This is a genomic window from Vibrio sp. 10N.222.52.B12 (assembly GCF_002875385.1).
GTDB lineage: Bacteria > Pseudomonadota > Gammaproteobacteria > Enterobacterales > Vibrionaceae > Vibrio > Vibrio jasicida.
In genome coordinates this window covers 1-57671 of record NZ_MDAW01000102.1, presented here as the reverse complement: position 1 = coordinate 57671, position 57671 = coordinate 1, and the positions used below count along the sequence as shown (strand labels likewise).

Below are 57671 nucleotides of genomic sequence, written 5' to 3'. Positions count from 1 at the left end.
CCTGAGTGGCGAAATCGTTTTGCCGTCGTTAACCAAAGTCCTTTCCTATTCTCTAAATCGATCTTCGACAACATCGCTTTGGGTAATCCAGATGCGTCGAAAGACGAAGTCTACCGCGCGGCAAAATTGGCGTGCATCCATGACGATATCGAAAAGTTTCCCGAAGGTTACCAAACCGAAGTGGGCGAAAAAGGTATTACCCTTTCTGGCGGTCAAAAGCAACGTATCGCGATCGCTCGTGCGATGTTATTAAATGCTCAGGTTCTCGTGTTGGATGACGCACTGTCTGCCGTAGATGGCCGGACAGAACATCAAATACTTAAGAACTTAGAAACTTATTATCGTGACCAATCGCTGATTGTCATTGCCCACCGCCTAACGGCTCTAGAGGCGGCTGAAGAAATCATCGTACTAAACCACGGTCACATTGGAGAGCGCGGACAGCACAAAGCGTTGCTTGAACGTCAAGGCTGGTACGCTGAAATGTATCAGTACCAAAAACTTGAACAGGCAATGGAGGACTAATCATGAAGCAATCAACAACATTTAAGCGGTTAATGTCTTACCCATTGTCTCAGCCAAAGCCAATGATTAAAGGGCTTTCTCTACTGTTTATTGCGGCGTTAGCCAGTGCCGGTGGGCCTTGGTTGATCCAATACTTTATCGATGAACATATTGCCAAAGGCGACTACTCGCGCGATATTTTGATTTCGCTCGCGGCTGGTTACATCGCTTTGCAAATCATCTCCGCGACCTTCCAATACTTTCAGTCGCTACAATTCAGTATTGTTGCAACCGATACGATAAAAACCATTCGTAAACAAGTTTTCTCTGGTGTCATCAAACAACCGCTATCGGCATTCGATTACACACCTGCAGGGAAGCTGGTTTCTCGCATCACTAACGATACGGAATCGCTTCAGCAGTTTTATGAACTGCTTATCGCGACGGTGGTGAAAAATGTTGTCATGATCTTAGTCATGCTTGGCGTAATGACTTACATGAGTTGGAAGTTAACACTGGTTGTGTTGGTACTACTGCCTATTGTCGTTGGCTTTATGTACCTATTCAAACAGCTGAGTACCGAGAACTACCGCAACATGCGCGATTTGCTCACCGATATCAATGCGAATTTAAGCGAATCAATCCAAGGGATGAGTGTTGTTCAGCTCATGCAACAAGAAGTGCGTTTTAACAAACAGTTTAATGACCTAACCGAGCAGCACTTGGTTGCTTCTAAAAAGGTGATTCGTTTGAATGGCTACTTATTGCGCCCGTTAATGGACTTGTTAGCGGGCCTCGCCCTACTCTCTTTGGTGGCTATCTTTGGTTTCAACGGTATCGAACTGATTGGTGTGGGTGTGCTTTATGCGTTCATCAGTTATCTTGCTCGCGTTACCGAACCTTTAATTGAGATGACTCAACAATTGGCACTGCTTCAGCAAGCGCTCGTATCAAGTGAACGTGTGTTCGAATTGATCGATGCGAAAGAGCAAACTTACGGTGATGATCATCAGCCATTAAGAACTGGATCAATTGAGCTTAACCACCTGACTTTCAGTTACGACGGAAAACAAGACGTATTGAAGGACATTTCTTTAACGGCCAACCACCAAGACTTTATTGCGCTTGTTGGTCATACCGGAAGCGGCAAAAGTACCCTAGCGTCCCTGCTAATGGGTTTCTACCCAGCAGAGATCGGTGAACTGCTCATTGATGGGCGTCCATTAAAGTCGTTAGGTAAAGATGTCCTTCGTAAAGATGTGGCCATGGTTCAACAAGATCCGCACATTCTCCCAGCAAGTGTGCGAGAAAATATATCTCTGGGTAGACCAATGGAAGACGCTCAGATTTGGGATGCTCTTGAGAAAGTCGGATTAGCTGAACAGATTCGTCGTTATCCTAATGCCTTGGATACGCAACTTGGCCAAGGTGAAACCAATCTTTCGGCAGGCCAAAAACAATTGCTTGCACTCGCGCGCGTATTAGTAGCGAAGCCAAAGATTCTTATTTTGGATGAAGCGACTGCGAACATCGACTCGGGGACCGAAGCGTTGATTCAGAAGAGTCTAGAAGTACTTCGCCAAGACATGACACTTGTGGTGATTGCCCACCGTTTATCGACCATTTTGGATGCAGATAAGATCATCGTCTTACACCATGGTGATTTGGTAGAAAGCGGAACCCATAAAGCACTATTGAAGCAAAATGGTCGTTACGCGCAAATGTACCAACTTCAACAAGCGAACCGCCATATTCAGCAAATTGAAGAAGAGGACGATAAGCAGTTCGAGGAAGCTGTTTAAACAGCCTATACGACAAGCCAATACTGACTTTAAAGCCCGTTAGCTATGCTACGGGCTTTATATTTTAAGGTCTATGAGAAACTAAAGAAACGCCGTAATAAAACATTAAAGCAATACCATTTATATGGCCAAATAGGCTGCCCACCATAACCCACCAGCTGTAACATAAGCCCTCATCACCCAATCGAATGCCTCATTAACTGATACCAAACTGATACGGATACTTTTATCTCCCTCTTATAACTTTTCTTAGTCACCAAAAAGTTTGGTGCTAGCACGTCACCCTACCCACTGGCGGCATAACAATAAAACTGTTGGCTAAAAAAGGAAAAATCATGAATATCTCAATAACCCCGTCTGTCGGCGTTGCTCGATTAGGCAACTCTGAGCGTGAAGATTTTATACTCAATCCTACAAAGATAGGCGGTTTACCCTATGAGTGTTGTTTAGATGGGCAAGACAACAGAAATTTCGGCCTCCCTAAGTCCGAAGTCACTAACTTCAAAGATCCTGCTGGTCGTGTTCGCCGTCAAGGCCAAGTGTTTAAAATCTATGACGACAGTGATGAAGAACTTACGCTTGACTCACCAAACATCGAGAAAATAGTTTGGGCAGTTCACTTAGCAAATAAAAAAGCAGCTTGGTATGAGTTCCGAGAGTTGAACGGCAACTTACTGTACGGAGAAGCAAACAGCTACGATGCTAGAGATGTGCCTTTTCGCAACAAAACTGAGAGCAATCGACAATCACTTATTATCGATCCTGGACCAAGAACTATTGCTGGACGAGCGTCTGGCCCTGTCGAATTCGATCAAAGCTCCGTCCCCGAAAGTTATAAGCATGCTTCGTTTCCCAATAACCCTGTAACAGGTGGAGAACTAGTAACCAGCCTGGGCACTCTTTTTACTGATGCAATGGGAAGGCTGATCGTACTCGGCGGATATGGAAAATCTGGCGGTACCACTGAGCTCGAAGGTTACGGTGGTGGTGATGGTTGGCATGACGACATATCTGATGGTTCAGTAACGGCCTTTGTGAAATTCAATGACGGAACAACGCAAACTTTAGAAGCTTGGATTGTCATTGGCTCTCCAAACTTTGCTCCAGAAATAGTTAATATTTCAACGTTAAGTGACACAATGTTCGATGTTGGCGTACGTCACTTTGATCTCGTACCTGACCTTTTCACCGATGGGAAGTTCGATCATAATTTCATCGCGAACTTCAATCGAGATATTAAGCCTATCATTGACCGAATGAGTCAGTATCAATGGGTGGCAAACGTACAATCGATGAGTGCATTCTTTTGCAACCAGTTTGACTATCGCGATAATTCTGAGCGTAATAAACCACAGCGTCAGAAATACTATCAGTACTTCCGTCAGCTCGACAAAACCGTCATTGGTGACAATCACCAACCGCAGCAAGAGCTATTTGACAATCCAGAGCCTGGCGATTTACTGCCCCTCATGCCTCTCAATTCAGGAAGTAATTCGGTCTCCAGTGCTAACGCTTACAGCCTTGAAGATAATATCGTTCAGAAGTTTCTTGCTCTCGACGAAACACAGATGTTCATGCTGAAACAATGGGCAGATGGCAGGTTTAACCATGATGACAGCAGCGAAAGCTTGGTAAACCCGATGAACCAAGCCAGTGTTGGTAACTGTGTCGGTTTACCGATGTGTCCCGGCATTGAAGTCACCTGGAACCTACAGAACAAAAATGTCTACTGTGCGCCCTATCAAATAAAACGCCATCAAAATGGCCTCTATTACGCTGAAAATGGGCTAGACCCAAAACGTGATGAGTGTGAAGGAGGTGGATGCGAGCCTGGGGATCTAACAAAACGCATGGCATGCCCTTGGCAAGCCGATTTCTTTAACTGCACAATTCAGGAAATCAATTTTACTCAACCAGAAGTCAATAAAGCAATTCAGAATGAATCTACAGGAGCGGTGACCCAATATTCATGGGAGGGCATGCCGAGTTCAGTCGAAATTCCTAATACTTATGAAGTCACTCTAGACTCTTCGAGCTCAGAAAACGGGCAACCTCTCCCGCCGACTTACTTTAGCTATTGGTGGCCACCACAAAGCCCTTGGAATGTATTAGCTGGCGAATTTTCTCTGGAAGGACAACTACAAAATCATGTTGCCGCTGGTAAGCAAGTTAACTATGCAAGAGGACTCAACAGCTACTCACAAATGATCGAGCACTGGTCAGCTCTCGCCTTTATTCGTGATAGAAACGTAAACAACGAAGGTTTCCCTTTCTTCACAGAAACGGAACGAAATAATGAGCTGTTCGAGTTCAAATCAGTGAAAGTAGGACAAATTACTGGCAATCCTCAAGATAACGAAACAGAGTTCCCAATATTTTTCATTAATGACAATCGCGAGTTCCTGCTCAGACACAAAACAATCAAAGGCAAAAAAATGGCAGAGTATCTGGAGCAACGTGCTTTTAAACCAGTCAAAACCAAAAACATTCAACCTCGTTCTGGTACCAAGCTAAGGGGATAATGATGCAGATGACATATGACGTCATCATTATCGGAGGCGGCCCAGCTGGGGCTGCCTGTGCTCTAGCAATGATGACACATCACAATAAATCGGTTCTATTACTTGAACGCGGAGATTTTACAGCTCAGCGTATAGGTGAACAAGTAACGAGTAGCGTGTTCGACTTTCTCGATTACCTTAAACTCAACAAATCAGATTTCCCCGATGGCTGCTTTGGTCATAACTATGGAAAAACCAGTTTATGGGGGAGCCATGTTGAGAGCCCTCACGAAAGTATTTTCACGCCACAAACGACAACGTATCAACTTAATCGTGAAGCATTCGATGAAACTCTTTTGATGGCTGTTGTTAACCAAGGCGGAATGGTAATTCCTCGTTGCCAACTGATGGATGTAGTTAACGATGGCCACGGATGGCAAGTCGAAACAACACATCCGACTCAAGGAGTCGTCACTTTTTCAAGCGAATATATCGTTGATGCGTCTGGACGAAACACGAATCTTGGAAAAAAGCTCGGCATACAAAGAGCCCAGTATGATCAGCTCGTCGCCATTGGCGCATTCATCCAAAGACCCAATCGTCAGTTTGAACAAAGGCAGTTCATCGAAAGTTGCGAATCTGGTTGGTGGTATTGCGCTGGTCTTTCGAAAGATCTTGCCGTCGTCACCTATTTTACAGATATGAAACTGGTGAAGTCTAACAGACTTAATAGAGTAGATAATTGGTCCACCCAATTGAAACACACTCATAAAATATCTTCACTTGTCCAAGGCTCTCAAAGCATGCACTCCAAACTGTGGATCAAACAAGCTAGTAGTGAAATCACAAGCTCTTCCTACCCTAACAACTACATTGCAATTGGTGACGCTGCTGCCTCCTATGATCCGATATCATCCATGGGGCTAGGATTTGCTTTGAGCAGTGCATGTCATGGCGCTCAAGCGTTAATGGAAGGAACCCGAGAAGTTCACAAAAAATACCAAGCGAGTTCTCGTGTCTTGTTTAATCAGTACCTTCAGATCAGAGCAGATATTTATCGAAGAGAACATCGCTGGTTAAATTCCCCATTCTGGAAGGAAAGGCAACGAATGGTACTCTGTGATTGATAACGGTTTAATGAACAGTTAACAGATTACCATCACACAGTCCCCAAATTGGGCATGCACAACCTTATTCAGAAGCCAACCTTTAATTGCTGGCTTCTGAACTTTTCTAGACAAGTCATTTCATTACGAATCAGCGACTTTAAACCGAAATAAGCAGACAGGTATAGAGACCAATCAAAAAGTATTGATAGAGGAGCGTTTCTACAATTTGATTTATATGCATACTGACTCATAATGTTACTTCCAAAAGTAGAATTAATTTCATTGATGGAGTACACGGATGACTAACAGGGATGGTAGGGTTCCTCTCGATATTTCTCTTCTCAAGCAACTACGTAGAGCAAAGGGATTAAGCCAAGAAAAGTTGGCGGAGTTATGTTTCGAACGTGGATTAGTCGTTTCAATTTCATCGATTAAACGTGCCGAATCAGGGGCAAATGTGTTACATCGAACGGCAGCCAATCTAGCCGAATTTTTCGAAGTTCAAGTAGAACACTTACTTGCTAGACAATCGCGTAAAATCGATTTAGTGCAGCCTTCTACTATCAATGACAAAACGCTAGCCCTTATTGTCGACATCAGGCCACCTCTAACTGCTACTCAGCTTGAGCGCAAACTACAAGATGAAAGTTTAGAGATACTAACCCAAGGCCAACGTAGCGTAATAAGATGGCCAATGCACGAGTGTGATGAGTTTATTTTTGTTCATATTACTCAACTTGCTCGCCAGTTACAGAGACAGTTCAATAACGCCATCCGGATAATTCTTACCAGTGATAATGATCCCTACTTTCATTGGCTTAAAACCAAGCCTTTTGACTTTAGCCAAGCCAATGGTTTCTTCAATCACTTAGCATGGGGCGAGGCCGCGGCTTGTTCTTGCTTTGTCTCGTCTAATTGCCTCTCCCCCAAGCAACGTTTACATGTAAATGATCAGACTGGTCACTGGTATTTAGTGTCATTAAGCCAAACTAACAATGGGCACTTTATTGGACGCCAAAAAGAGTTAAAGGCGGTCAGCGCCGGAATCAAATACTGGTTGAAGCATCAAACAGGTCAAGCTTTTTGCCTAACTGGTATGGCGGGAATAGGAAAAACCCGTTTACTAAACCAAACCATTGAAACCTTTGAGAGCTATTGTGATTCCATCACTCAAATCCAGAACTTAAATCATGGCCAAGCTGAACCCCAGTCACCAACCAACGTTCTAGTTCGTGCAATATGTGGCTTTTTACGAACAGATAGCGACGAACATATCAGGCGAGATATTATTGAATCTAGGATTCCATCATCTTGTCATTTGTGTCTCTATTGGTTAATGGGCATATCGCTTAACGAAACGGAAAAACGCCTCCTTGATCTGATGGAGTTTCACTCTTTACAAGAGACGATCGAACAATCAGTACCATATTGGCTCAACCATAGCCGGAGTTTGCCACCTCAGCTAATTATCATTGAGGATGTTCATTGGGCTGACGACATAATGTTTACCATATTAGCTAACATACTCCCCCACATTACGAACTCTAACGTTTTTCTCATCTTAACCTTTAGGCAACAGCAACAACTCTCACTGCCCCAACCTTGGTTCAAATATGTCTCCTTGATTGAGCTAAACCAACTATCAGAAGAAGAAGCATATCAATTGGCTAACTCAATGGTTCCTGATCAACACGAGTTAATCGAAAACTGTCTAAAGCTTGCCAACGGTCATCCACTGTTTCTAAGACAGACCCTACTATGCGCTAAGCTTTCTACAGGCGTCCCGGAATCGCTAGAACATGTTGTCTCGACCCAGCTTGCTCAATTGCCAATGGATGATTACCTGGCTCTACAAACTGCATCGGTGTTAGGTCAATATTTTCAACTCGATCAGCTACGCGAAATAGCCACTTTACCGAACTATGTCCCTGACACTCTGCTAGAAATGGGACTGGTGAAACTTCAAGGACTTCAATATGTTTTCCATCATGACTTGATTTGCAGTGCGATACGCAACCAAATCGAGCGATCAGAACGAGAAAAAATACACCTACGGTGTGCGACGTGGTATCAAGATAAAGACCTTTATCTATACGCCATACATACTCAATGCTCTGGTACAGACAACGCTTTTGAGATACTCGATCAAACCGCACATCACTACCTGAACAACTTTCAATTTGAAAAAGCACTTTCACTAATTGATAGGGCCACAAAAATCGCCCCCACTCATAAGTTCGCCTACGCATTAAACATGAAAGGTAACTGCCTTTACTCAATGGGGAAAGTACCTGAGAGCATCGAAGCACTCGAGCTAGCTGTAGAGAATGCAATCAACGACTTAGATAAAACACAGTTTCACCTCGATTTAATCAATCCATATCGCCTAACTGACCGCTTTGAACAAGCTATGAATATATTAGATTTAGCTCAACGGTATTCTGAACAACAAGGGCGATATAAACAACTGTGTGAGATCCATTCAATGCGAGGCAATATGCTTTTTCCCACAGGTCAACTTAACGCTTGCGAACATGAACATGTCATTGCCTTGAATTACAGCAAGCAAGCAAATTGCGTGCAAGCTAGAGCAAAATCCCTCGGAGGACTCGGCGATTGCGCTTACGCACAGGGAAAAATGGTTAACTCATATGATTACTTAACTCAGTGCCTTGAATTGTGCGAGCAGCATAATCTATTAAGTACCGAAACAACGAACCGCTATATGCTCGCCACGGTCATGATTTATCAACTTCAGTCCTCTGAAGCCCTTAAGCACGCACAGCACGCTTCCAACCTCGCTTATCTCACAGCAAACAGGCGTGCCGAAATTGTCGCTCGATTAACCGCAAGTTGGATCTTTCTTGACAGGAATGATTTAGCGCAAGCAGAACACGAAATTGAAACGGCACTGCAGCTCTCAAGGCAGTTAGAAGCACATCGATTTGTCGCTTTCTTGTTAGAATCACGGGCGAGGCTAAATTGGTATCGAGGACACAAAGAAAATGCAAACAAAGATATAGAAGCGGGACTCAAGCTAGTCGAACGTTACAAACTGCATAATTTCATTGGGCCTTGGTTAGCCTCAACCCAAGCACTAGTTTGCGAGGAGCATAATAGCGCTTTCGCATATTTAGAGCTGGGGGAATTTTGGTTAGAATCAACTTGTGTCGGGCATAATTATTTACGGTTTTACCAACAAGCTATTCAGGTTGCATGGGAATATAAAACACCTTCACTTTTAAAACGCTACAGAGACAAGTTAGCTACCTTTACTGCTGATGATTGCAACCCGTGGAGTGAATTCTATATAGAGCAAGCTGACATTATGCTCGCCTTGCTTAATCAATCAAGCTCTGTTTCTGATCTACTGCACTTTAATCAAGCAGCACAGTTACATCACCTCGAACAGGCAAAAATCAGTGTCGATGAGTTCAATCAATGGCTATATGCACCTGAAACCTAATTACTAAAATCTATATAACCCAACACGCTGATTTCAAATCAATACGCCGATAACTAAGCAGTCCTAGATATCGGCGCACCATCAAGAGGTTTACAGTTTAAGCCTCACTTAACTCTTTATGTGTCGCTGTAAGCTTTTCAAGGTTTTCAACTTGGTCGTTAGACTCCAAAGTTACAGGTTGGTTTTCAACGTCAACCCAGTTTCCATCAGAGTCTTTGTAGCTGTAAAAAGCAACACCTGATTTCCAGTCATCGTTAAGTAAAATTCGTAATGTTACGTTGTGCAGATCGACACCAACTGGTGGGATTCCAGGATAAGCTTGGTAACCTTGCAAATTAATCATGATATGACAGTCACGCATAGTCGCTTGATAATGATAGTTACCCGTCAGCTCAGTATGAACATGAAGCGGTGGACTCACCGCTTGGGTAATATTCCCCTTACCAGTGATCGACTGCCCTGGGCCGCCAACCAACAGTTTAACGTCAAAGCGAATACCACCAGCCAACTTATTACCAATGATATAACTCGCTAAGAAGACATCGTGCGATTGATTAGTTTGATTTTTCATTTTGTATTTTCTCCAACTGAACATGTCGTTAATGACATCTTAAAGCTAGAGAAAGGCGAGATGATTATCCGTATCACTTTAGGTTCACATCACGATTGTCAATTTAATCATCAACTTAACTACTCTGTCTAATTGGAGGATAGTAAAAGTGGCACGAACTGTATTCTTAGCAGCGCAAACCATCTCTACTCATATCGTGCTTACGCATAGCAGAAAGAAAAAGTATCTCACTAAAGGTTCGGATCTTTTATTTATCAGAAAGATGGAGCAACTGATACCAAACTGATACTAGGACTATTCTCCCTCTTGATTAAGCTCTTAGTAGGCTTACAACAACAATGGAAGAAACCATGAAACCATGTGAACATGAACTTATTCTAGAAGCGTCAACTAAAGCTCCTGATCCACATACTCAACGCTTAGCAGTCCTCTCAACCTTTGCAATCTCCACAAATAATGCCAAGCGTTTTGTCCAAAAAATGGAACAAGATGGATTTGATAAACACAGACTACTGACCGCTGAAGATAAGTCTCTCTCGGAAGTACCTGGGCTGACTCCCTTTCAAGTTGAGCGAATGGTGTTTAATACCCGATATCAATATCAACCCTTTGTGATCGTGATGTGTCAAAACACTCAAGAGGTTCAACAAGCCTACCTGACCGCAATAGAATTGCAGCTTCCGATTAGGGTACGCTCAGGAGGGCATGACCATGCCGGGGAATGCAGCGGTGATAATGTGGTATTAATTGATGTCACCGGAATAAAAACATTCAAGCTCGATGAGGATGGCGTAATTGCGACTATTGGCGCTGGGTTTAGGTTTTATGAACTGACGCCATTACTGGCGGAACATAACCGAATGATCGCGCATGGAACTTGTGCAACTGTAGGGTTAACCGGTTTCATTCAAGGTGGGGGCTGGGGGCCATGGACACGAAAGTATGGTATGTGTTGTGAATACCTACGTAGTGCAACTCTTGTGCTCGGTGATGGTAGTGTTATTCGCGCTTCGAAAGACTGTTATTCCGAACTTTTTTGGGCGTTACGTGGTGGAGGTGGCATGAGTTACGGCATCATCACTGAAATGGAGATCGAAACTTTTGCTTTACCCAACGAAATTATTCGCTTTGAGTTAGAGTGGAATCCTTATCATAAAGAGGAACAAAAATGTCCACAACAACTAGAATACTCGAAACCACAACCTTGCCAAAGCACATTACATATACTTAAAGCATGGGAGCAAGTAGTCAACGAAACTCCCCAGACAGATTCCTGCCAATTACTGGGAACCAATTTAAAAATTGATGCTCTACCCGCCATTAACGACTTTCCAACACAAGAAGACTTAAACAGTATCGGTTTACTCAGCCATCACTGCTTAATGTATGGGTATTGGGAAGGAACACCAGACTCGCTGACAGAATTCCTAAATTCTCGATTTAAAACATGCATACCAAACGAGGTGACCATTCATACACCTCATGGTGCTAACTACCCTAACAACTTATACGACCATAGGCTCATGAGCTCTTGGGGTCGATACTCTGTGGGACAGAATGGCACGCCATTCCCTCCGGATTATGATGCGCCAGCTCCCCACAAGATCACCTCCCGTTTGGTCAAGGAAGGCGGGTTGTCTGATGAGGGTTATAGAGCACTATTGCTAAGTCTGACCTCTCCTCTTATCAAACCTGAAAATCGTGAATTAGGGCTGTTTAGCTATGTGACGCTGGGCGCTATCGCAGGCGATTTCTACTCGATAACTCAACCAAATGACTTAGAGGATGTTGCTTTTCCTTATCGTAATTGCCAATACACAATTCAATATCAGACTTGGTGGAACGAAGAGATAAAACAAAAGTTCGAATTTCAAAATAACCCTGTTTTGGTTGATGTAAACCGCGCTATGGACTGGATTGACAAAGCCCGTGAACAAAAGATAGAAGGGACAGGCGGCGCATTTATCAGCTTCAAAGATCCTTCAATACCAACCGAAATCTATTTTGGGGAACACTATGAAAGATTGGTGAAGGCTAAAAAAGTGTATGCCAAAGATCCGTTCAATCATTTACGAACTAATAAAACCATCTTTTAAACGGTGAACTTGTCGAGTCATCGTAGATTTACTCATCGCTAGCCGGAGTGCCGATCCGGCTTCTGTCCTCCTCGTTTCTTACTCTTGTTGTAATTAGAATACTTAATAAAAATCACAATATATGAGTCCCAGCGCATACAAAATACATCCAACCAACAAATATGCAACAAAGTTAATATCAATATACTAGTGTTGTAGTTAATAGAGTCGACCATCTATTTAAGGTCACCAATAACATAACGACTAGTTAGGAAAGCAAGGCATGAAAGAGAATTTAGAAGATATATTGCCACGACAAATGTCCCCCCAATATACACAACGAAATTCAAAACAAAAACAATTCGCATGCCTACGTACAGATCTAGACACTCTGTTGCAACATACAATTCGAGAGCAACTCCAAACACTCACAATGCAACAATTTTCAAAAGCAGAGCGATGCCGAAGACTACGAGAGAGCTTCGCGGTTGCAATAGAGTACGCATTATCAAACCAGGCTATTAACCATCAACAATTGGAGCCCCTTTTTGAAGAGATGTATTCGTGTTCAGTACAGTCTATGGCATTTTCAGGAATCACAGAGGAACAATTAACACTTCAGTACATCTGTCCAACCGGTCTACTCATGTCAGTACACAACAGTAAGCACACCATCAAAGATATATATCGAATTCGTAGTTATGCTCGCGGTTTACATCAGGTAATCGAGCATAAATTAAAGCACCAAAATGACGTTTCTATTCTCTACCCTGCTTGCGGCCCATTTGCTCCATTAGTATTGCCCTTGTTTGCCTATTATAAGAATCACAGGCTCTATGAAAATAAGCACTTTCACATCACATTAATAGACGCGCAACGAGGCGCTGTTCTCGTACTGAAACAACTCATTAAAGACTTAAAACTCGATGTCACCATAAACCTTATTGAGCAAGACGCCTGCACATATGAAACGAAACATGAATATGATGTTCTGCTTTTAGAAGCCTTACAGCATGGATTTACTCAAGAGGGGCACCTCAGCATAGCTAAACATCTGATAAAATTTTTAAAAGTAGATGGAACTATGCTACCTGAGAAAATACAGGTCAAAGGCATTCTAGTACATGGAGAAACTGAATTTAATCAGCAATGGAAATCCGCGGAATATGCACACTCAAACCATCAATCTATATCCGCCCAAAAAGACCGAGTAGAAATCGGTACGTTGATGGAAATAAGTAAGTCGTCTTTGCTCAAAATGAAAGAAATCGTTCTGAATAATGGTGTCAAAGTTATTCCTGCCCATTCAATTCTTCTCCCAAAAAACGTTTCTGATATTTCACAGCGGATACTGGCTATTTATGCACAGATCGATACTTACAATAAGGAACGGATCAATGCGTATGACTCAGGTATTACACATCCCAAGCCAGAGATGGATTTCTATGTAGATTCAAAACCTTTGGCAATTGACAGTGCTCACTTCATTGCTCGAAGTGGCGAGCAAATCAATTTCTACTACCGCTTATCAGGTTTACCTGGTTTTGTTGCAACGAAATAAGGCGGGACAAAAAATGACTGAAAGATACGTTGTGTTTAGTGGTAGTTGTTACTGTTTGAGCCTAGTCGACTTTCTGTATCAGCATAATAAGCTTGCTGCTGCTGTTTTACCAACCCAAGAGGTCGCAGAAAACTCAGACTTAGCTCAGTTGAGAAAAACCTTGTCACAACATCAAATCCCCACGATCCAATATGACAATACCAATGTGAGTAAATGCGTATCTCAGCTTGATGAACTTAGAGTGACATCAGGTCTAATTTATCTTTTCAGACACCTCATCCCCCAGCCTCTATTATCTTATTTTTCACACGAATTATTGAATATACATCCTGGTCATTTACCTACTTATCGAGGTTCGATGCCGATATTTTGGCAAATTGCAAAAGGTGAAAAGTCAGCAATGCTCTCTTTACATCGCGCCTCAGAAAATGAGGACTGCGGTGAAATAGCGTTGCAACTGGAAGTTCCCATCCACCCTTTTGACACCTCTCAATGCTTATTCTTGAAAATGTCACAGGCTTTGCCAATGCTATTTGAACGTTATCAACAATTGAAAATGAGTGGTGAACTCCATTTTTCACCCCAGACTGAAACCGCAGTAATTTCCAAAGTTCAGGAGCACGACTTATTCATAGACTGGCAAAAACAGAGCAGTTTAGAAATCGTTAATTTTTCTAGAGCATCTAATCCCGAATTTGGTGGATCACGAGTTCTTATTCGAGGCGCAGCAATTAACCTACTTCAGGCTACAGCTACAGCCACCAGGATCAAAGGTATCGCTACTGGAACCATCTTGGCCTCTAGCCAAAATAACGGGTTGATCATCAAGACCATCGATAGTGCGATACGGTTGGATATTCTCGCTACTCAGCAGGGAGTATTTGATGGCTATCGGTTCGCTACATTGTTTGGATTAGATGCAGGGATGGACCTCAACCAATTGGTGTAACTAGAACCACGGTTAGTGCGAGTTCACCTAAATCCAATGCCCCTTAGTGAAAAGCAAATAATAGGAGTGATTATGGCTACTGAACCTTTTCTTGGAACGATGACTGCCTTTGCCGGAGATTTTTCCATCAGAGGCTTTGCCTTGTGTAAAGGGCAAACCGTTTCTATTGCTGACAATCAGGCTTTGTTTTCCTTGTTAGGAACTACTTATGGAGGAGATGGGCGTTCGACATTTCAGTTACCTGATCTACGAGGACGAAGTCTCGTTGGCATAGGTCAAAGGCCCGGCGGACTAAATTATGTTCGAGGAGAACAAATAGGGAATGAACAAGTAATCGTTGCTATCAAAAACATGCCTCAGCATTCTCACTCAACTACTTTTACCCCGCAAGGCGGCATTGCTTCGGCCACTCTGCAAGTCGCCACCAATAAAGCCAATACAGAAGTTCCTGATACGGATTCCTATCTTGCTCAAAATACATCCGATAATTTTTTCAAGCCTGGGTTCGAAACTGAGACTCTCACTAACATTAAAGGGATGACACTTTCTGGCGGAATGACAGGCGGCACGGTCTCGATCGGCAATACTGGAGGCTCTCAACCATTGAATATTCTTAATCCCGCATTGCCAATCAGCTGGCAGATTTCCATGACAGGAGCTTATCCCTCCCGTAACGACTAAGCAACGACACCATATGTGGCGAACTGTTAATTTCGTTCACCTCAACCTTAGTTCCACATAACTCACAAGACTAAGAACAACATTCAAAGCATTAACCAACATGAATGTTTTATTGATCAAGTCGCAATCATGAACGGAGATCTGAATATGAGATTGAGCAAGTTTGCACAAACTTTTTCTTTAGCATTCATATCCGCCGCCTTTTTCTCAGGAAATACTTGGGCAGCGCAGAAGACGGTAGATTATTCTTATGGCTCAGGTGACAATTTAAGCCACATACAAGACGGAACTAATGGTGTATCTGATATCAGCCTAGACAATACAGGTGATGTAACGATGGTACTGGATGCTGGGGGAAGTAGTGATGGAATACCATTCACAGGCCTGAACGATTTTTCTTTTGCAATCCAGTCCACTTTTTCCAGTACCATGATCAGTGACGTTAATACAGACAGAGGGTTTCGATTCTATGAAAGCTCAGGCACTAACTTTAGCTTTGATGGTATTACGTTTATACAAGGCTCGGACAGATCAAGCGATACAACTTACACTATTACCCTAACTGGATATTCTGACGGACAACAAACGGTGACTGAGTCTGTAGAGTTACCCAAGGGAGGAGAGGCAAACTCTAACCTTTTTGATGCTTTTTCAATCTCTAGAGATACGGACTATATTGATGAGGCTTGGAAAGACGTCGATGCTGTGACAATGGCTTTTTTCTGTACGGCCACACCAGCTTGTAACGATTCACGCTATGCAGTCCGAGGCATCACAATAGATGATGCAACGACAACAGATTCCGCCGCCCCACGCTATATCAGCATAAACTCTACTCCTATCGATGATAGTGCCAATGTATCCCTTAGCAATGACATCGTTGTCGCTTTTGACGAAAACATCGTTTTGGGCACTGGTGAAATCACAATATATAACGTTACCGATGATAATGACTTTGAAACCTTCGATGTAACACTTAAAAGTGATGGTAATTCAACCTCCCCTGCCGCCGGTAGAGTAAGCATTAGTGGTAACAAGCTTTATATAAATCCAACCAACGACTTATTAGGTAACCGAACTTTTGCAATTCATATCGATGCTAACGCCGTCCAAGATAATAACGGCAATTCCTTTTCAGGAATCAATGACAACACCACCTTTAACTTTATTACGCTAAATTCTGCACCCAACGTGGACTTAAACTCCGAAATAAGTGGGAGCGATAATGAAGTAAACTTCATTGAAGGTGGCGGAGCCGTCAACATTACAACTTCATCCTTGGTTACTGAGTCCGATAACGACACAATCAAAACTATAACCATAACTTTGACAAACGATTACCATGGTACAGCTGAAGGATTAAGTGTCACAGCATCAGCCCAAAATAGCCTGACAGGCGTATCGGGCGCATCCGATATTGTATTACAAGACACCATTTCAATGTCGAATATGATGGCATCGACTTCTGAAATCTCTGCATTTCTAGACGCTCTCACTTACAACAACACATTCATCACACCAGACGAAACATCTCGTATTGTTACTGTTGTTATCAACGACGGAAGTGCAGATAGCACCTCTCGCTCTACAACTATTAATGTAGAAGCCCTGAATCGAGCACCATCAAATATTACATTGTCACTTACATCAATTAACCAATCCTCTACTGGCGACAACATCACTGTTGGTGCATTGAGCACTGAAGATGCCGATTTAAGTGACAGCCACACCTATTCTCTGGTGGCAGCAAACACAAGCGAAAACGGTACTTGTACTTCAGGGAGCGGTAATAGTAGCTTCGTCATCAATGGTGACAATTTGCAAACACGAAGCGCTTTGATTCCCGGAACTTATGTCGCTTGCGTACAAACTGACGATACGACGACCACCTTTCAAAAAAGCGTTACGATTACGGTTTTAGACGATGTAGCCCCTATTTCGCTGTCAATCACCACACCTATTGAAGGTGATGGCGTGATAAATTCCACAGAGGTCAATAGCGTATTGATTTCTGGTAGCGACGCAGAAGCCAGCAACAGTATTACTGTCACTGTATCGGATAGCATCAACCCTACCGTGACGCGCAACGTCATCGCGGACAATGGTGGGAATTGGACTCTAAGTGGCAGTGAATTGGACTTAAGCAGCCTAAATGATGGCTCACTCACTGTGTCAGCGACCCAGAGGGATGCTTCAGGCAATACTTCAACACCGTCTTCACAAAGCATCGTATTGGATACAAGTAAACCAACGGTTACCACATTCACAACATCAGAAAACGCTTTAAAAGCAGGCCAAAACTCAACAATTGACATCACTTTAAGCGAATCAAGCTCTAACTTTTCACTAATTGATGTTACAGCAAGTAATGGCCAACTTTCGGATTTTACTGGTAGTGGTACCACTTATGCTGTACTTCTCACCCCAACTGAAAACGCTGAAGGTAATGTGACACTAGAGATAAAAGCTGGTGTATTTTCTGATCAAGCCGGTAACGTAAATATTGCAGCAACACCACTCTCCCTCAGTTTCGATACTCTTCCCCCAAATGGACACCGTATTGAAATCGATCAAGCCTCCATTGATGCAACCAATGAATCTGCCATGAGTTTTACATTGTCTGATGCAGAGGTAGGAGCATACTTTACTTATGAGATCACTGATGGCGTTGCAACAATAGCAAGTCCGGGGTCAACGCTCATTGCCTCAGCGGTTCAACAAGTCACAGGTTTAGATGTCACGACATTATTAGAAACAGATTTGATTTTATCCGTCGTTCTCACTGACACTTCAGAAAACGTCTCAGAAGCGGTCACAGATACAGTTGCAAAACAATATGACGCAGCACCTGTGGCAATGGACGATAGTTTCTCTACTAATGAAGATACAAGCGTACAGTTCGATATATTAGCGAATGACAGTGACATTAATGATGATCTCGTCGCTTCATCAGCAATTGTTCAATCGCAACCAGTGAAGGGGCAAATCAGCATTACCAACGGTGTTGTTACCTATACACCCAATGCCAATGTGTCAGGAACAGACAGTTTCGTTTACACAGTTAAAGACGCAAAGTTACAAGAATCGAACACCGCTATCACCACAATTACCATTAATGCGATTAACGACGCGCCTATAGCAACGGATCTTGTAATCAATACAGATGAAGATACCGCGAGCAACGCATTAAATGTACGTAATAGCTCTACTGATTTGGAGGATAATATCCCGACCGGTGAGCTTCAAATTGTATCCGCACCGCAAATTGGCGAGGTCATCCTAGATCAGGAAGCTGGCACGATAGTTTATACGCCAAGTCCGAATGCATTTGGCAGTGATAACTTTACATACACAGTAAGTGATAGCGAAGGTTTGGTTTCGAACACTGCAACGGTTAGTGTCAATATTGGAGCAGTCAATGATGCACCAATAGCTAATGCAGATAGCTTGATATTCGATGAAGATATCACATCCACATTGGATGTACTTGGCAATGATACCGATATTGAAGACTCAGCTTTTGTACAAAGCAATATTACTCTTCAAGATCTAGGTCAAGGGGCTGGTATCTATCCCTTTGCTACCGTAAGTATCAATCAGGATGGCACTTTGAACATAGCCCCAACACAGGATATCACTGGGGTCCACAGCTTTACTTATACCCTGACAGACAGTGGACAAGCGGTATCGCATAGTGCAGTGGTGACTTTAAGCATTACCGCAATCAATGATGCTCCAATCGCAATTGATAACAAAGCACAACTATTCGAAGAAGGTCAATTTGAAGTTAATGTTTTGGGTAACGATACCGATGTTGACTCAGGAGATGCCCTCAACACAAACAGCGTTAGCGTGAGCCTAGAGCCTAACAATGGCATTGTTCAGGTGACTTCCACTGGCACGATCATTTACACGCCAAACACGGACTTTTATGGCGAAGACAACTTTACCTATACAGTAGAAGATACGGCTGGAGCACTCTCCAACGAAGCCACTGTAACCATGACAGTGAGTCCTGTTAATGATGCCCCAACGGCAACATTACAATCACTAACATTAAGCGAAGATGAAAACCTTGATATCACGCTAATCGGCCGTGATATTGAGAGCGATAGCCTTACCTATACCATCACAACCCAACCACTTAACGGTACACTGCTCCAACTTTCTTATAACATGTGGAGATACATACCCTCCGCTGATTTCCATGGTTCCGATAGTTTCGAATTCATTGCAAATGATGGTGAGCTAGGCTCAGAACCCGCGACTATCACACTCAGCGTACTCGCCACTAACGATGCCCCGTTCGCCCAGCATGTGGCCACTAAAGGCCGAGAAGAACAAGCTTTAACTATCACGTTAGAAGGAGAAGATGTTGAAGGTTCCCCCCTAACCTATCGCATCATCAACCAACCGCAACACGGTAGTGTCACGCTTAATGGTACTAAAGTGACCTATTACGGAAACGACCACTACTTTGGTGAAGACAGTTTTACCTATGTCGTAAACGATGGCGAATTAGATTCTGATCCAGCAATAGTCAGCTTAACCTTGTCTAACGTACATGATGCTCCAATCATTGTTGGCACCCCGAGTACGTTGCTCAATCAAGGAGAGACTTATACCTTTACGCCGGTCGTAACCGATGTCGACAGTAGTAAATTTACCTTCAGTGCAAAAAACTTACCAGACTGGTTAACCCTTGACCCATTGACCGGGACACTGTCTGGCACACCATCAAATGACGACGTAGGCTCTGTGTCTAACGTTCTATTAACCGTTAGTGATGGAAAGACTAGTACTTCATTACCACATTTCAATCTAACGGTTAATAATGTGAACGATGAACCTCAAGCAATTAACGACATTTATATATTTACCCAAGAAGATGAAGGCACCTATCTATTAGATGTTTTAAGTAATGATAGCGACGAAGATGGAGACAATCTCAAGTTAGTATGGATAAGTAGTTCAGCTGGAAATGTTGAGGTAATAGGTAGTCAGCTAAAATTTACCTACGACAAGGTAGGCACGACAACGCTCCAATATGGCGTTAGTGATGGTAATGGTGGTAAAGCTAATGCAACCGTTGAAGTCAGCATAGAAAGTTCTGTACTTAACGCACCGAGCATTACTGCACCAACGGACATCGAAGCTAATGCAACAGGTTTATATACTAAGGTGCAACTTGGTGTAGCAATGGCCCAAGACAGCATTGGCAACGATTTGCCGGTCAGTCTAGTCGATGGGCGAACTCTTTTTGCTCCAGGCATTACTACGGTATTCTGGAGCACTCAAGATTCTGAAGGAAATATCACGCAAGATGTACAACTCGTCACAGTACATCCGTTAGTTAGTATCGAAAAAGATGGGCAAACCACTGAAGGAACAAGTCATTCGGTGAACGTTATACTAAACGGCAGTTCCCCGTCCTACCCTGTAACAATACCTTATACAGTATCTGGCACTGCAAGTAGCTCTGACCATTCTTTACGAGATGGTCAAGTAGTGATTGAGTCTGGCACCACTGGAACAATTGACTTTGATGTTCTTGCTGATGATGTTTCCGAGAGCATAGAAACCATTATTATTGACCTTGATGCTCAACTGAACCTAGGCAGCAAGCATCAATATGTATTGACCATCAGTGAGCAAAATGTGGCACCTACTGTAGAGATTACCATCTATCAATCTGGAGAAAAACGCAGCCGCATTGAAAAAACAAGTGATATCGTCACAATTACTGCTACGCTGGCGGATGCCAACACCAGTGACAGGCATATACTTCGTTGGTCAACAGATAGTGATGAATTAGCTACTTTAATTGCGGGGCAAGAAGCCAACGCCAGCCTATATTTTTCTGCAGAACAACTACCTAACGCAATTTACTCCCTTACTCTTCGAGTAACTGATGATGGTGATGAGTCGCTTTCAGTCACCCAAAACGCTTTCATTGAGGTAAATGAAGCACTGCCAACACTGAGTGCATCTATCGATAGTGATGGTGATTTAATTCCTGATGCTGAAGAAGGTCACAATGACAGTGATAATGATGGGATCCCAGATTACCTTGATGCGATTTCAGACTGTAACGTAGTACAACAACGTGTCATCGATCTAAATAACTTTTTAGTAGAAGGTCAACCAGGGGTATGTTTACGCAAAGGTGTGAGTACCTTAGAAAATCAAACTGGTGGTGTCGAATTGTTGGAGAGTGAATTACTGCAAGATGAACAAGCCAGTAATATTGGCGGTATCTTCGATTTTGTCGCCACAGGTTTGCCGCAAGCTGGACAAAGCTATCAATTGGTTATACCACAACGCCTTCCTATACCCGCCAATGCTGTCTACCGTAAATTCCAAGCCGAGCAAGGTTGGCAGGATTTTGTAATAGACATGAACAACTCAGTTGCATCAACACTTGGTGAGCGAGGTTACTGCCCTCCACCAGGAGGCACGAGTTGGATTGACGGTTTAAATGAGGGGCATTGGTGCGTTCAAGTCACTATAAAAGATGGCGGGCCAAATGATGATGATAACATCGCTAACGGAACCATCATTGATCCAAGTGGGGTTGCAGTTCGAGCAAGTGACACTGTTTTGCCACAACCCACTGATGACAAAATTAAAATTCATCGTAATGGTTCAGCTACCATTGATGTCTTGAACAACGACACAACCTCTGATGGACAAAGTCTGTCAATTAGCCATGCAACCACCAATATTGGTCGTGTTTCGATTGTCAATAATCAGTTGTATTACACTGCTGCAAATCAATTCATTGGTGAAGACAACATTAACTACAGCATTACGGATAATGTTGGTGGTACAGGAAGTGCCAACGTGGCTGTAACGGTAATTAACAGCCAAGCCCCTTATGCCATCGATGATTTTAGCCAAACGAATGACCGCTCAATGATAACAATGAATGTATTAAGTAATGATTATGACCCCGACAATGATGCATTGAGCGTAGTCTCCGCAGTCGCTATTCGAGGAACCGTCACTATCAATGACCAAGAAGCCCTACTCTATACACCACCTCTTGGGTTTGAGGGTGAAGACTCAATAACTTACTTAATTCAAGATACGCATGGCTTAGAGGCAAAAGGGAAAGTAACAGTGAAAGTAACCCTAACACATGATGCAGTCGTATCGAATCAGTCCGGTGCGGGCTCGATGAATCTGATATGGCTATTTCTATTAAGTTTCTTAACGGCGATGAGATCCCACAAATTACAGTGTGCTTTTGTCGCACTTCTAGCCGTGAGTTTCAATAGTCGCGCAAATTGGTTTGTTGAAGGGGAATTGGGCATAAGCGAAGCCGATGATAGAAATATATCATCCACAGAAACACTCTACTCCACAGATACTTCTGACCGATTTTTTTCCGTAGCTGTTGGCTACAGTATCGATCCAGACTGGTCAGTTTCCTTACGCTATATCGACATGGGCTCAGGTAGTGCACGCTTGAAATCAACGACAACAACACCCACTCAGTATCACCAAAGTGTCGCATCTATTGCTCCCATTCTTGTACAGGGCTTTGGCTTTGATACTCGCTATCGCTTTTGGCAACAGGGAGATTGGTTTACTGATGTGACACTTGGTGTAATAAGCTGGGAAACAGAGGTAGAGAGTAAATATTTAGACAACAAGATCACGACTCAATTCGATGGAATCGATTCGTATGCAGGTCTAGGCGTTGGCTATACCGTAACAGATCGAGTGAGTATCACATTAAAGTTATCTCGATACTTTCTCGATGAGAATGACATCGATACTGCAACAGCTATCTTACGTTATCAATGGCCCCGATAAGCATGTTAAGCGAGCAAAAATCGACTTGTTACATGCATTCATATTACGTACTTAAACACTAAGACTAATATGTCGATAATCTTTGTATAGCAATGCGAGCCTTAAGTCATCATAACGGTGAAACAATAAAGTATTCATAATCTAAACAATTTCTTTATTTCTTACCTATTATTGACATAACCCCTCGCTATTATCAGCAAGGTCGTTGTAAAATCGCGCTAACTACCGACTCAACCTATTCAAACAATACCTGTTTATGACGTTTGTGGGTTTGTGTTTGCGAATTTTCACATTGCATATTAATTTCATGACAGAAGTCCATGGACCAAGATAAGTTTACTAACATCTATCGCTTGCCAGGTTCGTTACAGATACGAATCGCTAAGTGGCAAAAGACCTTTCGCGGCACATCTGATTTAGTTCTTCATCAGGTGCTAGTGGAACGTAATAAGCAATTTAAGAAGCCGAGCTTTTTACCGAAGAGCTGGTTTATCACGCCTATTGACGAGAAAGATATCACCATCACTCATCATGGTAAGTATATCCAGACGGTAATGCGTACTATGCTCGACAGAAAAGTGTCGTACAAACGCCTTTTCTTATCACGTATGGACGCCGAAAAAGGCGAAAACGTGTTGCGTGAATATAAGCTCGAATGGGTGAGAAAACACAACCAAATCGCGAAGAAATACAACCAAATAAAGAAAAAGCAGTACATGAACTTTGCAAGAGAAGAAGAAGAAACACTATACCCTTCCATTCCTAAAGGAGAGTTCGATAAAACGCTTTGGAACAAGTTGGTGGTTTCTAGTTTTGGGCCAGAGAAGAAATACAAAAACCCCCACTACGTCCGTAAAGCTGATTTCTAAAAAAATCCCCCCGACTGCTCGGGGGACTTTTCGTTTCGCTCTCGATGATTTACCAATCGTAGGTAAGATTCGCAATCACATTTCTGCGATCACCATACCAACAGAAGCCGTCACACGTCGCGACATACTCTTTATCAGCTAGGTTTTTCGCCGCCACCTGAAGTTTGTAATCACCAATACGATAGCTTACCGTCGCGTCCATCAAGAAATAGCCTGGGACCTTCAACGTTTCAGTGTTGTCACCGTAGGATTCACCCGTATATCGAGCACCCAGCCCGAAAGCTAAACCATCAAAAGTTCCTTCAAGGAAACGGTAATGTGCCCATGCAGAAGATACCGTGTTTGCTACTTGAGACGGCGTATTGCCAACCCAAGATGTATTTACATCCTCTTTGATTTCCGAATCCACATAAGCGATGTTACCAAGCAAAGTTAGTGACGGCGTCACGTTAGCAACCGCTTCTAATTCGAGTCCTTTGTTCTCTACCTTACCAATCTGAGTCAGCTCGTTGAGGTAAATACGAGCGAGGTTCTCTTTAGTTGCTTGATATGCAGCAACGTTAAAGTAACCATCAAACGAACGAGGTTGGTATTTCACACCAACCTCAAACTGATCACCGCTTTCCGGTTTCGCGGGTTTACCAGCACTGTCTTGTTGAATGATTGGGTCGAAGTATTGTGAGTAACTAAAGTAAGGCGTAAATCCAGAATCCGTGATGTACGCAGTACCTAAGCTTAACGTCCACTCTTCATTATCCACTTTGGTGCGTGAGCCTGTGGTTACGTTATGTACTTCATTACTCGTATTGTCATAACGCGCCCCCAATAACACAGCCCATTTATCGTTGATCAACATGTGATCTTGAAGATAGATACCAAGCTGTTCATTATCCACCTTAGTACGTTGTTTATCTGCGTCCGTTAGCGGTTGAAGTGTGGTTGAGTCAAGTAACCAAACGTTGTCTGAATAATTTGGGTTAAACACATCAAAACGTGGGTCAGGCAGCATACCAATTGGCGTTGTTAAGATAGCGTCACCGTCCGCAACCAATGGATCACTGGCAAAGTCTTTGCCATCAATGCTCACCATTTGGTAATCAATTCCCACCATGAGGTTGTGTTCCACACTTCCCCATTTCATATTGTGTATCAGGCGGTTATCAATATTAAACGCGTCTGATGACCCCTCTTCTGTGGTCGCTGCACGTAAGATACTCTTACGCTCGTTAAGCGGGTCAAGCAATGGACCTAGCCCTGGAACATCTGCTGCATACACATAGGAGTACATCTGCCTCAGGTTCACCTCCATTTGGCTGTAACGCGTCGACTGCACAAAAGACGTAGTGTCGTTAAACCTGTGTGAGAACTCGTAGCCTAAAGAAAGCTGTTCACGCTCGAATGTTTCCCAATCCGTGTTTCCTATTGCAAGGCTATCACTGATCTTTCCATTTTTGTTTGGCTTTAATGTCCCCTCAACAGGTAAGAATTGCAGATACGGGTCGGAGTCATCTTTCTGGTAGCTAGTCAGCAAGGTAATTTCCGACATATCTGTAAATTTGTACGTCAGTGACGGAGCAATTAAGAACCGCTCAGCCTCGACGCCATCAACACGCGTGCCATTTTTTCTCGCCAGACCTTGAACACGGACCGCGAGCTTTTCATTCACTTCGGAGTTCACGTCTAACGAAATTTGCTTACGATCTTCAGAGCCATATTCCAGAGACACCTGGCCTGAGCCACTATCAAATTGTGGGCGTTTGCTTACTAGGTTGATCACCCCACCCGGTGGGTTTTGGCCATAAAGAACAGAAGCAGCACCGCGCAACACTTCTACTCGCTCTAGTGCAAATGGGTCTATCTGCCAACTGTAAAAACCTGATGAGTAAAGACGAGTGCCATCTTGGTATAAGCCGCTGTTTGCCTGTTTGAAACCTCGGATGATAAACCAGTCTTGCTTGTTATCTTCACCAAAGTAGTTGGTTTGAATGCTTGGCGTATATTGCAGCGCATCTGAAACACTGATGGATGCGCGATCATCCATTTGTTCGCGAGTCACTACAGAAACCGAGCGTGGCGTTTCATTGATCGCTAAATCCATTTTGGTTGCAGTGCGACTCTTAGCGCCAAGATAGCTAAAGTCGGGACCAACAGCACTGTCTTCTTCCAGGCCAATAACAACCAGGTTTTCATCTTCTTGAGCAAGCAATTGAGGGGTAGCTAACACCATTGCAATAGCCATTGACGCTGGTGTCAGCATAAACTGCCGATTCATTATTTTCTCCTTTAGTCGGCAACCTTTCCAACCTTTTATAAGCAATATCAACGCACGAATACGATGAGGTTGGTTCCGGCATAACCACTGTTTTCCATAAATGCAAAAGCACAGAATGTGTTTTGCGAGCACTACTTAGTGGGTGATGAGAGCGATCACCCAGTCATAGAATTCTTATCAGTTGTCTTTGTTTGGGTTCGTCGTCTTGCCCTGTGGATTTAAACTCTTACAAACGACGTAACCCCCACATTAGGTACAGGCCCCCTATGATTGAGGCCATGAGACCTGCGGGTATCTCTTGAGGGTAAAGTACTTGCCTGCCTAGCCAATCTGCCAACAGCATTACGCCAGCGCCAATTAAAGCCGCGCACAACATATGTTGAGATGCTTTATTAAATCCAAATAGACGTGCCAAATGTGGCGCAAGTAAACCGACGAAGCTGATAGGACCGACGACCAACGTTGCACTCACAGTGAGACAAGCGACAAGGAGTAACAGAACGGCACGGGAGCGATCTACATTTAGCCCTAATGCCTTTGAAGAAGAAGCGCCAATTGGCAAAATATCCAACCATCTTACACACACAAAGCTCAAGCCGATGAAGGTCAACGCCGACACGGCCAAAGGCAGCAAGGTATCCAAAGAAACGTAATAAGTAGAGCCAGAGAGCCAAGCTAACGCCTGATAACTACGTGGATCACCGGAAGCCAAAATAAAACTCTGTATCGCATTCATCAGCGCAGTAATCGCAATGCCTGTCAGCAAAATGCGCTCTGGTTGGAAGCCAGATTTTCTATTCAGTAAAACGATTACGAATATCGTAAATAAAGCGCCGATCAAACCACCTATCGACAAAGTAACCACAGACGCGCCAACGCCAGTAAACATGGCAATAATTAAGCCAATTGCCGTACCAGAACTGATACCGATAACTTCAGGGCTGGCCATTGGATTGCCACTTAAGCGTTGAATAATGGTTCCTGCTATCGCCAACATAGCACCTGCAATCGCCGCGGCTAGGAGTCTTGGCGTTCGCCATTCTAAAAATAGCCATTCTTTAGTCGAGAAAAGCGACGTCCAACCTTGATTCTGTACAGAAACTGTACTGAAAAGAACCACGCCCGCCAGAATAATCAGAAAGGTAAAAGCGATGGCGTGTTTATTCAGCTTATTGACTCGTTCGGAGTGTCGAGTAAGCACTGTTTGGGTATGCCCTTGTGTCTTTTGCGACAACCGCGGCAGTAACCAAAGTAGGAGCGGAGCACCAAGCGCAGCCGTTGCAGCTCCCGTAGGAATAAAGCTAGCCATTAGACCGGGTAACTGCTGAATAACCAAATCGGTCAATGTCAATAACATTGCGCCGATCAACATCGATATCCAAAGCTTGTGCTTGATCTGATGAACACCAATTAAACGCGTGATTGCCGGAGCAGCTAGACCGATAAAACCGATGATACCAACCGTCGCCACCACCCAAGAGGTAATCAAAACCGCTAAACCCAGGCATACAAATCTTAGCTTTGCTAGAGATACACCTAAGCTTTTTGCTCCCTGTTCCGATAACTCCAATAAAGTTAATGGCTTAGCAAACAGAAATGCGACCAGGCCGGCAATCGCGACACGTGGGGCCAAATAGCGAAAGTCATCCCACCCACTTTGAACTAAAGAACCTGCTCCCCACATCATCAATCCATTAAGCTTCTCGGTATTCATCATCAAAATGACCGTACTTAGCGAAGCAAAATACAAGTTAATTACCAGACCGGAAACCACAACAACGGTTGGAGACAAAGCGCGTCGCCAAGATAACAACATCACCAGCGCCATAGACGTAACACCGCCAATCAACGCAACAAGGTTGGCTGAAAAATCCAGCAACCAAGGGGCGAATAACGTCGCCAACATTAAGGTAAAATTCGCACCGCTTGCGACACCAAGTGTAGTTGGTGAAGCCAGTGGATTACGCAAGACTTGTTGCATCAATACGCCAGCGACCGCCAATCCTGCGCCCGAAATAATGGTCGTGAAAACTCGCGGCCACCAGCTAAAATGCAGTAAAACCGAATCTATCGATTGAAAATTTGGTTGCCAAAAGCTTTTCAGCGCAACCGGAAATGCCGCTGTGTTGTGCAGATGAACCACACCAACAAACAGAGTAAGTGCCGAAAGTAACACCACCAGCGTCAAAGGAACGGTTTTCATTCACGTTGCTCCTTTTCTTTTTCTGCAGCCACTAAGTGCGCAAATCGAACAGCAGAAGGCATCGAACCAAAGCTCCAAACGGGAGCGACTCGCATAACGGGATGGCCTGATTGCTCAACAATGTATTGCCAGAATTTATCACTCGCGAGTTGCTGCTCCCCTCCATGAGGAAGTGGATCTACAATGACGATCTGTGCTGAGATTCCTGCCAATTTATCAATCCCAACCATGTTAAATCCCCAACTATTGGTTTCTTCTTTCCATGCGTTAGAGAGACCGAGCTTGGCAATCGCCTGAGAATAAAGACTGTTTTCACCAAAAACGCGTACGTGCTTGGTATCCATAAATTGAATCATCAATAAAGGAGCAGAATCTGCATCTATTGTTTGCTTGAGTTTGGAAAGTTGCACCTCAGACTGTGTTATTAGAGTTTCCGCCTGCGCTTCTTTTCCCAACTCCTTTCCAAAAGTACGGGTAAATTGAGTGAGTACCGACCAATCCGTAATGCCTTTACCATAGAGATCGATGGTAGTCACAGGCGCGATATCGGCAAGGCGCTCTTTCATAGCAGAGAAATAAGGCGCAATAAAAATACGATCCGGCTTGAGTTCATAAATACGTTCGATATTAGGTTGCGTCCTCAAACCCACATCTTTGGTTTGCACTGGCAACAATGGCGCTTTTACCCAAGCATCGTAATCTTGCCCTTGCGCAACCCCCACAGGCACAACACCAAGCGCCAACATGGTTTCAGTTTGGGTCCAATCGACAGACATAACTCGTTGCGAGGTTGCATCAACTGGGAAGGTTAAAAAGAGAGCCGTAAGGGAGGCTACGTGCTTTAACCAAGAAAAACGAAGTATGCAGTTCATTGTCGACTCCGCTTAGCTTGGCATTGCTACTGGATATCCAGCGGGGTGATCTGAAATACGCATTTCAATGCCATATATTTCTTTCAGCTTGGGCTCAGTGAACACTTTTTGAACATCACCTTGTGCAATCAAATCACCTTGATGTAGGGCTACGATGTGGTCACAGAAGCGAGCGGCTAAATTGATGTCATGCAGAACAATGATGACCCCTAATCCAAGCTCTCTACTTAACTTAGCGATCAAAGAAAGCATATCGACCTGATGGCCAATATCGAGCGCCGACAGTGGCTCATCAAGTAGCAAGTATTCCGTCTTTTGAGCAAGTAGCATGGCCAGCCACACACGTTGTCGCTCACCACCAGAAAGCGTGTCGACTAAACGATCAGCATATTTCAACGTTCCAGTCATCTCCATCGCTTCTTCGACTATGGTTTTGTCTTTTGCACTTAAACGCCCTAACAAGCCATGCCATGGATAACGACCAAAACTGACCAAATCACGGCTAAGAATACTGTCCGTCATCGGTAAGTGTTGGGGTAGATATGCGATATGTTGTGCGAATTTTTTTGCGGAAAAATGATTAATATTGTCGCCGTGCAACAAAACATCACCGTCACTGTATGCCTGCTGCTGGGCTAACAACTTGAGAAGCGTGGATTTTCCTGAACCATTGTGGCCAACGAGCGCGTACGTTTTTCCAGTTTCAAACGTCAAATCAAATGCTTTCAACAGAGACTTTCCGTTAATGTTGAACTGAAGAGCTTTGGCTTCTAACATCCCTACTTCACCTAATCCATTTAACTATCGGCATCAGTAATACGTGATTAACCCATTCACCTATCCGTTACGTTTCATTATTTTATTCAACAAAACGATTAATAAGCTTGGCTTTATATAACAGGGTAGATACAAATGCAAACCATTATTATTATCATTAGTTGATTGTTTTATAAATTTAAAAGATGGTAAGGATCGGTGATTCAGATCGAGTGCGCTCCTTGCTTATCGATAAGGAAGATAACCAAGTGACTTCAAGAAGCAGGATTCAAAACGAAGGGGGAATTTACGTTTCGAGACGATTGGGCAAGCGGCTAAGTGATAGGCACTTGCCCATAAGATGAATTACGCTGCGGCGGTGAGAAAAAGTGGATGAGGTCCGCAGCCGTTTGATGACATTAATGACGAGCGTCAGCGCCAAATTCTACTTCTTTATAGATATCGGCCAGCGACTTCTTACCTTGTCTGTCTTTGGCTGAACGCTTCTTAGGTTGGTAATAATGCTCTTGGTCATGCAAAGCTTCTTCGTGTTCTTTTGCAGACTCTACGAATTCATCATTCGCAAGTGCTTGTTGGCGTAAGCGGTTTACTCTTTCAAGGGTTTCCCACAACATACTTCACCTCCAAACGAGTTACTGTATACATATACAGTATTGTTTATAATGACCTCCTAGTCAACATTTGATTCCCTTCACGGTTTACTCCTCTACTTTCACATTAATCCCATGCCTGCATAATGCTCTGGGTATTTATGGATGATTTGCTTTAAGTAATCTTGATGATCACGTAAAGCGTTGACGCATTCTCTTGATAACAATCCCTGATACACAAGCTTTTCTAACTCTAATAACGCATATGGGATCGACCACGCCTGACGATATGGATGGTGGGTAGTCATCACATCGAACACATTAGCGACAGCGACAATTTTGGCCGCAATAGGAATATCGATGTCCTCCAATCCATACGGATAACCCGACCCATTTAAGTTCTCGTGTTGATATGTCATGATTTGGTGGAACAAGGTAATGCTTGGATGCACAGGGTTACCAATTCTCGCAACAATGTTATCTGCGGCTTCTATGCATTGTTCGATGTGCTCTTGTAGTCGCGATTCTTGCTCGCGAGATAAATGATGGCGACGGCAAACAATGTCGGCTGGTAAAGCGGTCTTACTCAAAGAGTGGTATCTCGCAAACATCCCAATCTGCTCCACCACTTCATCACTGAGTTGGTAACGGTCGGCAATGTGAGTGGCGATCACTTGACTGTAAAGTCCCATCCTCTTGCTATGAGAAAACACTTCGGGCGAATAGCCTGGCATCAAGCAGTGCATCCGTTCTGCAAGTATTTCGATTGCATTAACCACATGGTCCTCCGATTCCACAGCAAACTGTACCATTTCGAAATACGGTTTGAGGCCATTCAGCGCTTCTAAACTAAAGGCATTTGGTTGGATGGAGTTGAGGAACACAAAACCAGTAAAGGTTTGCTGATCATAGCAAGGGACAGCAACAGAGGAATGATAACCGTGTTTAAGTAATGTCTGAACACGTGAGCAATGGTTGATGTCGTAGAGATCGTTAACCACACGAGGTACGGCGTTATCAGCCGCGAGACTAAGATTGTGAAGCTTGCGCAAAGGCGCTTCATGATGCGCTAGACACCAAGTATCAAACTCACTTTCAGCAAAAGATTTTAGCACACCTTGCTTAGGGTGATATTTGGCAAACGACACCCTATCAATGCATGGCAAATGGACCTGCATCCTATTTTTCAATGTTTGCATTTGCTCATTAAGCGGCTTTGCAAACGGGTAAAAACTCCGGTGCGCCATACTTCACCTCCACACCCAAGTAGAGAAATACCGAAGAAAAAGCTCATTAAAGTCAGCGTATTTGATGTGATTAGAGCGGCTTTTCTCCACCTAAATTATCGACATACCACAGTCTAAGTGTACGAAATAAAAACAGTTTTCCGCCAATATTTTCACCGAATATTCTACGGTAATTTAATCCAGATCAAAAAAACCAGTGCGCTGTAACACACTGGCTTTCGTTTTATTCACCGTTTCTATTAACCAAGCGCAGGTAGCACTCCCAGAGTAATCAATACTTGTGCCAAAACAATGCCTGTTCCTACAATCCCCGTTACCGCCAACGCTCCTTGGCCTCCTGCAACGCGGTATTCACCAGTAAACTCTTCAGATCGACGTACTTTCACCACCATCACCAGAGGTAAGAAAATCGCAAGGATTGCCAACGCAATTGCAGCGTAACCTAATGCCATAATAAAGCCTTGTGGGTAAAACAGTGCAAAGCCAAGCGGTGGCGTAAAAGTTATGACAGCCGCCACCAAACGGTTTGGTTTTTCACTATCGCCTTTGATGGTGTCACCCAAGAATTCAAACAGGCCTAAACTCACTCCCAAGAAAGAGGTCAGAAGAGCTAAGTCGGCAAATACACCAACAACACTGCCAAGATTGGACTGATGAACCGTTTGAGAAAGCTGTCCAATCAGTGCACTCAAACCACCATTTTCAACCAGTGTTTCTTGGCTTACGACGCCTAAAGTGACGATCTGCCAAAAGATGTAAATCACTAATGGAATGGTCGAACCCACAATGATCGCTTTACGTAGCGATGATGTGTCGCCGTCTAGGTAGTTCACAATCGCCGGAATACTGCCATGGAAGCCAAACGAAGTAAAAATAACTGGGATGGCGGCAACAATCAGTCCTTGCTCTACAGGCATGCTTAATAGGTAAGATTCTGTCACATTTGGCGCAAGAAATGACAACACTGCAATCATGGTCACCATTTTAAGACCAAACAGCACGCGGTTTACTTTGTCTACAGTGCCAGTACCCACTGTCACAACCATGGTCACAATAAGAGTAAAAATGATGGTTGAAGTCGAACCTGAAATATCTAGACCAAACCATTCGGTGAGTCTGTCACCAAACTGAGCACCACCACCAGCGATATAAGCAGCACACAATGAGTAAAACAAGAAAAGCATGGCAAAGCTTGCAACCCACTTGCCCTTCTGACCAAGAATTTGTTTCGCTAGAGTATGAAGAGTTGCACTGCTATCGGCATACTGATGAAGCTCCAACATCAATAGCGCGGTAAACGCCATTAATGCCCACAGACCTAGCATGATCAGCAAGGAAGTCGTGAAACCAATACCCGCAGAGGCAAGAGGAAGTGCCAGCATACCGGCACCAATTGTAGTCCCTGCAATAATCAGGGTACTACCAAACACTTTAGATCGACTCATTGTATATTTATCTTTACAGCTTAATAAGATTTATTAGCATCAGATCGGGCAACGGCACCATAAACCTAACACCATGTTCGTAATGAAGCTGATTCTGTAGGATCTTTAGAATAATATCAAGCAAAGTGTAAGGATAAAAAACCACTACTGTATATTTTAATTTACAACCATATCTTAAGTGCGAATTTCAGAAAGTAACTGAGCACATTCTTGCTCATTCATGAATTTGGGTACTGGGTAGTTCCAATGCGCTTCTTTCAAGATCAACGCCACTAACTCTTCTGTGTCCGAACTGTTAAGCACTGGTGTGTGTTTTTCGATGCCAATCACTTCATACAACTCTTCGATACGATCGAGAAAGTTTTGGGCACTGGCAGAATCGGCGCTACTTCCTAACAAGGCGTCACTCAAAGCAATCAGTTGTGGCTCTATCTCTGGCAGCGAAAACTTAAGAACCGGTAACAAAGCAAGACCATTCGCCATTCCATGAGGCAATCCATATTTTGCTCCTAAGTTATGGGCAAAGGCATGAACGTAACCTAAGCTCGCTTTGGTGAACGCTAACCCAGCATAATAAGACGCCATCGCCATTTTATGCCTTGCTTCTACGTCTTCCCCCTGTTCTACCACTTTAGGCAAATACTTAAAGATGAGTTTAATGGCTGCAACGGAGTAGGCTTTTGTTTCTTGTGATGCATTGCGGGATACATACGCTTCAACAGCGTGCGTCAATGCATCAATCCCCGTATCCGCCGTAATCTTTGCTGGTAAGCCCAACAACAGATCTGCATCCAATGCAGCCATCAATGGCACGAGTTTAGGGTCCATTAACGGCGTTTTAAGGTGGGTAACGGGGTCGGAAACTACAGCGGCAATGGTCACCTCAGATCCTGTACCCGATGTGGTTGGGATAACAAATAAAGGCGCTGGTGTTCTCCAGACACGAAACAACCCAGCGAGTTTTTTGATGGGACGCTTATTCGTCACTTTAGCGGCAATCACCTTGGCACAATCCATTGCCGAGCCACCACCCAGCGCTAAAATCGCATCGCATCCGGATTCCAGATAAACATCTAAGCCACGTTCAACATGGTCATAAGTTGGGTCTGGCTTCACCTCTGAGAATACAACAACCTCTAATCCATTAGAGCTTGCGCGCTCTGCAACATGCTCTGCCATTCCGATCTGGACAAGCCCCTCATCTGTCACCAACAACAATCGCTGAAAGCCCAGATCGCTGACCGCCTCACACAGTTCATTAACGGAGCCAGAACCCGAAAATAGCGTTGGCTTTGGCAAAGGAAGAACGTGAGCGGCCACTTTGAGTCCATTGGTATAACCGCGATAGAGAAAATGTTTCAGCATACAAATTCCTTTTGTGTTTTGGCTGAGCGTATGACTTAGTCATTCTAGATGTTTTTTCAATCACTTCGAGATCGAGAGCTCACAGAATCTTGTATTTGTTTCTCTCACAGCCCAACCCGACCAAACCAATGATTATCGACTATTCTATTACTTATGTACCAACGCTTGAGGACATGCCATGGGATACAAGCTGTTTGCTCTGATGGCCTTTTCTGGCTCAGTTTTCGCGAGTTCATTAGCGAGCTTTCCAGAAAACCTCGACAGACTTGTGCTTGTAAAACAGAGCGTTATTCCGGCCAGAGATGTAGTGTTGCCACCAAACACACCCACTTTTGTGCAAGAAACAGTGAAGATGTACAACTGGACGAATCAAGGAAGAGGCACAAACCTGAGCATATATGTCCCAAAACACAAAGTAGAAGCTTATAAAAAGCACGGCCCATATACCGATGGCTTAACGGCAGTTGCGATATACGAAGAAGAAAACATTATTTTTGTCACCGAGCATCTTGCTGGTGAAGCGCTTTACGGGAGTTATGATCGGCAGGGAAACGACATATCCGATAGTCACCCCTCTCTGAGAATTGAAGCTTGCTATCGCTGTCATAACGGATACAAAGACATCTGCGTCAATGGTACTTGTGCGGTGCCCATCATTGATGTGTTTAATGAGTAATTCATATTGTGGGAACATCAATAAGAATAAAGATCTTCCTCTCGCATTTTGTTCTCGTCATTCTCATGATTGGTGCTTTGGGTTACTACAACTTTCATAACTCAATGGACACCATCATTAAAACGACGATCGTCTCTCGTGAGCAGAGTGCGAGCGCGCTAATTCATCACATCAGCGATGCAGTTCATGGCGGCAACTATGCAAACTTAATGTTGCCGAGCTTTAAAGATGAATTGGAAATGCATACGGATTTGCGTTATCTCTACGTCAACGGCTATTCCTCAGTGTCGAAAACCCCAGTGTCCGTCACTTACAATCGAAATGCACAAGAGATTTGGCGCTCCGATTATCCCCCAACTTTCGAGCAGGACTTAGATCAACGCATTGCCAGACTAACATCCGTGAAAAAAACAGGCTCACAATCGAGTGTAAAAGTGCAATACCTGCTCGCCCGACTCAATGACGCCCGTGAGCAGTACTATTTAAGTAAAGAGTTGGAAGAAGACCACACGTTGGATCTCTACCCTTGTCGGGTAATCGGAAAAAGCCACATAAGCTTTGAGAAAGACATCCTCTATATCACATTACCGTTAAACGGGGACATTCAAGGCAACATTGAATTGCTCTACGACATACAGCTCGTAAGGGATATTCGAGAGGAATTTGTTGTCGATTCTATCCGCGAAATCGTGTTAGGAATGGCGATTTCTTATCCTCTTTTGTTGCTGCTTTCTTATCACATCTCTTCGCCAATCAACAACTTATCTACTTTTATGCGTCAAAATTTTGAAACCATCAGTTTGTTTCAAGTCCCTAATACCAAAAGGAAAGATGAAATCGGAGATTTAGCGCGCGCCTTTAGCCATCTTGTCGACAAAGTTGTCTGCAAAAACAGAGAACTCGATGACATGGTGAAGCACGACCCCTTAACCGGTCTGTATAATCGCCGTTCTCTTGAAGCATCATTTCGCTCATTGTGTTATCAATCGAACAAAATGTTCATCGCGTGTTTCTTTATCGATATCGATCACTTTAAGGAGTTTAATGATCATAGGGGTCACTTGCAGGGTGATAAGGCCTTGCAAAAAGTTGCGAAGACCTTGGAATCTTTCGCCGTGCAAACCCACGGCTATGCTTTGCGCCTAGGAGGCGAAGAATTTGTTGTGCTTGCCCCTGTTCACGATACTAGAGAGGCGTTAGCGCGAGGCAACCAACTGCGCGGACGGGTTAAACAACTGGAAATCATTCATCATGATGAGCCGATCATCAAGTATCTAACCATCTCCATTGGTATTAGCCTTTCAGAGCGCACGCAAGCCGACATCATAGACCCAAATCGCCTGTTAGATGAATCAGACGAAGCCTTGTATGCCGCAAAAGATCTAGGCCGCGACCAAGTCGTGCTCTATTCAAACGAAAGCAGGGACAGCGCCTAAACCCAGCCCCTCAAAATCATTCGCTTAAAAGGCCAACCTAGTAAGTCAGCTCTGGATCGACACAGTGGAAGATCTCACCACTGCCCTGACCTTTTTCCAGCATCTCAAAAAGTAAACGAGCCACTTCTTGGCGGTATACCAAACCATGCACTTCTTTAGGTTCAACCAACACACCATTGCCCGTCACTTCACCATCTTTCAAGCCACCTGGACGAATGATGGTGTAATCTAAGTCGCTGGTTTGTAGCCATGCTTCCGCTAATGACTTCTCACGCACAACACCGCCAAAACCCGCTTTAGAACGGTCAGAAAGGTATTTCCAGCTATCACCACAACCAAGTGAAGTCACTAGAACAAAACGCTTTAGAGAAGCCTGACACGCAGCGTCAACCAGATGTCGATGCCCAAGATAGTCCACTGGGATATCAGCACGGAAGCTACCCATGCTGCTGATGATAATGTCATCTTGATTGAGCTGTGCAACCACCGCGTTAACCTCTTCCGTAACAGTGGCATCACACACAAACGTTGACTGACAAATCGCCTTTAATTCTGGGCTTTTGTCTGGATTTCTCGCCACACCGACAACTTCAGCACCTTTCTCTGCAAAATACTGTGCAATTGCCAAACCAAGACCACTACTTGCACCCCAAACTACCACTCTTTTCATAACTTACCTTCCACACAATAATGATAATGAGAATACTTTACATCACTAATTGGTGGCTTTTCAAAGGAAGTCAATCGAACACCTAAAATTCTTTCTAAATCAATACGTAGTTCAAAGAACTGAACGATACTTTTCCCCTAGTGATGAAATTTACGTGCGACAACCAGTATTATTCCCGCCATAACTATAAACACATCCTATGCTCGTCATATTTGCTATCAGTTCGCTGCTGCAGTCCCTTAAAACTAGAAAAATGGGCATAGGAAAAACAAAAACGTCGGTATTTACCATGTCGGTTTTAACAAAGAATCAGGCTTATGATTCGTCGAGTAATCACGAATTTGAAGTCGATCTAAAACAAGCCCTTATCTGGGTGGCGCGTGCGTTAGATTACGTAGGCGTCGACGATTCTCACCACAGCCATCGGGTGGCTTACATCGCATACCAATGCGCTCTCGCTTTAGGTTGGGATAATCACCAAGCCGAGTTCTGTTACTTCGCAGGAATGGTTCACGACTGTGGCGTCTCAGAAACCCGCGAGCACATGATGTTGCTCGAACAGCTCGTCCCTCAAGACGCCAAAGCCCATTGCATTCGTGGTTACCACACACTTAAGCAATGTCGCTTGCTGGCACAATTCGCTACTCCGATTCTTTACCATCACACGCACTGGGATGAGTTGGATCAGATTGATATTCCCCCTTTCGAAAAAAACGTCGCCGCATTACTCTATCTCGCGGACCGTTTAGATTTTATGCGCGCCCACTACGTCACTAACTGCCATAGTGATCTTGTCACTTTACATGAAGAACTGATCGCGGAATGTGTCTTGGTTAATGCCGGTACCTTGTTTCATCCCGAAATGTGCCGTGCCATGGTCAAACTTATCATGACAGACGCGTTTTGGTTCGCCATGGAATCCGAACACATCGAAACTATTGGTATGCAGTTCGAAAATATCGATTGGCTGCAAAAGCAATTAAGTATCGAAGATCTCACCAGTTTAGGACTTTTCCTTGCAAGAATTGTCGACGCAAAAAGTTCTTTCACCTATCAACATTCACAAAAAGTTGCGGAACTGTCTCGTTACTTAGCGAAGAAAATGGGATTGGATGAACACGAGCAAGAGATGATCTTTATTGCGGGATTAGTTCATGATATTGGCAAGCTCAAAACCCCTGATGAGATTCTTCACAAAGAAGGCCCACTAGACAAGCAAGAATACACACGCATCAAGCGCCATACGATTGATACTGAACTTGCTCTGCACAAAGTATTTCCGAATGCCAAGATTGCCGAGTGGGCTTCCAACCATCATGAGCGGTTAGATGGTTCAGGTTACCCTTATCATAAAACGGCGGAAGCTTTGGATGTGCCTTCTCGTATCATTGCCGTTGTCGATGTCTTTCAAGCGCTTTCTCAAGACCGCCCATATCGAGGCCGTATGACATTACAAGAAATCGCAATCATCATGGGTGAACAAGTAGATTCGGGAAAACTCTGTGCCGACGTTTATCAGGTGTTATGGTCAAACAGGCAAGCGTGTTATGAGCTCTCAGTAGGTATGTAACGCCGAGCGTTCTAGACAAACCAAACAACAAAGGGACACCAAGTGGGTGTCCCTTTGTCTTCTTGAAATCAATGAAACCGCTTAGTGAGCGATATCAAGCTGGTTGTCTTTCACACCATTAATGCGGAACCAACCTGCAATGCTAAAACGCTCTGCATTTGTCGGTAACACTTCGTGAGGAAATTGCTCTGATAAGAATACAAACAAGCGACCAGAACGTGGTGGGATCGTCGCAATCACGTTGTCATTCAAATCATAAACCACCAACTCGCCAGCATCTTCTTCGCTCCACGATTCATTCATGTAGAACACGGTGGTTAGACGGCGATTTTCATTGCCTTTAAAGCAGTCGAGGTGTTTTTGGTAGAAATCACCTTTCTCATATTTCGCAAAATGCGCTTCGTACTCAAACAAACCGAGATAGAAGTAACGGTTTGCTTCTAAACGAATCGCTTCCATCTTGTCTAAAAATGACGTTACTGCCGAGCCCATGTCACGCTTCAACCATTGAATCTTATCACTACGAATCGATTCAACACGTGTCACATCGTCGTTACGACCAATACGTGCTTTCTTCCAATTGTCTGGAATACAGTCACGCAGCTCAGCCACTTCTTCTTGAGAAAGGAAATCATCCCAGATGTAGTATCCGTCCGTCGATAACGCATCGATCAGTTTGTTCATTCTATTTCGTTCACTTGTAAGAGTTAGGGCGGTCTATATAAGAAATTCGTGCTACAACAACAAATTCCATTTTTAATCGACACGACAAACCCTTGCTTTTCCTTATGTCCAGACGTAAAAAAGCCGCTCAGGAGAGCGGCCAGTTTTGAGTTCGATTATCGCACTTGCAATGCAATTGAACGAGGTCGAATTGGACGAATTCGTTGAATCAATGGGCGTTGTTTTTTCTTAAGTTGGATATGACACATTTCCAACACTAAACCAAACGCCATCGCGAAATACACGTAACCTTTGTTGATGTGAATAGCAAAACCTTCTGCCATCAACAGACCACCTAAAAATACTAGGAACAGTAGAGCAAGGGTCTTAAAGCCCGGGTAACGCGTCACTAGATTGTTGATTTTCTCCGCCGTTAACACCATCACAATCGCTGACGAAATGATCGCTGCCACCATGATTGGTACTTCGCTCGTTAGACCAACCGCAGTAATCACCGAGTCCATCGAGAACACAGCATCAACCGCGACAATCTGAAGCAGAACAACAGCCAGACCAGTACGAACATGAGTCGAGTGACCGTGCTCAGTATGCGTTAACCAACTCCACAACTCTTTCAAGCTTTTCGCCAGTAGGAATGCACCACCCGCAATCATAATCAAATCACGACCAGTAAACGCATAGTCGCTGAAGCTGATTAACGGCTGAGTAAGTTGCATGATCCAAGAGATCGAGAACACCAAAACAATACGCGCCATCACCGCTAGGCCAATACCTAGATTTCGGGCAAGTTTACGCTGGTGTTGTGGTAATCGTTCACACAGAACGGAGATGAATACGACGTTATCAACGCCTAAGACTACTTCAAGAGCAAACAAAGTAGCGAAGATAGCCCACGCTTCTGGTTGCATGAAAAGTTCTAACATGAGTACGCCTCCGGTGATTGGAAGCCATACAGTGAATTGTTCAGTCGACTAAAGGGGTCGTCCATTAAGTTTTTAAAACCTCTGTTACTTAGGAAACGCGAGTAAATCACCTCCTCCCTTTGTACGCAATCCCTTATTTTGTCAGGCTTGTGTAAAGCATCTTTCGTCCTCTAAGGGTTATAAGCCATACTCACCCCATCAAGTGCCGAGTTGAGCCAAACTATTGCATTGAGTACGAATTGAAACGCCTCTTTTTGCGTGCTTCAACAATCGTAAAAAAATGTTTCATAATAATATTTTGATATACTGAGAAAAATCACACGAGTTAGGGTCTGTTGACCTTTCGTGATGATTTTTGCAGCAGTTTGTAGGTGTTTTATACAAGGCAGGGGCTTTGATATGTAGCTATTCTACCTGATAAGCCGATAACGCAGTAGAAAGCACCTACAAACGCTGCCCAAAGGGTTCGGCTAAAAGCGTTTTATTCTTTGTTGAGTCAATTTTACTTAGAGCCACTAAGCTTCAATCGACTCGCCGCGATTAAAACGCTTTTATCTCGAACAAAATTTAACCACGAAAGATAAACAGACCCTAGCCTTGCGAATGGATTACATAACACTCTCACGCATTAGCCTTAAACACCTTACTGTATTGCACATGCTGCTCACGACGCATAGCGTGACTCAAGCGGCGGAACAGCTCTGCGTGACCCCTTCCAGCGTGAGTAAAACGCTCAGCCAATTGCGCGACATTCTTAAAGACGACCTTTTCTACCGCGATGGCACTCGTTTAGTCCCGACTCCGTTTGCTTTGAACATCGGCCCTTCTGTTCATGGCATTCTTTCCAGCATGAACGGTTTGCTTTACCAAGGCTCGTTTAATCCCGCGTATTACGAGGGTCGCTTTTCTTTGGCAATGCGTGAAAGTACCTTCGAGATCTTTGCACCCATGCTGCAAGACTTGTCTCAACAAATGGGGAGTCGCGCACAACTCAACGTGTATGCAAAAGAACAAATGAGTTTTGATTCTCTGATCCGTGGGCAAGTTGATTTTATGATTCTGCCGCACGACATCAGCCAACCACCAACGCACAACAAAGACTTGGTTTGGCAGACGATCCTAGAAGACGAAATGATCTGTTTGATGGGCAGCAATAACCCGTTAGTGAAAGAAGAACTTTCAGTAGAGAACTACTTGTGTGCGAGACACATTGGTATTCACGATAAAGACCTATCCCAGCCTTACTTTGAGCAGAACTTAACTCAGCGTTACGCTAAACGCAGCGTCGCGATGCACGTGGCCGATTTTGGATCGGCAGCGGTAATGTGCCACCACTCTGATTATCTGTTCACTTGCTCAAAACTTTGGGTACGAATGGCACTGCAAGCCAAGGGGTTGGTAGAGAGACCTTTGCCGTTTGAGTACGGACAAGTGGCGTATAGTTTGGTGTGGAATAAAGCGAGCCTGAACGATCCCGCTTTAAGATGGCTACAACAACAAGTGCTTAAGGCTTGTGAGACCCTTGGTGGATGTCGAAAGCCGAGAGTGAATAAACTCTAAGCCTTTTTATCTTTACTGCGCTACACGTAGACCGATGGCATGGTCATTGGTCTGCTGACAAATTGACTTAATTGAGCGTGGAAGCGTTCCATTTCATCTTGGGAACATTTTTCCCATTCCAGAGCTTCACCCGTGACACCATGATGCTGAAAGGCATTCAAACGAATGTTGACCGATTCTGGCAACGATTGCAGATAATGCCCCACCGTTGCAACTTCCGTATCTAAATCGCTTTTACCCGGAATATGAAGCAAACGCACTTCGTACAACTTGCCTACTTGCGCTAAATACTGAATGGTTTGGAATACTCGGTGGTTATCTCGCCCGACTAACCAGTGGTGCGTTTCACTTTGCCACGATTTAAGGTCAATCATCGCACCATCCATGTACGGCAAGACTCTTTCCCAACCTACGGTGGATAAAGAACCATTGCTATCGATGAAACAAGTGAGATGCTGCAATTCAGGATCGTGTTTGATCCCTTTAAACAGCGCCATAATGAAAGGGAGTTGTAAGGTAGATTCCCCACCGGATACAGTAACACCGCTAATGAAAAAGCGCTGTTTGCGTATCAAATCGAGCATTGCCTCCACAGAGTAGTCAGAAATTTTAGGATTAGATTGGTGCTGACATATCTCTATACAATGGTCGCAGTGGGTGCACTCCTCTTTAAGCCAAACAACGTTGTTGCTTTCGTCGAACTTCAGTGCGCCAGCGGGACACTCACTCACACAATCACCACAATGATTGCAGTGATTGATAGTGTGTGGATTGTGGCAATTGATGCACTGATAGTTACAACCCTGTAGAAAGATGACTAGACGGTTTCCCGGTCCATCAACACAAGAGAACGGAAGGATACGAGTTACCTTAGCCAAGAGGTTTTCCGAACGTCTAGTCATCTTATTCTTATCCGTCACCCATTACTTAGCGTAAGTCGGTGACATTTCGTGGCTCACCACACGTGGTGAACGCTCTAAAATACCGGTGTTCTTCGCCGCTTCTGCGCCTAGGAACGTCGTATTAGTACGTGATCCTTCTGCATCGAACTTTGCGATATCTGACAGTTTGACCATGTAACCCGTTACGCGAACCAAGTCGTTTGACGCAACGTTTGCCGTAAACTCACGGTATCCAGCATTCAATGCGCCTTTGCACAGGTTGAACATCGCTTCTGGGTTTGATTTCACTGTTTCGTCGATAGTCAGAATGTCACTGATGCCAGAACGGTAGTATTGGTGATGACCTGCCGTTGCTTGCACGTAAGACACTGGATCTGGTTCGTTGCCGTAAGGAATACGAACGCCCGGTGTTACATCCAAATCTAGGCTGATACCGCCTTGTGCGTGCAGCAGTGCTTTGCCCTCTAGACCAAACTTCACTGGTGTGCTTTCGACCAATTCAGACAATTTTGCCGAGATCGCGTGACCGAGCTCGTTTGCCGTTGCATCTTGGCCGTAACGGCTTGCTCTGCCCTCTTTTTCTAGTAACACATTCACTGCTTCTGCCATACCGTAGATGCCATACATTGGCGCAAAGCGAGATTCTTCGATCAAGCCTTCTTGCGTTAGAAAGCCTTTGAAGAACTCAGATTTTTCATGCAAATGTGAAGCGCGTGCGTCCATCAGCTCAACCATCAAGCCGTGATATTCTGGCAGCACGTTATTAAAGAAATCTTCACGGTTGTCTGCACGATTCGCCGCTTCTTTTAGGTTCATACGCACTAACGTGTTTGAACCGCCAGCCAATGGCAAAGAGTTGTAGCAGCTCACAATACCAAAGCGAGCACCTTCATAGGCATTCGCGTGCATTGGGTAATTCGCGATGTGTGGCTTGCTGCACTCACAAATGTTTTGTGTTGCTTGTTTTAACAAAGCGTCTGGTGTGACTGCTTCGTCGTACATGAACGTTAGGTTTGGCGCGATCTGTTTTAGCTCGGCGTCAACTTTCAAAATCGTGCGGCAAATGATGTTGTCCGTCGGACCAATGTTCACGTGCATAAACGCATCTGGCAATGTGCGATCCAGCATAATCCAGAAGTGTTTCAGTTTTTTGTAAATTTGCTCGTCAGTAAGATCACCGACGTAAGGCATCAACACATCATCAAGTTGACCTAGGTAAACCGGAATGCTGGTTACCGAAGGCACGTGATGGTAAAGGATGGTCAACATGTTGATCGCATCATCAAAATCTTCTGCTGGAGCTAACTCCAAGTATTCAGAACCTTGAGAAAGAAATTTTGCGTAGTCTGGCAAAACATAGCGCGGCTTAAACGGCGCGTGACCCTCAAACATGTCACATATGACGCCTTGCTGCATCGCTTGGCTTACCTCGTCAGAGACGGTCATATATGGAATTGTGGCTTCGGCTTCCAAAGCAAGAAAGTTTGATTTCTGTTTTGGAGACAAGTTGCTATCGGTCGCGATAGCAAGGAAACGCTGCTGAAGATCAGAAAGGCTTTGAGTCATCTAAGATGTTCCTGGAGAAAATACAACGAATACGCCCTTTCGAATCATTTGTTGATTTCAAATCATCGTTTGAGGGGACGCGTTGAATTTTACGCTCCAAGAGTCTTTGCCACTAATGAAAAAAACCAAAACGCCGATTTCCATTTTGGAAATAAGGTTTTTCTAATTTAGTCTAGGATTTAATAGCTTAGATTAATCCGCGGTTATTTAGCTTCGATGCGCGGTCGACAAAGCCACACCAGCGCTGATGAAGACACCACCTGTAAGACGGTTGAAAAATTTAGCTCTTCCCTTTGCAAATAACCAGTTTGATGTCCTCACACCGAGTAATCCATAGAAGGTTAACCAACTCAGCTCGAACACCACAAACGTACTAGCAAAGATCATGTATTGAGTGAATAGCGATGCAGAAGGGTCAATGAATTGAGGAAATAGCGCGGTAAAAAATACAATGGCTTTCGGGTTGCTTGCACCAACGATAAAGCCACTTACAAACGCGCTGAGATAACTAGAAGAAGACTGTTCTAACTTTGCTTGAGAAAAATCCGTCTGTTTGGATCGTAGAGCTTGGATACCTAGCCAAACCAGATACCCCGCGCCACACCATTTGATGATGTTAAAGACCAACTCCGAAGAAGCAATCACGACGCCAAGGCCAGTAAAAGACAAAGTAAGAATGATGGTGATCGCGGCTAAGCTACCAAGTGCCGTCATAAAGGCGTGGCGAAATCCGCTGCTAACACCTTTGCTTAAACAAAGTAGCGAACTAGGCCCAGGAGAGGCAGTCAGGACAAGTATTGCGAGGGTGTAATAAATCCAAGTATCGAGTTGCATTGGCGCTCCTTTCCAATGTACGGATAAATGAGTGAATCACGTGGGATAACAGCCTTACTCAACGTTTCTATCCATGAAACATCACGTAGAGGGCTCCACATCATTCTGCTCATAACTGAACTAACTCAAAACCAATCGTACTCCTCAATAAGCGTTCAGAGTAAGGAACCAGAGCGAGAAGCCAGAGCAACAAACATGCCTCCATTTATCTATCTTCTCGTTCACGTTGAGTCGTTTAGTTATGCAATCAACATACTGATAATATGCAATCGTGTAAAGTGATTACTTATTGGACAAGCATCACAAACAAGCAAACTGACTGCACATTAATCGTAGAATGGCTTCGGATCGACTTCTAACGTCGAAGGCGCCACTGCTTTTTCGATAGTGTGGGCGCTGTTTTTCAAATCGACCATTGCCACATCAATATAGCGTTTGTATTTGCGAGAGTAGAAACACTTCACTATCGGTTTCAGAGCTTGAGATTCATTCGATGTCCAGACAATACCGACACGCCCATCACTTAACTGAACAATAGAACCGACTGGATAAACGCCGATGCAGTTAATAAATTTGTACACCAGTTCAGGATCAAGGTGGAATGGCGTCAAACTCAATAGGATTTTGAACGCCTCTGCCGAACTCATGCCCTTTTTGTAAACACGGTCTGCGGTCAATGCATCATAAATATCGACGATACAGCTCATGCGGCCATGCATTGGGATCTGTTCACCAGATAAACCTAGTGGATAACCTGTACCATCAAGTTTTTCATGATGCATTAAGCATACATCGCGGCTCACATCGGCAAGCCCTTTCACACCCACGATAATTTCACCCGCAAACACCTGATGCAACTTCATATGCTCGAATTCTTCAGGAGTGAGTCGTGCTGGCTTATGTAAAACCTCATCATCAACTTTGATTTTACCCACATCATGAATAATCCCGCCGATAGCAAGCTGTTTGAGCGTTTCTTTATCCAAACCTAAATGCTTACCAAAAGATACCAACAAACATGCGACGTTAACGGAATGCTCAAGCAAATATGAATCTTTTTGGCGCAGTGCAGACACACATTGAAGCGCATCAGAATCAATAAATACGCTTTCGATCATGTCATCCGCCCACGATTCAATTTCGTCGACTTCAAAGGTTTGGTTCAGCAGTTTTTGAGCTAAACCTTTCGCTTCTGCAATCAGTTTTTTGGCTCGCTTGTGCTGGGCTTCTCGGGAACGAAACGCGCGCTGAATTTTCGGCGTTGTAATAACGTCAGATGCCGCTAACGTGACATCATGTTCCTCTTCAACAGGGTTGAACACGCACTCCTGAGCAGAAAGTTTCTGATCAACCCACACAAACTTCACCCCACTGGCTTGCAGCTTTTTAATACCTTGCGAAGTAGAAACGCGTCCGGCATTGGCCAAGTTCACACGTTTATTTTGTTCGATTGCAGTAACGAACATACCGATACCGATATCTGCAATCGAAATTTTTATTGAGTCTTCTGGTTTGTACTGCATATCGCGAAACTTGTTAACATCTATTATTTAGCAAACGCATTATAAGGGATCTGACCATTCATCGTTATAAGAATTCACTATCAATTAAAATTAATGAGTATTAAGTCAATATATGAGACATTCGCCTCCTTAAAAACCACTTTTAATCTATGGACTTAGTCCAATTTATCGTCATCTCTTGTCTGATTTTTGATAATTTGGGTGTTGAATCAATAACTCTTTCGTACAAATGGTATTTACTGTTGACTAAGTTTTATAAATGCCGATTATTAGTCGCATTACTCTAATATAATTTCTATTCCACATAAGCGAAGTCAGCTCATTAACATCACAGCTAACCAACCTGAATCGACTTGTTTCGTATGCAGTGTGAAAGGATAACCGCCCAAAATGTCATCAGCGTGTAGCTCGACTTATCTATTTATCTTCAACGCTGCTAGGATTGCGGAGGAAGCATCTTGACCACCAACAAGGTTGATCAAACCATTTCCGAACACGATCGTGAGTTTCTTCAGATCGTAGAGCAACGCTTCATCCACATCTTCGATGTGTTTAGTGAAGGACTCTTTTACATGGATGAGTTCGGCACTATGGCTTTCTATAACCAGCGATTCTATGAGCAATTTGGCATCAATGCGGGCCGTATCAATCTAGATAGATGGTTGGACTTAGTGCACCCTTTAGACAGAGAGCGTCTGTCTAAGCGTGTCGATGCCCATATCAACACCGACAACACTCGTGTCACCACTACCTATCGATTGCGTAAACCCAACGGACAATACGTATGGATTGAAGGTGTTGCGATGACCAAAGAAACCGAGCACGGCCACTATATGGTCGGCAGCCATCGCGATATCTCTGAGCGAAAACTAATGGAAAGCTACATTCATCAAGTGGCCTTTCATGACAACGCTTCCGGTATGGCAAACCGCGCACATCTGCTTCTCAATATCGATGAACTCGTGAAATCAAACCGTAGCCAAGCATCGATTTTTTATATCCAGATAGAAGAAATCAAATCTTACCTCAACCAGTATGGTAGTGAGCTGGTCGATGGCTTAGTCGAGAAACTATTGCAGACACTCAGCCATTTGCCTTCGCCCAACTGCACCGTTTACCGTGTTCATGATGATGATTTCGCTATTTTGGTGCTCGATGAAATACCACTCGAAGATTTGCACACTTATGCACAAACCATCAAACAGAATTATCATGATGCGGTAGTCGAAGAAGGCCAATATTTGGGCAGTAATATCAGTATCGGACTCTACCCTTCTATCGATCCTGAGCACTCAGCTGAAGAAATTGTCCGCAAGGCCGCACGCACCTGTCAATATGCCAGCGAGAAAAACAAAGATCGCATCGCGGTATACAGCCAAAAAACGCAACATGCGGTGGACCGTTACTTTTTTATCGAGCAGGGTTTGAAAAACGCACTTGAAGAGAAAACACTGAGCGTGAAATTTCAGCCGATTGTCCGAGCATCCGATTTACAAGTGGTCAGCTTCGAGTCTCTGGTACGTTGGCGCAGTAAAGAGTTTGGTGAAATCTATCCTGATGAATTTATTCCTGTCGCAGAAAATAAAGGCTTGATAGTCGAGCTGGGGTACCAAGTCTTTGAAAAAGCTTGCAAGTTCATTAAAAGCTATCGTGAACGTTATCAGAACCAAGTGCGTGTGAACGTGAACGTGTCGGTATTACAGCTTCTCAATAGTGAGTTTCCGAGCAAGATAAAAGCAATGGCGGATAAGGCAGGCGTCGAACCCAAAGCGATCGTTCTCGAACTAACAGAAACCTTTATTCTGGATAATAACCAAGCGGCTATCGCCCCCCTCAACACATTAAGTGAACTCGGATTTGCGCTCTCACTCGATGATTTTGGTGCAGGCTACAGTTCTTTGAATTGCTTCTTCGATTTACCGATGACGCAAATCAAGATAGATAAGTTAATGGCATGGAAGACTCTAACAAACCGTTCGTCTCGAGAGTACTTGAAATTCTTGATCAGCATGTGTTTTGAGCAGAACATTGAGGTGGTCATCGAAGGAATTGAAGATGCTAAAATGCGCGATTTTTTTGCTGAGATGGGTGTCGATTACCTGCAAGGCTTCTGGTTTTCTAAACCTTTATCTGTCGCAAGTGCAAGTCGATACACCTTGAGTCAATAATCACTCCAGTTAAAAATCGCGAGAATGCATCCTGAGCTAAACATCCTACTCAGCTCAGGAGCATTCGATTATCTCAAGCGGTCAAACACGACATTCTGATCTAAGTGCTCGTGGTATTCGGTGTAGTCTAAGCCCATATCGAAGATGTACTTTGTCACCAAGTTTCTCACACACTCCACCAATTGCTCTGCCTGCCAAGGTTTTTCAAAGTAACGATCAATGCCCGCAGAATTAATAGCATTAATGGTATCTGTATGTGTCGCTTGCCCGGTTAGCAATACTTTTCGAGTGCGTAGAAAACGACTGTCTTTAGAAATTTCTGTTAACAATTCCACACCAGTTTTACCCGGCATCACATGGTCAGAAATAATAAGCGCAATCATCTCTCCGTCTGCATCTAACTCATCCATCAATTCAAGTACTTCATCGGCAGACTCGCAATCTTCAATGTTGAGCCATTGGCCTAACGACTGTAAGTCTTGCAGAACCGCGCTTAACACCTCTCGCTGGTCATCAACGCAAATTAAATTAAGCTTGTCCATGTTCATCCTCTACCGGTAGTTTAATTCTAAATATGGTTTTTTCACTGTCACTTTTCACCGCGATTGAGCCGTTATAACCCGCCACGATGCGTTTCACTATCGACAGCCCTAACCCCAATCCAAACGACAGGCCACCTTTCTTAGTGGTGAAGTTTGGTCGGAAAATCTTTCTACGTGTAACTTCGTCAATCTCAGGACCATTGTTGGTGATAGTCACTAGAATCTTGTTCTTGCTTACACGCGTTTGTATCTCAATCGCTGGTGACTCAGTCTCTCTTAGCGCGTCACAAGCGTTCTTCAAAATGTTGACCCAGATTTGCACCAGTTCGGTTTGCGAGCCCACGAACAGAGGTAAATCAGCCGGACTAAAACGCACACTTACACGTCTTAAATCGCTTTGTAGCAATGCAAGTGCTTGGTTTATCGAGTCATTAACTCTGAGCCCTTCTTCTTTGTCTATGTCGGTACGACCTAATTGTTTCACTGACTTCACAATGCCAACGGTGTGCTTTGAGGCAATACGCAAATCGTGTAAATCACGTCCCATCTGCCAGTAACGAATCGCTTCTTCTGGACGCTTTAACCAATGCTCATTGAGATAATCGGTTGGCACAGCGCGAGCTAATTCTCGGGCCAGATCTTTTGGCAAACCATAGAACTTCTCAAAATGGCGCCCTCGCGTTCTTGCTTCACTCGATGAGATTTTCTGCCCTTGCATCAAACCGAAATCGAAGAACTGGCTTGCCTCAGGATGGACCTCTTCGAGCAATCCCATGATCACCGACTCCAAACGCTCTGATTTACTGCTCACCACACCAATGGCATTGTTGAGCTCATGGGCGATGCCTGCTGCAAGTTGGCCAAGTGTCGTCATTTGCTCTGCGGTATGCAGCTTTTGCAATGCCTTCTCTTTACCCAGCGCTTCTTGCATCGCTCGGCGTTGACGGCGAGAAAGCTCGTTGACCATCACCGGCATAAACTGTGCAGTTAAAGGACCATACTTACCTGCTTCTACCGCTGGCGTATTGCGCTCAATCCACGCTAATTCAACGTCCGTTTGAGCAATCACCGTCGAAGAAGCAGTCCACGTTCCAGAGAAGAAACTGTGCACGCCAATAAACGCGCCCTTAGATGCCGCAAACACCTGAGTCTGCTTTTTGCTATCCTCAGAGAAATAACCGGCAAGCTCGCCAGACAGCACATAGTAGAGTCGCTCGTTGTAGCCGTCTTGCTCAATCAATACCGAGCCTGACGACACCGTAATGCGACGCTCGATATGATTGAAATAACGCTCCACCAGCGTATCTAATTTACTTTCGTACATGACTTAACCAATGTGTCCAACGGTGTGAAGGATCCACACCATCAAGAAACTGAGCAATACACCTACTACACCTAACACGACACCAACACGCGCCATTTGATTACTTTGCACATGCCCTGTCGCATGAGCCAATGCGTTTGGTGGCGTACTGATTGGCAGAGACATACCAAGCGAAGCTGCAAAGGTCACTACGAGAATCAACGTCACTTCACCACCGAGTGGTGTTAACGATGCCATTGAGGTACCAAGCGCCGCCATGATTGGCATCAGTAAGTTGGCCGTCGCCGTGTGAGACATAAAGTTCGCCATAACCAAACACAAAAACGCAGCGCCAAACAGCACCACATAAGGCGAGAATTCATCAAATGGAATGCTGTGAACCACCAGCCTCGCCAAACCTGTCTTGTCTAGTGCAAGACCCAACGCAATACCGCCAGATACCAACCAAAGCACATCCCAAGAAATCTTCTTCAGATCTTCTTTGTTGATGATGCCCGTCAGTGAAAATACCGCGACCGGAATCAACGCTACCGTGTAAGAGTTCATGCCGTGCGCCGAGCCCATCAACCAAAGCAGAATCGTGCCTGCAAACGTGATATACACAATGATGGCTTTCGGCGTTTTCAAGAATTTACTCTTGATGTTAAGGTCAATTTTGGTCGTCTCAGCTTTGTAGAGAAAATCGATCAAGAACCATGCTAGCGCCATCATCACAATGACAAACGGCACGCCAAATACCATCCATTCACCGAAGGTAATAAGGTTATCACCCACTAGGTATTTCAATGCAATCGCGTTCGGCGGTGTACCTATTGGAGTACCAATACCGCCGATGTTTGCTGCGACTGGGATACACAACGCAAACGCAATGCGCCCTGGATCTTTCGGGCCAAACACCGCGATAACCGGCGTCAAGATGGACAACATCATTGCTGTCGTTGCTGTGTTCGACATGAACATCGAGAAGATTGCAGTAATCAGCATTAAACCCAGCATGACGTATTTCGGGTTTTGTCCGAACGGCTTAAGCAGTACGCGCGCTAAGTTGACGTCCAATCGATACTTGGTGGCCGCCATCGCGAGGAAGAATCCTCCTAAGAACAGCATGATGATTGGGCTAGCAAACGTCGCCATGATGTCACTGTATTGCAGTAACTCACCAAAATGAGGCTCCCCTTCATCAAGCCGAAAGAAAATCAGGCCCTTGTTGGAAACGAGCAACAACTCAAGCACGATGATCACCACAGAGGTGGCGTAAATTGGGATCGGTTCAAATACCCAACAGAGTGCAGCAAGCAAAAATATCGCGATAACGCGCTGCTGAATGATGGTCATGCCTTCGAATGGAAACGCTGACAGTGGCATCAGCAAAATGAGCAAAGGGATCACCGTTGGGATGATGTATTTGAGATAAGGGCGCATAGTACTACTTCTCTTCCTGAGATGGTTTGCCGTGAGATAACTGACGTAAGGAGCTGTTTTAACTGGCTTCCTTTTTCGCCACTCCGAAGAGAAATTATGCGCGCGCTTTTGAGGAGAAATTCTGGTGTTAGATCAATGAACTCTTATTCACCGCAGAAAACATGCGGTATCTGTGTTCAAGCTCACTAATTGAGCGAGGATTATTTATTGATCACACATCTTTTTTGTCTAACCGCCTTTCCATTACATAGTTGGTTAACGTAGTACCACGGACTTCGATTTGCTGCTCGTTTACAACAATAAAACCCATGTGCTCATAGAAAGGACGAGCGGTAACACTCACTTCTGAGTAGATTCGCGTCAGCCCTTTTGCCTTTGCTTGCTCGAGTACATGGGTCATCAATGCACGCCCTACGCCTTGCCCTTGATATTCATGATGGCAAAAAAAGTGGTCGACTAATCCACTAGGCTGCACATCGCTATAACCAACGATGACACCATCTAGCACAGCGACAAACGGCTGGATAGATACCATCTTCTTTAACCACAGTTGTGAGTCAAATCCCTCTTGCGCCCAAGCCTTCACTTGTTGCTCGGTATAATCTCTGCGATTGACGTTTCGGACCGTGTTAAAGAAAAGTGCCCAAAGTTTCGGGGCATCTTCTTCTTGAAAGTCACGAATTGTGATCATACGTCCTCCAATAAATCGATCTGCATTAATTGGCCACGTTCACCTGGTTCCCCGACCGGGCGCCAGCCATTTTTGTAATAAAAACGTTCACCGGCATCATTGCCCGGAATGTAGCGCAATCTGGCGTAGGTACAACCACCATCGACAAAACGCTTTAACAAGAAGTCTTGTAACTGCTTCCCTAATCCTTGATTGCGAAATTCTGGCTTCAAGTAAAACAGGTTAATGTAACCAAATCGCAGCCCTTCATCGTCCAAAACCGGATGTCGGCACTCCAGTTGCCCGATGATTTGACCATCTTTAATGACATGGAAGAATCCCGCTTCGTTGTCATTAACGATCGATTGAAACCAAGAAGTGATTTCTTGAATATCAAACCCATCCTGAAGGCCAAAACTGACCTCATAAGCGTCTTTTCGAAACGCGATACACAAATCCAAATGACGTGATAAATCTACAGGAATAAATTCCATCTAAGCCAATCCTTTTTATTCTTCGTCTTTTTGCTATATAGACATTAGTTATTTTATATAACCATAAATTCAAGAATTTTATAATTCAACTGTCGGTCATTTGAAAACATGCTTTTATAGGAGAAGTTATTATGCATGCATCATCTGTTTCCCAAAAACCGACACAATTTGGTTACTACCTTGGCGTATTTGGCGTTGCCCTTGTTCTTATCTGGCTGGGTATTTATAAATTCACCCCAACCGAAGCCAAATTAATTGAACCTTTGGTGGTTAATCACCCTGCCATGTCTTGGCTATATGGCATCATTTCCGTTCAAGCCGTATCTAATATCATTGGCTTAACCGAAATCATCGTCGCACTCGGCCTATTGGTTGGATTGAAAAAGCCAACGGTTGCTTACTACTCTGGTATTGCTGCAAGCGTTATCTTCCTCGCGACACTGAGCTTCCTAGTTACGACACCAAATACTTGGAAAGTTTCCGACGGTGTTTTGATTGCGAACTTTTTCCTTGTGAAAGACATTCTGTTCCTTGCGATTTCAATTAGTGTGGTTGAGCGAAACAAACCAAGTTTGACGCCAGCTATCGCCTAGTTTTAGAAAAAGTATCGAGAGATAGAAAAGAGAAAGCGCCATGACGATATGGCGCTTTTTGTTTGCCGTAAAAACGTTTAACCCAGCATTATCACAGCTTATTGCCCCCCAATAGTATCAGTAGGGCCTATTGATGAGTTTCTACATTAAAAACGAAGGCCAGTCAGAAACTGAGCAACAGCGAATAAAGGGACGGACCACGCGATGACGCTTCGATAAGGCAACATATGAACGAGGAGAGACGGATAACGTATCAGTTCCATTATTTGAAGGTGAGTAAGTAAATGCTGCTCTGGGCTTGAAAAACATGCCCAAAATCGCCGGGTAAAAGGGTGAGCACAGATAGTGTGCAAATAGCTGGAACAGATTGACCATATTCCTAGAAAACCAACTAACTCAACGAGAAAGAATACTTCTAGGCTAATAGGTAACACGGAAGGTCCACTTAGCAATACAATGGCTAGAAAAAGCCAAATCTTACGGTTCATCTACACTCCTTGTCCCGTGCTCTCTTAGCGCATTTAATCCTTCCAGCGCCTTTAACGTTGATGCCTTCAGAAGAGGCTTGTCGTATTTTTTTCTGATGTTGAGAGCCTCATTAAACAGCGACTCTGCCTCTTTAAATCGCCCCTGCTCTACATACAACTTGCCCAAATGCTGATAACTAAAGCTCAAATACAACTCAGTAGCAAACGCTTGGCTTTGTATAAACACGCTCGTCGCCTCATCATAGTCCCCTATATACTGTTTTGATGTTGCGACAACGTGCAAAGCCCAAAATTGATGCTTATGGTCCAAAGCACTTTTCGCGACACGCTCTCCAATAGTTATTGATGCTCGGTAGTTGCCTAGCACTCGTAAGCTGTCAGACAACAAAATTTGTTGCCACTGTAACGCCTCTGAGTGCCTTCGAAACCAAAAGAGAAGACATTTACTCCCGCTTTTACACAATCGAGTAACCGCACCTAAGCTGGGCCTATCTCTTTGAAATTTCATCATTGCCATTTCGGATTGTGATTTGTGCGTCCTCACTGCTATAAATGACTTTGCTTGGCTTACCATCAACAAAATGCAGCGCGGCATAATCACTGAGGCCGTAGCAGGTCGCATCAAGATGACTATGAGCAAAGCGCTCGAATAGGTCGTGTTTCGCGTCGTTCTCAATAAAGTGAGCAGATGCTAAACCTCGTAAAAGACCGATGCCTTTGATGATGGAGTAAGCCTCTGGATCGCTGTCTGTAATCCCATAATCAAACCAACAAATGGCGCCTGCACTCATCCCACAAAGTATGATGCCGCGGTTGTAACACTCTTTGAGAATGTCGTCGATACACCATTCTTTCCATAGAGCCAGCATAGAACGGGTATTGCCACCGCCAACGTAAATCACATCTTGCTCTAGCAACTTGGTTCGCCAGCCTTTCTCTAACTTGAACAGAGGAAAGTGTGTAAGGTGTTCGCTCAGCTTAGCATTGTGGAAACGGGTGATGACTTCTTCCGAATCTCCGGTGGCGGTAGAGAGATAACAGATTTTGGGGTTATTCTTTCCCACTAGTGACAAAATGTATTGGTCGAGTTGGCTTGGGAGCTCTCCCATCATCCATCCGCCTCCACCCAATACGACACAATGTTTTTCCAAAAGTTGACTTCCTTCTATTTTGGCTCAAACCGATAATGACCGGTTATAGGGTAATCAAACAACATATCCTCCAGTACGACACCTCCTCCTATATTGTGAACAATCAAAGGTCGTCGTTTGTCTGTCGATAAGTCATCGGCAACGATACCAATATGAGGGAGGTTCCCAGGGAGCATCCACGTGACAATGTCACCAGGCTTGAAATTATGACCATCATTCGAGATAGGTATTTCTACCCCATGACGTTGAAAGAACATTTGTAAATTTGGAACTCTGCGATGATCAATATTTCTATCAGTACGAGCTAAGCCCCAGATTCGTTTGGACGGATATGCAGAAAAGTTATCTCTCATGTCTTCATGAACAAGGACTTGGAGATCGACACCTAGTTTTCTATAGCTACGAATAATAACATCGGTACACACCCCGATATCAGAAGCAACATCGCCATTCGGGTAGCCAATTTGGTAATAACTTCCATCATAAGTAATGTCGTACTGTGTTCGTTCTTTTGCTGCCTCAGCAAGCGAAGTAGATTGTTTTGCTATAGCTGGCAAGCTAATAAGAACCGCCCACATGACAATGAATTTTCCCATAACAAGTTAAAGTCCTTTTCATCAAAGCCACCCAATACTTCAACACTATTTTATCGGTTGCAGAGAGATTGACTTTAGGTTGTTCGATAAGACCAGTAAGAATTGCTTTTAAACTGCGTAAACTTCTCGGTAGAGTCAAATTCACCGACGGGCTTTTTATCTAATGTAGGACACGCTTCAAATTGATTTCATATAGTTTGTACGACCAGAATCAAAAAGCTACCCCGAGATTAGCTTTACGCTTTTTCGACCACATGAACAACTTTCCCGGTTGTAAACAAGCTACGAAGAGTGAATTCCTATCACTATGATTTACAAGTCATTTAACTCCCACCAACGACTTTGTTACTTCGCACCACGAATTTATATCAGACCACTTTTCTGTGATTGGGGCTTCTGAATTTCGAATTGTAATCGAATACAATACATATGCACCCCGTGCAATAGAAAAGGAATTATATGAAAACGCTTATTTATGACACGCTTGTCAACCTTGCTAACCAAGAACCAGAACACCACGCGAAAATACGCCAGAACCTTTATGAGCAGTTAGATCTGCCCTTTGATAAGCAGCTTGCTCTGTATGCATGTGCACTCGGTCCTGCGAGCTCTGGTAAACTGGAAAGTCGTCAAGGTATCGACAATGCGGTAGATAGTGCAGTTAGACTATTAGCGACTCCTGAACGTTAATCAACTTTGCACTTTTAACGGCCCTACTCCCCTGGCGGGCCGTTTTTCTTCAAGGAAATAAACTCTCCTCTGTCCTCAACCAGAGATACACTGCCCCATAATCCCAAACGCACTCCCCATCGCGATTGCCCAAGAAATTGACCGTAAAACTCCGAAGTTCAATAAATAAAGAACATGGTAAGCGATTCTAAAAACGATATGCGCTAACGCTAAGAGCTGAATCTTCTCATTTACTGCACCTGTCGATATTGCAAGTAGAACAGCAGAGGCAAAAACTATCAAAGATTCAAAAGCGTTCTGATGTGCCGCTAATGCTCTAGCGCCAAATCCTTTCAAGCCAGCTTGCTGCTCGCGAGGGTAATTATTGTTATAGCCGCCCGCTTTATGCATAGCAATTGCCACAGGTATTTTGGCTACATAAGGTAGGAAAGCCGCTACGATTAGACAAAAAATCAAAATATCCATGTTTCATCCTAGTTGGTACCGCGAGAGGCTTTGTTGCGTAAATC

General features: G+C 44.0%; 43 protein-coding genes (1 of these 43 running past the window's edge). 18 read left to right on the top strand and 25 right to left on the bottom strand.

What is annotated here, in order from left to right; all coding sequences use genetic code 11:
• The 5 genes from BCT11_RS07070 to BCT11_RS07050 form a co-directional block, all read left to right on the top strand.
• Positions 1-525, top strand: partial view of an ABC transporter transmembrane domain-containing protein gene (locus BCT11_RS07070; RefSeq protein ID WP_102387747.1) — the end only. It extends 1215 nt beyond the left edge of the window; the window shows 525 of its 1740 coding nt (coding positions 1216-1740); its start codon lies beyond the left edge, outside the window; the stop codon is at positions 523-525.
• 2 nt (positions 526-527) lie between these two features.
• On the top strand, positions 528-2306 hold the full coding sequence (locus BCT11_RS07065; RefSeq protein ID WP_102387746.1) for an ABC transporter transmembrane domain-containing protein: 1779 nt from the start codon (positions 528-530) through the stop codon (positions 2304-2306).
• 335 nt (positions 2307-2641) lie between these two features.
• Positions 2642-4828, top strand: a complete 2187-nt coding sequence (lodA, locus tag BCT11_RS07060; RefSeq protein ID WP_102387745.1) for a CTQ-dependent lysine 6-oxidase LodA — start codon at positions 2642-2644, stop codon at positions 4826-4828.
• Positions 4828-5934, top strand: coding sequence for a lysine-epsilon-oxidase maturase LodB (gene lodB, locus BCT11_RS07055; RefSeq protein ID WP_198593924.1), 1107 nt, complete (start codon positions 4828-4830; stop codon positions 5932-5934). Before lodA ends, lodB begins: the two co-directional genes overlap by 1 nt.
• A gap of 280 nt (positions 5935-6214) precedes the next feature.
• Positions 6215-9382 (top strand): AAA family ATPase, encoded by a 3168-nt coding sequence (locus BCT11_RS07050; protein WP_102387744.1) that lies wholly within the window; start codon positions 6215-6217, stop codon positions 9380-9382.
• 97 nt (positions 9383-9479) lie between these two features.
• Here the strand turns inward: BCT11_RS07050 and BCT11_RS07045 are convergent, their stop codons facing one another.
• A complete protein-coding gene (locus BCT11_RS07045) occupies positions 9480-9953 on the bottom strand; it encodes a DUF1842 domain-containing protein (RefSeq protein WP_042601311.1) in 474 nt (157 codons plus the stop codon).
• Positions 9954-10303: 350 nt separating this feature from the next.
• On the opposite strand from BCT11_RS07045, the gene BCT11_RS07040 reads away from it, so the two are divergent.
• The 6 genes from BCT11_RS07040 (at position 10304) to BCT11_RS07015 (ending at position 23909) form a co-directional block, all read left to right on the top strand.
• Positions 10304-12049: an FAD-dependent oxidoreductase gene (locus BCT11_RS07040; protein ID WP_241908997.1), complete on the top strand. Its 1746-nt coding sequence runs from the start codon at positions 10304-10306 to the stop codon at positions 12047-12049.
• 262 nt (positions 12050-12311) lie between these two features.
• Positions 12312-13589: a hypothetical protein gene (locus tag BCT11_RS07035; protein WP_198593923.1), complete on the top strand. Its 1278-nt coding sequence runs from the start codon at positions 12312-12314 to the stop codon at positions 13587-13589.
• A 13-nt stretch (positions 13590-13602) separates the two neighbouring features.
• Positions 13603-14538: a formyltransferase family protein gene (locus tag BCT11_RS07030; protein ID WP_102387742.1), complete on the top strand. Its 936-nt coding sequence runs from the start codon at positions 13603-13605 to the stop codon at positions 14536-14538.
• Positions 14539-14610: 72 nt separating this feature from the next.
• Positions 14611-15219: a tail fiber protein gene (locus BCT11_RS07025; RefSeq protein WP_102387741.1), complete on the top strand. Its 609-nt coding sequence runs from the start codon at positions 14611-14613 to the stop codon at positions 15217-15219.
• A gap of 129 nt (positions 15220-15348) precedes the next feature.
• The gene (locus BCT11_RS07020) at positions 15349-23040 is read left to right on the top strand and encodes a tandem-95 repeat protein (protein ID WP_241908996.1); all 7692 of its coding nucleotides are present in this window, start codon (positions 15349-15351) and stop codon (positions 23038-23040) included.
• Between the two features lie 320 nt (positions 23041-23360).
• Positions 23361-23909: a hypothetical protein gene (locus tag BCT11_RS07015; protein WP_038872233.1), complete on the top strand. Its 549-nt coding sequence runs from the start codon at positions 23361-23363 to the stop codon at positions 23907-23909.
• Positions 23910-23958: 49 nt separating this feature from the next.
• On the opposite strand, the gene BCT11_RS07010 is transcribed toward BCT11_RS07015, so the two are convergent.
• From BCT11_RS07010 to BCT11_RS06975, 8 genes are all read right to left on the bottom strand, one after another.
• Entirely contained in the window at positions 23959-26181 is a 2223-nt protein-coding gene (locus BCT11_RS07010; protein WP_102387739.1) for a TonB-dependent siderophore receptor, read from the bottom strand.
• Between the two features lie 226 nt (positions 26182-26407).
• Positions 26408-28384, bottom strand: a complete 1977-nt coding sequence (gene fhuB / locus BCT11_RS07005; RefSeq protein ID WP_102387738.1) for a Fe(3+)-hydroxamate ABC transporter permease FhuB — start codon at positions 28382-28384, stop codon at positions 26408-26410.
• On the bottom strand, positions 28381-29256 hold the full coding sequence (locus tag BCT11_RS07000; protein ID WP_042605812.1) for an iron-siderophore ABC transporter substrate-binding protein: 876 nt from the start codon (positions 29254-29256) through the stop codon (positions 28381-28383). The genes fhuB and BCT11_RS07000 overlap by 4 nt, the downstream gene beginning before the upstream one ends.
• A 12-nt stretch (positions 29257-29268) precedes the next feature.
• Positions 29269-30033 carry an ABC transporter ATP-binding protein gene (locus tag BCT11_RS06995; RefSeq protein WP_102387737.1) on the bottom strand — a complete coding sequence of 255 codons (765 nt, stop codon included), beginning with the start codon at positions 30031-30033 and terminating at the stop codon, positions 29269-29271.
• A 398-nt stretch (positions 30034-30431) separates the two neighbouring features.
• Positions 30432-30647, bottom strand: coding sequence for a hypothetical protein (locus BCT11_RS06990; RefSeq protein WP_038872220.1), 216 nt, complete (start codon positions 30645-30647; stop codon positions 30432-30434).
• Positions 30648-30745: 98 nt separating this feature from the next.
• Positions 30746-31870 carry an HD domain-containing phosphohydrolase gene (locus BCT11_RS06985; RefSeq protein ID WP_102387736.1) on the bottom strand — a complete coding sequence of 375 codons (1125 nt, stop codon included), beginning with the start codon at positions 31868-31870 and terminating at the stop codon, positions 30746-30748.
• Positions 31871-32109: 239 nt separating this feature from the next.
• Positions 32110-33315: an aromatic amino acid transport family protein gene (locus BCT11_RS06980; protein ID WP_038872212.1), complete on the bottom strand. Its 1206-nt coding sequence runs from the start codon at positions 33313-33315 to the stop codon at positions 32110-32112.
• Positions 33316-33489: 174 nt separating this feature from the next.
• A complete protein-coding gene (locus tag BCT11_RS06975) occupies positions 33490-34680 on the bottom strand; it encodes an iron-containing alcohol dehydrogenase (RefSeq protein WP_042605816.1) in 1191 nt (396 codons plus the stop codon).
• Positions 34681-34858: 178 nt separating this feature from the next.
• On the opposite strand from BCT11_RS06975, the gene BCT11_RS06970 reads away from it, so the two are divergent.
• Together BCT11_RS06970 and BCT11_RS06965 are read left to right on the top strand one after the other, a co-directional pair.
• Positions 34859-35356: a hypothetical protein gene (locus tag BCT11_RS06970; protein ID WP_038872208.1), complete on the top strand. Its 498-nt coding sequence runs from the start codon at positions 34859-34861 to the stop codon at positions 35354-35356.
• Between the two features lie 8 nt (positions 35357-35364).
• Positions 35365-36792 carry a GGDEF domain-containing protein gene (locus BCT11_RS06965; RefSeq protein WP_230676728.1) on the top strand — a complete coding sequence of 476 codons (1428 nt, stop codon included), beginning with the start codon at positions 35365-35367 and terminating at the stop codon, positions 36790-36792.
• 37 nt (positions 36793-36829) lie between these two features.
• Here the strand turns inward: BCT11_RS06965 and BCT11_RS06960 are convergent, their stop codons facing one another.
• Positions 36830-37462 (bottom strand): SDR family NAD(P)-dependent oxidoreductase, encoded by a 633-nt coding sequence (locus BCT11_RS06960; protein ID WP_102387735.1) that lies wholly within the window; start codon positions 37460-37462, stop codon positions 36830-36832.
• Between the two features lie 289 nt (positions 37463-37751).
• Between BCT11_RS06960 and BCT11_RS06955 the strand changes: the two genes are divergently transcribed.
• A complete protein-coding gene (locus tag BCT11_RS06955) occupies positions 37752-39032 on the top strand; it encodes an HD domain-containing phosphohydrolase (protein ID WP_102387720.1) in 1281 nt (426 codons plus the stop codon).
• 81 nt (positions 39033-39113) lie between these two features.
• Here the strand turns inward: BCT11_RS06955 and BCT11_RS06950 are convergent, their stop codons facing one another.
• Both BCT11_RS06950 and BCT11_RS06945 read right to left on the bottom strand, forming a co-directional pair.
• Entirely contained in the window at positions 39114-39716 is a 603-nt protein-coding gene (locus BCT11_RS06950; RefSeq protein WP_038872201.1) for a 2OG-Fe(II) oxygenase, read from the bottom strand.
• Positions 39717-39871: 155 nt separating this feature from the next.
• Positions 39872-40639 (bottom strand): TerC family protein, encoded by a 768-nt coding sequence (locus tag BCT11_RS06945; protein ID WP_102387719.1) that lies wholly within the window; start codon positions 40637-40639, stop codon positions 39872-39874.
• A 603-nt stretch (positions 40640-41242) separates the two neighbouring features.
• Between BCT11_RS06945 and BCT11_RS06935 the strand changes: the two genes are divergently transcribed.
• The gene (locus BCT11_RS06935) at positions 41243-42199 is read left to right on the top strand and encodes a LysR family transcriptional regulator (protein ID WP_102387718.1); all 957 of its coding nucleotides are present in this window, start codon (positions 41243-41245) and stop codon (positions 42197-42199) included.
• 20 nt (positions 42200-42219) lie between these two features.
• Here the strand turns inward: BCT11_RS06935 and BCT11_RS06930 are convergent, their stop codons facing one another.
• The 4 genes from BCT11_RS06930 to BCT11_RS06915 form a co-directional block, all read right to left on the bottom strand.
• Positions 42220-43101, bottom strand: a complete 882-nt coding sequence (locus BCT11_RS06930; protein WP_039976692.1) for a YjjW family glycine radical enzyme activase — start codon at positions 43099-43101, stop codon at positions 42220-42222.
• Positions 43102-43122: 21 nt separating this feature from the next.
• The gene (locus BCT11_RS06925) at positions 43123-44667 is read right to left on the bottom strand and encodes a YjjI family glycine radical enzyme (RefSeq protein ID WP_045405615.1); all 1545 of its coding nucleotides are present in this window, start codon (positions 44665-44667) and stop codon (positions 43123-43125) included.
• 207 nt (positions 44668-44874) lie between these two features.
• On the bottom strand, positions 44875-45501 hold the full coding sequence (locus BCT11_RS06920; RefSeq protein ID WP_102387717.1) for a LysE family translocator: 627 nt from the start codon (positions 45499-45501) through the stop codon (positions 44875-44877).
• A 326-nt stretch (positions 45502-45827) separates the two neighbouring features.
• Positions 45828-47024 carry an HD-GYP domain-containing protein gene (locus BCT11_RS06915; protein ID WP_102387716.1) on the bottom strand — a complete coding sequence of 399 codons (1197 nt, stop codon included), beginning with the start codon at positions 47022-47024 and terminating at the stop codon, positions 45828-45830.
• Between the two features lie 458 nt (positions 47025-47482).
• Here BCT11_RS06915 and BCT11_RS06910 point away from each other — a divergent pair, with 458 nt between their 5' ends.
• Complete coding sequence (locus BCT11_RS06910; protein WP_038872184.1) at positions 47483-49192, top strand: EAL domain-containing protein; 1710 nt, start codon at positions 47483-47485, stop codon at positions 49190-49192.
• 68 nt (positions 49193-49260) lie between these two features.
• Here BCT11_RS06910 and BCT11_RS06905 read toward each other — a convergent pair whose 3' ends face one another.
• The 5 genes from BCT11_RS06905 to BCT11_RS06885 all read right to left on the bottom strand — a co-directional run bounded on the left by BCT11_RS06905 (position 49261) and on the right by BCT11_RS06885 (position 53644).
• Positions 49261-49734 carry a response regulator gene (locus tag BCT11_RS06905; RefSeq protein ID WP_038872181.1) on the bottom strand — a complete coding sequence of 158 codons (474 nt, stop codon included), beginning with the start codon at positions 49732-49734 and terminating at the stop codon, positions 49261-49263.
• The gene (locus BCT11_RS06900) at positions 49721-51058 is read right to left on the bottom strand and encodes an ATP-binding protein (protein ID WP_102387715.1); all 1338 of its coding nucleotides are present in this window, start codon (positions 51056-51058) and stop codon (positions 49721-49723) included. Before BCT11_RS06900 ends, BCT11_RS06905 begins: the two co-directional genes overlap by 14 nt.
• A 3-nt stretch (positions 51059-51061) precedes the next feature.
• Positions 51062-52480 carry an SLC13 family permease gene (locus BCT11_RS06895; protein WP_039976698.1) on the bottom strand — a complete coding sequence of 473 codons (1419 nt, stop codon included), beginning with the start codon at positions 52478-52480 and terminating at the stop codon, positions 51062-51064.
• Positions 52481-52691: 211 nt separating this feature from the next.
• A complete protein-coding gene (locus BCT11_RS06890; protein ID WP_102387714.1) occupies positions 52692-53171 on the bottom strand; it encodes a GNAT family N-acetyltransferase in 480 nt (159 codons plus the stop codon).
• Positions 53168-53644 (bottom strand): GNAT family N-acetyltransferase, encoded by a 477-nt coding sequence (locus tag BCT11_RS06885; RefSeq protein WP_102387713.1) that lies wholly within the window; start codon positions 53642-53644, stop codon positions 53168-53170. The genes BCT11_RS06890 and BCT11_RS06885 overlap by 4 nt, the downstream gene beginning before the upstream one ends.
• Before the next feature lie 131 nt (positions 53645-53775).
• Between BCT11_RS06885 and BCT11_RS06880 the strand changes: the two genes are divergently transcribed.
• On the top strand, positions 53776-54237 hold the full coding sequence (locus BCT11_RS06880; protein ID WP_009704234.1) for a DUF417 family protein: 462 nt from the start codon (positions 53776-53778) through the stop codon (positions 54235-54237).
• Positions 54238-54714: 477 nt separating this feature from the next.
• Here the strand turns inward: BCT11_RS06880 and BCT11_RS06870 are convergent, their stop codons facing one another.
• From BCT11_RS06870 to BCT11_RS06860, 3 genes are read right to left on the bottom strand one after another with little or no spacing between them, the layout of a single operon-like run.
• Positions 54715-55236 carry a tetratricopeptide repeat protein gene (locus tag BCT11_RS06870; RefSeq protein WP_241908995.1) on the bottom strand — a complete coding sequence of 174 codons (522 nt, stop codon included), beginning with the start codon at positions 55234-55236 and terminating at the stop codon, positions 54715-54717.
• Positions 55214-55876 (bottom strand): peptidase E, encoded by a 663-nt coding sequence (locus BCT11_RS06865; protein WP_102387710.1) that lies wholly within the window; start codon positions 55874-55876, stop codon positions 55214-55216. Before BCT11_RS06865 ends, BCT11_RS06870 begins: the two co-directional genes overlap by 23 nt.
• 14 nt (positions 55877-55890) lie before the next feature.
• Complete coding sequence (locus BCT11_RS06860) at positions 55891-56472, bottom strand: DUF1287 domain-containing protein (RefSeq protein ID WP_102387709.1); 582 nt, start codon at positions 56470-56472, stop codon at positions 55891-55893.
• A 459-nt stretch (positions 56473-56931) separates the two neighbouring features.
• On the opposite strand from BCT11_RS06860, the gene BCT11_RS06855 reads away from it, so the two are divergent.
• Positions 56932-57162 (top strand): PAS factor family protein, encoded by a 231-nt coding sequence (locus BCT11_RS06855; RefSeq protein ID WP_038872158.1) that lies wholly within the window; start codon positions 56932-56934, stop codon positions 57160-57162.
• 75 nt (positions 57163-57237) lie between these two features.
• Here BCT11_RS06855 and BCT11_RS06850 read toward each other — a convergent pair whose 3' ends face one another.
• Positions 57238-57627: an MAPEG family protein gene (locus tag BCT11_RS06850; protein WP_038881832.1), complete on the bottom strand. Its 390-nt coding sequence runs from the start codon at positions 57625-57627 to the stop codon at positions 57238-57240.
• Positions 57628-57671 lie beyond the last annotated feature (44 nt).

What these genes read in the sequence shown, in the direction of transcription:
- BCT11_RS07065 (WP_102387746.1), top strand. Translation starts at nt 528, where the DNA reads ATGAAGCAATCAACAACATTTAAGCGGTTAATGTCTTACCCATTGTCT.
- lodA (WP_102387745.1), top strand. Translation starts at nt 2,642, where the DNA reads ATGAATATCTCAATAACCCCGTCTGTCGGCGTTGCTCGATTAGGCAAC.
- lodB (WP_198593924.1), top strand. Translation starts at nt 4,828, where the DNA reads ATGATGCAGATGACATATGACGTCATCATTATCGGAGGCGGCCCAGCT.
- BCT11_RS07050 (WP_102387744.1), top strand. Translation starts at nt 6,215, where the DNA reads ATGACTAACAGGGATGGTAGGGTTCCTCTCGATATTTCTCTTCTCAAG.
- BCT11_RS07045 (WP_042601311.1), bottom strand. Translation starts at nt 9,953, where the DNA reads ATGAAAAATCAAACTAATCAATCGCACGATGTCTTCTTAGCGAGTTAT.
- BCT11_RS07040 (WP_241908997.1), top strand. Translation starts at nt 10,304, where the DNA reads ATGAAACCATGTGAACATGAACTTATTCTAGAAGCGTCAACTAAAGCT.
- BCT11_RS07035 (WP_198593923.1), top strand. Translation starts at nt 12,312, where the DNA reads ATGAAAGAGAATTTAGAAGATATATTGCCACGACAAATGTCCCCCCAA.
- BCT11_RS07030 (WP_102387742.1), top strand. Translation starts at nt 13,603, where the DNA reads ATGACTGAAAGATACGTTGTGTTTAGTGGTAGTTGTTACTGTTTGAGC.
- BCT11_RS07025 (WP_102387741.1), top strand. Translation starts at nt 14,611, where the DNA reads ATGGCTACTGAACCTTTTCTTGGAACGATGACTGCCTTTGCCGGAGAT.
- BCT11_RS07020 (WP_241908996.1), top strand. Translation starts at nt 15,349, where the DNA reads ATGAACGGAGATCTGAATATGAGATTGAGCAAGTTTGCACAAACTTTT.
- BCT11_RS07015 (WP_038872233.1), top strand. Translation starts at nt 23,361, where the DNA reads ATGGACCAAGATAAGTTTACTAACATCTATCGCTTGCCAGGTTCGTTA.
- BCT11_RS07010 (WP_102387739.1), bottom strand. Translation starts at nt 26,181, where the DNA reads ATGAATCGGCAGTTTATGCTGACACCAGCGTCAATGGCTATTGCAATG.
- fhuB (WP_102387738.1), bottom strand. Translation starts at nt 28,384, where the DNA reads ATGAAAACCGTTCCTTTGACGCTGGTGGTGTTACTTTCGGCACTTACT.
- BCT11_RS07000 (WP_042605812.1), bottom strand. Translation starts at nt 29,256, where the DNA reads ATGAACTGCATACTTCGTTTTTCTTGGTTAAAGCACGTAGCCTCCCTT.
- BCT11_RS06995 (WP_102387737.1), bottom strand. Translation starts at nt 30,033, where the DNA reads ATGTTAGAAGCCAAAGCTCTTCAGTTCAACATTAACGGAAAGTCTCTG.
- BCT11_RS06990 (WP_038872220.1), bottom strand. Translation starts at nt 30,647, where the DNA reads ATGTTGTGGGAAACCCTTGAAAGAGTAAACCGCTTACGCCAACAAGCA.
- BCT11_RS06985 (WP_102387736.1), bottom strand. Translation starts at nt 31,870, where the DNA reads ATGGCGCACCGGAGTTTTTACCCGTTTGCAAAGCCGCTTAATGAGCAA.
- BCT11_RS06980 (WP_038872212.1), bottom strand. Translation starts at nt 33,315, where the DNA reads ATGAGTCGATCTAAAGTGTTTGGTAGTACCCTGATTATTGCAGGGACT.
- BCT11_RS06975 (WP_042605816.1), bottom strand. Translation starts at nt 34,680, where the DNA reads ATGCTGAAACATTTTCTCTATCGCGGTTATACCAATGGACTCAAAGTG.
- BCT11_RS06970 (WP_038872208.1), top strand. Translation starts at nt 34,859, where the DNA reads ATGGGATACAAGCTGTTTGCTCTGATGGCCTTTTCTGGCTCAGTTTTC.
- BCT11_RS06960 (WP_102387735.1), bottom strand. Translation starts at nt 37,462, where the DNA reads ATGAAAAGAGTGGTAGTTTGGGGTGCAAGTAGTGGTCTTGGTTTGGCA.
- BCT11_RS06955 (WP_102387720.1), top strand. Translation starts at nt 37,752, where the DNA reads ATGTCGGTTTTAACAAAGAATCAGGCTTATGATTCGTCGAGTAATCAC.
- BCT11_RS06950 (WP_038872201.1), bottom strand. Translation starts at nt 39,716, where the DNA reads ATGAACAAACTGATCGATGCGTTATCGACGGACGGATACTACATCTGG.
- BCT11_RS06945 (WP_102387719.1), bottom strand. Translation starts at nt 40,639, where the DNA reads ATGTTAGAACTTTTCATGCAACCAGAAGCGTGGGCTATCTTCGCTACT.
- BCT11_RS06935 (WP_102387718.1), top strand. Translation starts at nt 41,243, where the DNA reads ATGGATTACATAACACTCTCACGCATTAGCCTTAAACACCTTACTGTA.
- BCT11_RS06930 (WP_039976692.1), bottom strand. Translation starts at nt 43,101, where the DNA reads ATGACTAGACGTTCGGAAAACCTCTTGGCTAAGGTAACTCGTATCCTT.
- BCT11_RS06925 (WP_045405615.1), bottom strand. Translation starts at nt 44,667, where the DNA reads ATGACTCAAAGCCTTTCTGATCTTCAGCAGCGTTTCCTTGCTATCGCG.
- BCT11_RS06920 (WP_102387717.1), bottom strand. Translation starts at nt 45,501, where the DNA reads ATGCAACTCGATACTTGGATTTATTACACCCTCGCAATACTTGTCCTG.
- BCT11_RS06915 (WP_102387716.1), bottom strand. Translation starts at nt 47,024, where the DNA reads ATGCAGTACAAACCAGAAGACTCAATAAAAATTTCGATTGCAGATATC.
- BCT11_RS06905 (WP_038872181.1), bottom strand. Translation starts at nt 49,734, where the DNA reads ATGGACAAGCTTAATTTAATTTGCGTTGATGACCAGCGAGAGGTGTTA.
- BCT11_RS06900 (WP_102387715.1), bottom strand. Translation starts at nt 51,058, where the DNA reads ATGTACGAAAGTAAATTAGATACGCTGGTGGAGCGTTATTTCAATCAT.
- BCT11_RS06895 (WP_039976698.1), bottom strand. Translation starts at nt 52,480, where the DNA reads ATGCGCCCTTATCTCAAATACATCATCCCAACGGTGATCCCTTTGCTC.
- BCT11_RS06890 (WP_102387714.1), bottom strand. Translation starts at nt 53,171, where the DNA reads ATGATCACAATTCGTGACTTTCAAGAAGAAGATGCCCCGAAACTTTGG.
- BCT11_RS06885 (WP_102387713.1), bottom strand. Translation starts at nt 53,644, where the DNA reads ATGGAATTTATTCCTGTAGATTTATCACGTCATTTGGATTTGTGTATC.
- BCT11_RS06880 (WP_009704234.1), top strand. Translation starts at nt 53,776, where the DNA reads ATGCATGCATCATCTGTTTCCCAAAAACCGACACAATTTGGTTACTAC.
- BCT11_RS06870 (WP_241908995.1), bottom strand. Translation starts at nt 55,236, where the DNA reads ATGATGAAATTTCAAAGAGATAGGCCCAGCTTAGGTGCGGTTACTCGA.
- BCT11_RS06860 (WP_102387709.1), bottom strand. Translation starts at nt 56,472, where the DNA reads ATGGGAAAATTCATTGTCATGTGGGCGGTTCTTATTAGCTTGCCAGCT.
- BCT11_RS06855 (WP_038872158.1), top strand. Translation starts at nt 56,932, where the DNA reads ATGAAAACGCTTATTTATGACACGCTTGTCAACCTTGCTAACCAAGAA.
- BCT11_RS06850 (WP_038881832.1), bottom strand. Translation starts at nt 57,627, where the DNA reads ATGGATATTTTGATTTTTTGTCTAATCGTAGCGGCTTTCCTACCTTAT.